The 55,242-nt window shown below is 53.0% G+C and carries 62 protein-coding genes (2 of these 62 running past the window's edge); 11 read left to right on the forward strand and 51 right to left on the reverse strand.

From position 1 onward, the window contains the following. The 3 genes from A0W33_RS20275 to A0W33_RS20285 all read left to right on the forward strand — a co-directional run. Positions 1-1,423, forward strand: the 3' portion of a protein-coding gene (locus A0W33_RS20275) for a vitamin K epoxide reductase family protein (protein ID WP_068840310.1). The gene continues 164 nt to the left of window position 1, outside the view; only the last 1,423 of its 1,587 coding nucleotides appear in the window; its start codon lies off the left edge, out of view; it ends in the stop codon at positions 1,421-1,423. Next, positions 1,407-2,735 (forward strand): amylo-alpha-1,6-glucosidase, encoded by a 1,329-nt coding sequence (locus tag A0W33_RS20280; RefSeq protein ID WP_068840311.1) that lies wholly within the window; start codon positions 1,407-1,409, stop codon positions 2,733-2,735. Before A0W33_RS20275 ends, A0W33_RS20280 begins: the two co-directional genes overlap by 17 nt. Positions 2,736-2,830: 95 nt before the next feature. Beyond that, entirely contained in the window at positions 2,831-3,073 is a 243-nt protein-coding gene (locus A0W33_RS20285) for a hypothetical protein (RefSeq protein ID WP_068840312.1), read from the forward strand. Positions 3,074-3,171: 98 nt separating this feature from the next. Here the strand turns inward: A0W33_RS20285 and A0W33_RS20290 are convergent, their stop codons facing one another. Further along, complete coding sequence (locus A0W33_RS20290; protein ID WP_229802338.1) at positions 3,172-4,188, reverse strand: ion channel; 1,017 nt, start codon at positions 4,186-4,188, stop codon at positions 3,172-3,174. 255 nt (positions 4,189-4,443) lie between these two features. On the opposite strand from A0W33_RS20290, the gene A0W33_RS20295 reads away from it, so the two are divergent. Next, positions 4,444-4,764: a four-helix bundle copper-binding protein gene (locus A0W33_RS20295; RefSeq protein WP_068840314.1), complete on the forward strand. Its 321-nt coding sequence runs from the start codon at positions 4,444-4,446 to the stop codon at positions 4,762-4,764. An 86-nt stretch (positions 4,765-4,850) separates the two neighbouring features. On the opposite strand, the gene A0W33_RS20300 is transcribed toward A0W33_RS20295, so the two are convergent. From A0W33_RS20300 to A0W33_RS20330, 6 genes are all read right to left on the reverse strand, one after another. Then, a complete protein-coding gene (locus A0W33_RS20300; RefSeq protein WP_068840315.1) occupies positions 4,851-6,224 on the reverse strand; it encodes a TonB-dependent receptor in 1,374 nt (457 codons plus the stop codon). 67 nt (positions 6,225-6,291) lie between these two features. After that, entirely contained in the window at positions 6,292-6,747 is a 456-nt protein-coding gene (locus A0W33_RS20305; RefSeq protein ID WP_068840316.1) for a hypothetical protein, read from the reverse strand. A gap of 69 nt (positions 6,748-6,816) precedes the next feature. Continuing rightward, positions 6,817-8,931 carry a copper-translocating P-type ATPase gene (locus tag A0W33_RS20310; protein ID WP_068840317.1) on the reverse strand — a complete coding sequence of 705 codons (2,115 nt, stop codon included), beginning with the start codon at positions 8,929-8,931 and terminating at the stop codon, positions 6,817-6,819. A gap of 14 nt (positions 8,932-8,945) precedes the next feature. After that, positions 8,946-9,260 carry a hypothetical protein gene (locus tag A0W33_RS20315; RefSeq protein ID WP_068840318.1) on the reverse strand — a complete coding sequence of 105 codons (315 nt, stop codon included), beginning with the start codon at positions 9,258-9,260 and terminating at the stop codon, positions 8,946-8,948. 355 nt (positions 9,261-9,615) lie between these two features. After that, a complete protein-coding gene (locus A0W33_RS20320; RefSeq protein ID WP_068840319.1) occupies positions 9,616-10,203 on the reverse strand; it encodes a helix-turn-helix domain-containing protein in 588 nt (195 codons plus the stop codon). A gap of 192 nt (positions 10,204-10,395) precedes the next feature. After that, a complete protein-coding gene (locus tag A0W33_RS20330) occupies positions 10,396-10,896 on the reverse strand; it encodes a hypothetical protein (protein ID WP_068840321.1) in 501 nt (166 codons plus the stop codon). A gap of 317 nt (positions 10,897-11,213) precedes the next feature. Here A0W33_RS20330 and A0W33_RS20335 point away from each other — a divergent pair, with 317 nt between their 5' ends. Beyond that, complete coding sequence (locus tag A0W33_RS20335) at positions 11,214-11,846, forward strand: DUF2911 domain-containing protein (RefSeq protein WP_068840322.1); 633 nt, start codon at positions 11,214-11,216, stop codon at positions 11,844-11,846. Between the two features lie 1,070 nt (positions 11,847-12,916). Here the strand turns inward: A0W33_RS20335 and A0W33_RS20345 are convergent. From A0W33_RS20345 to A0W33_RS20375, 7 genes are all read right to left on the reverse strand, one after another. Further along, a complete protein-coding gene (locus A0W33_RS20345) occupies positions 12,917-13,855 on the reverse strand; it encodes an ArdC family protein (RefSeq protein WP_068840324.1) in 939 nt (312 codons plus the stop codon). An 18-nt stretch (positions 13,856-13,873) separates the two neighbouring features. Continuing rightward, the gene (locus A0W33_RS20350; protein ID WP_068840325.1) at positions 13,874-14,065 is read right to left on the reverse strand and encodes a hypothetical protein; all 192 of its coding nucleotides are present in this window, start codon (positions 14,063-14,065) and stop codon (positions 13,874-13,876) included. Between the two features lie 3 nt (positions 14,066-14,068). Then, positions 14,069-14,335, reverse strand: a complete 267-nt coding sequence (locus tag A0W33_RS20355; RefSeq protein ID WP_068840326.1) for a hypothetical protein — start codon at positions 14,333-14,335, stop codon at positions 14,069-14,071. A 123-nt stretch (positions 14,336-14,458) separates the two neighbouring features. Next, a complete protein-coding gene (locus tag A0W33_RS20360) occupies positions 14,459-14,707 on the reverse strand; it encodes a hypothetical protein (RefSeq protein WP_068840327.1) in 249 nt (82 codons plus the stop codon). 448 nt (positions 14,708-15,155) lie between these two features. Then, positions 15,156-15,596, reverse strand: coding sequence for a beta-barrel fold lipoprotein (locus A0W33_RS20365; protein ID WP_068840328.1), 441 nt, complete (start codon positions 15,594-15,596; stop codon positions 15,156-15,158). 70 nt (positions 15,597-15,666) lie between these two features. Continuing rightward, the gene (locus A0W33_RS20370; protein ID WP_068840329.1) at positions 15,667-16,767 is read right to left on the reverse strand and encodes a DUF3991 domain-containing protein; all 1,101 of its coding nucleotides are present in this window, start codon (positions 16,765-16,767) and stop codon (positions 15,667-15,669) included. A gap of 13 nt (positions 16,768-16,780) precedes the next feature. After that, positions 16,781-17,407 (reverse strand): DUF4099 domain-containing protein, encoded by a 627-nt coding sequence (locus tag A0W33_RS20375; RefSeq protein ID WP_068840330.1) that lies wholly within the window; start codon positions 17,405-17,407, stop codon positions 16,781-16,783. A gap of 135 nt (positions 17,408-17,542) precedes the next feature. Between A0W33_RS20375 and A0W33_RS20380 the strand changes: the two genes are divergently transcribed. Next, entirely contained in the window at positions 17,543-18,154 is a 612-nt protein-coding gene (locus A0W33_RS20380) for a M23 family metallopeptidase (protein WP_071890980.1), read from the forward strand. On the opposite strand, the gene A0W33_RS20385 is transcribed toward A0W33_RS20380, so the two are convergent. Both A0W33_RS20385 and A0W33_RS20390 read right to left on the reverse strand, forming a co-directional pair. Beyond that, positions 18,137-18,487: a helix-turn-helix domain-containing protein gene (locus tag A0W33_RS20385; protein ID WP_068840332.1), complete on the reverse strand. Its 351-nt coding sequence runs from the start codon at positions 18,485-18,487 to the stop codon at positions 18,137-18,139. The genes A0W33_RS20380 and A0W33_RS20385 overlap by 18 nt on opposite strands. A 13-nt stretch (positions 18,488-18,500) precedes the next feature. Then, positions 18,501-20,468, reverse strand: a complete 1,968-nt coding sequence (locus A0W33_RS20390) for a type IV secretory system conjugative DNA transfer family protein (RefSeq protein WP_068840333.1) — start codon at positions 20,466-20,468, stop codon at positions 18,501-18,503. A 422-nt stretch (positions 20,469-20,890) separates the two neighbouring features. On the opposite strand from A0W33_RS20390, the gene A0W33_RS21290 reads away from it, so the two are divergent. Beyond that, positions 20,891-21,013 carry a hypothetical protein gene (locus A0W33_RS21290; RefSeq protein WP_262502158.1) on the forward strand — a complete coding sequence of 41 codons (123 nt, stop codon included), beginning with the start codon at positions 20,891-20,893 and terminating at the stop codon, positions 21,011-21,013. A gap of 3 nt (positions 21,014-21,016) precedes the next feature. On the opposite strand, the gene traN is transcribed toward A0W33_RS21290, so the two are convergent. The 19 genes from traN to A0W33_RS20485 all read right to left on the reverse strand — a co-directional run bounded on the left by traN (position 21,017) and on the right by A0W33_RS20485 (position 37,415). Further along, on the reverse strand, positions 21,017-21,808 hold the full coding sequence (traN, locus tag A0W33_RS20400) for a conjugative transposon protein TraN (protein ID WP_068840335.1): 792 nt from the start codon (positions 21,806-21,808) through the stop codon (positions 21,017-21,019). Between the two features lies 1 nt (position 21,809). Next, the gene (locus A0W33_RS20405; RefSeq protein WP_068840336.1) at positions 21,810-22,943 is read right to left on the reverse strand and encodes a conjugative transposon protein TraM; all 1,134 of its coding nucleotides are present in this window, start codon (positions 22,941-22,943) and stop codon (positions 21,810-21,812) included. Then, complete coding sequence (locus tag A0W33_RS20410) at positions 22,930-23,283, reverse strand: hypothetical protein (protein WP_082815413.1); 354 nt, start codon at positions 23,281-23,283, stop codon at positions 22,930-22,932. Before A0W33_RS20410 ends, A0W33_RS20405 begins: the two co-directional genes overlap by 14 nt. Next, complete coding sequence (gene traK, locus A0W33_RS20415) at positions 23,261-23,869, reverse strand: conjugative transposon protein TraK (RefSeq protein ID WP_068840337.1); 609 nt, start codon at positions 23,867-23,869, stop codon at positions 23,261-23,263. The genes A0W33_RS20410 and traK overlap by 23 nt, the downstream gene beginning before the upstream one ends. A gap of 12 nt (positions 23,870-23,881) precedes the next feature. Continuing rightward, complete coding sequence (locus A0W33_RS20420) at positions 23,882-24,877, reverse strand: plasmid transfer protein (RefSeq protein ID WP_068840338.1); 996 nt, start codon at positions 24,875-24,877, stop codon at positions 23,882-23,884. Continuing rightward, on the reverse strand, positions 24,874-24,999 hold the full coding sequence (locus A0W33_RS21295) for a hypothetical protein (protein WP_262502159.1): 126 nt from the start codon (positions 24,997-24,999) through the stop codon (positions 24,874-24,876). Before A0W33_RS21295 ends, A0W33_RS20420 begins: the two co-directional genes overlap by 4 nt. Further along, positions 24,999-25,616, reverse strand: coding sequence for a hypothetical protein (locus A0W33_RS20425; protein WP_068840339.1), 618 nt, complete (start codon positions 25,614-25,616; stop codon positions 24,999-25,001). The genes A0W33_RS21295 and A0W33_RS20425 overlap by 1 nt, the downstream gene beginning before the upstream one ends. A 4-nt stretch (positions 25,617-25,620) precedes the next feature. Continuing rightward, positions 25,621-26,292, reverse strand: a complete 672-nt coding sequence (locus A0W33_RS20430) for a plasmid transfer protein (RefSeq protein ID WP_068840340.1) — start codon at positions 26,290-26,292, stop codon at positions 25,621-25,623. After that, entirely contained in the window at positions 26,267-28,711 is a 2,445-nt protein-coding gene (locus A0W33_RS20435) for a TraG family conjugative transposon ATPase (RefSeq protein WP_068840341.1), read from the reverse strand. The genes A0W33_RS20430 and A0W33_RS20435 overlap by 26 nt, the downstream gene beginning before the upstream one ends. A 29-nt stretch (positions 28,712-28,740) precedes the next feature. Continuing rightward, on the reverse strand, positions 28,741-29,058 hold the full coding sequence (locus A0W33_RS20440; RefSeq protein WP_068840342.1) for a DUF4133 domain-containing protein: 318 nt from the start codon (positions 29,056-29,058) through the stop codon (positions 28,741-28,743). Next, positions 29,058-29,354 (reverse strand): DUF4134 domain-containing protein, encoded by a 297-nt coding sequence (locus A0W33_RS20445; RefSeq protein ID WP_068840343.1) that lies wholly within the window; start codon positions 29,352-29,354, stop codon positions 29,058-29,060. The genes A0W33_RS20440 and A0W33_RS20445 overlap by 1 nt, the downstream gene beginning before the upstream one ends. 29 nt (positions 29,355-29,383) lie before the next feature. Beyond that, positions 29,384-29,737, reverse strand: a complete 354-nt coding sequence (locus A0W33_RS20450; RefSeq protein ID WP_068840344.1) for a hypothetical protein — start codon at positions 29,735-29,737, stop codon at positions 29,384-29,386. A 45-nt stretch (positions 29,738-29,782) separates the two neighbouring features. Beyond that, positions 29,783-30,130, reverse strand: coding sequence for a hypothetical protein (locus A0W33_RS20455; protein WP_068840345.1), 348 nt, complete (start codon positions 30,128-30,130; stop codon positions 29,783-29,785). A 116-nt stretch (positions 30,131-30,246) separates the two neighbouring features. Further along, positions 30,247-30,882 carry a ParA family protein gene (locus tag A0W33_RS20460; RefSeq protein WP_068840346.1) on the reverse strand — a complete coding sequence of 212 codons (636 nt, stop codon included), beginning with the start codon at positions 30,880-30,882 and terminating at the stop codon, positions 30,247-30,249. Between the two features lie 11 nt (positions 30,883-30,893). Then, a complete protein-coding gene (locus A0W33_RS20465; RefSeq protein ID WP_068840347.1) occupies positions 30,894-32,465 on the reverse strand; it encodes a relaxase/mobilization nuclease domain-containing protein in 1,572 nt (523 codons plus the stop codon). Positions 32,466-32,920: 455 nt separating this feature from the next. Next, positions 32,921-33,349, reverse strand: coding sequence for a plasmid mobilization protein (locus tag A0W33_RS20470; RefSeq protein ID WP_068840348.1), 429 nt, complete (start codon positions 33,347-33,349; stop codon positions 32,921-32,923). A gap of 608 nt (positions 33,350-33,957) precedes the next feature. Further along, positions 33,958-35,004, reverse strand: a complete 1,047-nt coding sequence (locus A0W33_RS20475; RefSeq protein WP_068840349.1) for a c-type cytochrome — start codon at positions 35,002-35,004, stop codon at positions 33,958-33,960. A 168-nt stretch (positions 35,005-35,172) separates the two neighbouring features. Then, positions 35,173-36,825, reverse strand: a complete 1,653-nt coding sequence (locus A0W33_RS20480) for a bifunctional metallophosphatase/5'-nucleotidase (RefSeq protein WP_068840350.1) — start codon at positions 36,823-36,825, stop codon at positions 35,173-35,175. A 203-nt stretch (positions 36,826-37,028) separates the two neighbouring features. Beyond that, positions 37,029-37,415: a hypothetical protein gene (locus tag A0W33_RS20485; RefSeq protein WP_139237245.1), complete on the reverse strand. Its 387-nt coding sequence runs from the start codon at positions 37,413-37,415 to the stop codon at positions 37,029-37,031. Between the two features lie 152 nt (positions 37,416-37,567). On the opposite strand from A0W33_RS20485, the gene A0W33_RS20490 reads away from it, so the two are divergent. From A0W33_RS20490 to A0W33_RS20505, 4 genes are all read left to right on the forward strand, one after another. Further along, positions 37,568-37,966: a rhodanese-like domain-containing protein gene (locus tag A0W33_RS20490; RefSeq protein WP_082815414.1), complete on the forward strand. Its 399-nt coding sequence runs from the start codon at positions 37,568-37,570 to the stop codon at positions 37,964-37,966. A 3-nt stretch (positions 37,967-37,969) separates the two neighbouring features. Further along, a complete protein-coding gene (locus A0W33_RS20495; protein WP_068840352.1) occupies positions 37,970-38,908 on the forward strand; it encodes a YeiH family protein in 939 nt (312 codons plus the stop codon). Between the two features lie 100 nt (positions 38,909-39,008). Beyond that, positions 39,009-40,454, forward strand: a complete 1,446-nt coding sequence (locus A0W33_RS20500; protein ID WP_068840353.1) for a bifunctional metallophosphatase/5'-nucleotidase — start codon at positions 39,009-39,011, stop codon at positions 40,452-40,454. 127 nt (positions 40,455-40,581) lie between these two features. Then, positions 40,582-42,102 (forward strand): bifunctional metallophosphatase/5'-nucleotidase, encoded by a 1,521-nt coding sequence (locus tag A0W33_RS20505; RefSeq protein ID WP_229802336.1) that lies wholly within the window; start codon positions 40,582-40,584, stop codon positions 42,100-42,102. A gap of 80 nt (positions 42,103-42,182) precedes the next feature. Here A0W33_RS20505 and A0W33_RS20510 read toward each other — a convergent pair whose 3' ends face one another. The 16 genes from A0W33_RS20510 to A0W33_RS20590 form a co-directional block, all read right to left on the reverse strand. Further along, complete coding sequence (locus A0W33_RS20510; RefSeq protein ID WP_068840355.1) at positions 42,183-43,106, reverse strand: sterol desaturase family protein; 924 nt, start codon at positions 43,104-43,106, stop codon at positions 42,183-42,185. A gap of 20 nt (positions 43,107-43,126) precedes the next feature. Then, entirely contained in the window at positions 43,127-43,573 is a 447-nt protein-coding gene (locus tag A0W33_RS20515) for a DsrE family protein (RefSeq protein ID WP_068840356.1), read from the reverse strand. A 127-nt stretch (positions 43,574-43,700) separates the two neighbouring features. Continuing rightward, the gene (locus A0W33_RS20520) at positions 43,701-44,339 is read right to left on the reverse strand and encodes a TlpA family protein disulfide reductase (RefSeq protein ID WP_244888628.1); all 639 of its coding nucleotides are present in this window, start codon (positions 44,337-44,339) and stop codon (positions 43,701-43,703) included. A 51-nt stretch (positions 44,340-44,390) separates the two neighbouring features. Next, complete coding sequence (locus A0W33_RS20525; RefSeq protein WP_068840357.1) at positions 44,391-45,275, reverse strand: DoxX family membrane protein; 885 nt, start codon at positions 45,273-45,275, stop codon at positions 44,391-44,393. A 144-nt stretch (positions 45,276-45,419) separates the two neighbouring features. Then, the gene (locus A0W33_RS20530; protein ID WP_068840358.1) at positions 45,420-45,782 is read right to left on the reverse strand and encodes a hypothetical protein; all 363 of its coding nucleotides are present in this window, start codon (positions 45,780-45,782) and stop codon (positions 45,420-45,422) included. A gap of 76 nt (positions 45,783-45,858) precedes the next feature. After that, on the reverse strand, positions 45,859-47,124 hold the full coding sequence (locus A0W33_RS20535; protein ID WP_068840359.1) for an MFS transporter: 1,266 nt from the start codon (positions 47,122-47,124) through the stop codon (positions 45,859-45,861). A 101-nt stretch (positions 47,125-47,225) separates the two neighbouring features. After that, a complete protein-coding gene (locus tag A0W33_RS20540) occupies positions 47,226-47,639 on the reverse strand; it encodes a DUF6691 family protein (RefSeq protein ID WP_068840360.1) in 414 nt (137 codons plus the stop codon). A gap of 47 nt (positions 47,640-47,686) precedes the next feature. Further along, positions 47,687-48,244 (reverse strand): YeeE/YedE family protein, encoded by a 558-nt coding sequence (locus A0W33_RS20545; RefSeq protein WP_068840361.1) that lies wholly within the window; start codon positions 48,242-48,244, stop codon positions 47,687-47,689. Positions 48,245-48,325: 81 nt separating this feature from the next. Next, positions 48,326-48,652, reverse strand: coding sequence for a rhodanese-like domain-containing protein (locus tag A0W33_RS20550; RefSeq protein WP_068840362.1), 327 nt, complete (start codon positions 48,650-48,652; stop codon positions 48,326-48,328). Between the two features lie 167 nt (positions 48,653-48,819). Then, complete coding sequence (locus tag A0W33_RS20555; protein ID WP_068840363.1) at positions 48,820-50,232, reverse strand: MBL fold metallo-hydrolase; 1,413 nt, start codon at positions 50,230-50,232, stop codon at positions 48,820-48,822. A 126-nt stretch (positions 50,233-50,358) separates the two neighbouring features. Continuing rightward, positions 50,359-51,222, reverse strand: coding sequence for a sulfite exporter TauE/SafE family protein (locus A0W33_RS20560; RefSeq protein WP_068840364.1), 864 nt, complete (start codon positions 51,220-51,222; stop codon positions 50,359-50,361). Between the two features lie 155 nt (positions 51,223-51,377). After that, positions 51,378-52,025 carry a Crp/Fnr family transcriptional regulator gene (locus A0W33_RS20565; protein ID WP_068840365.1) on the reverse strand — a complete coding sequence of 216 codons (648 nt, stop codon included), beginning with the start codon at positions 52,023-52,025 and terminating at the stop codon, positions 51,378-51,380. A gap of 21 nt (positions 52,026-52,046) precedes the next feature. Beyond that, positions 52,047-52,286, reverse strand: a complete 240-nt coding sequence (locus A0W33_RS20570) for a hypothetical protein (RefSeq protein WP_082815415.1) — start codon at positions 52,284-52,286, stop codon at positions 52,047-52,049. After that, on the reverse strand, positions 52,283-53,266 hold the full coding sequence (gene trxB, locus A0W33_RS20575) for a thioredoxin-disulfide reductase (protein ID WP_068840366.1): 984 nt from the start codon (positions 53,264-53,266) through the stop codon (positions 52,283-52,285). Before trxB ends, A0W33_RS20570 begins: the two co-directional genes overlap by 4 nt. Positions 53,267-53,677: 411 nt before the next feature. Then, positions 53,678-53,989, reverse strand: a complete 312-nt coding sequence (locus tag A0W33_RS20585) for a rhodanese-like domain-containing protein (RefSeq protein ID WP_068840368.1) — start codon at positions 53,987-53,989, stop codon at positions 53,678-53,680. Positions 53,990-54,049: 60 nt separating this feature from the next. Next, positions 54,050-55,242 carry the 3' portion of an MBL fold metallo-hydrolase gene (locus A0W33_RS20590; RefSeq protein ID WP_068840369.1) on the reverse strand. Its footprint extends 151 nt past the window's final position, so only the last 1,193 of its 1,344 coding nucleotides appear in the window; the start codon falls outside the window, past its right edge — the gene reads right to left on this strand; the stop codon is at positions 54,050-54,052.

The raw sequence follows: 55,242 nt of genomic DNA on the forward strand, positions 1-55,242 counted from the left end.
AATGCAGGGGATGGACATGACTGACGAGATGCGGGAGAAGATGCTGCGCATGCACCACATGCAAACGCTGTGGGTGTACTGGATGATCATCATCCTCGGCGCCTGGGTGCTGCTCTCGCCGCTCACCTTCGACTACGGCATCGGAACCGTGCAGCCCTCGGGCGGCAGGAGCGTGTGGCTAACGATGGAGCAGCGCATCCTGTTCATGAAATGGAGCGACATCATCAGCGGCGCCTTGCTGATGTTTTTCGGTTGGCGCGGGCTTACGCCTAACCGCCCCGTCAGCCTCTGGATCTGCTGCTTTATCGGTATCTGGCTTACCATGGCCCCGCTGCTGTTCTGGTCGCCCACAGCGGTGGCCTACCTGAACGATACCATGGTGGGTGCACTCATCATAGCCCTGACCATACTTATACCGGGTATGCCCAACATGATCATGTATATGAAGATGGGCCCCGACACGCCTCCCGGCTGGAGCTACAACCCCTCCAGCTGGCCGCAGCGCTGGATCATGATGGTGCTGGCTTTTGTGGGCTGGGTCGTGTCGCGCTACCTGGCTGCTTTCCAGCTGGGCTACATCGATACGGTTTGGGATCCTTTCTTCGGGCAGCAGAGCGAGCAGGTGCTTAACTCGGCCATGTCGCACAGCATGCCGGTGTCAGATGCGGGCCTGGGCGCCATTGCCTACACGTTTGAGTTCCTGATGGGCTGGATGGGCGCCCCGAGCCGCTGGCGCACCATGCCCTGGATGGTGGCTATTTTCGGTATCCTGGTGATCCCGCTGGGGCTGGTGCACATCTTCCTGGTCATCAGCCAGCCGGTGATCGTGGGGGCCTGGTGCATGTTCTGCCTCTTGGCTGCCGCTATCATGATCCCGATGATTCCGCTGGAGGTGGACGAGGTGATTGCCATGATCCAGTTTATGAAGAAAAAGCTAAAGAAAGGGGAAGAGAGTTTTTGGAAGCTTTTTTGGAAAGGGGGTACCATAAAAAGCGAAGCGGAGGACAAGGCACCGGAGATGATGGCGTTCCCGCAGAAGCCTGGGCCGGTATACAGCGCCTCTATCTGGGGTATCAGCTTCCCCTGGACCTTAAGCGTAGCTACTGTTTTAGGGTTGGTTCTGGTGGCTGCCCCAGGCGTTTTCGGCGTTGGCATACAGGAAACGGTAGCAGACGTATTCCACCTGAGCGGCTCTCTGATCGTGGTGGTGTCGATCATCAGCATGGGAGAGCCGCTGCGCATCTGCCGCTACTTTAACATCCTGCTTGGACTCACTGTGGTAATCGCACCATGGTTTTTGGGGAACAGCCCAACCGGTTTGAGCGTAACCGGGGCTGTAGCAGGATTGGCGGTGGCGGCGCTGGCTTTGCCGGTAGGACCAAAAACACAGCGTTATGCAGGATGGGATGCGTATATCAAATAAGAAAACACTCGAAGTAGAGCAGGCGCTGCTATCCGATGAGGAGATAAGGCGCCAGGCACGGGAAGTGCTGTACAAAAACATGATCAGTGGCCGGAAAGCGGGCTTTTCATACCACTACACCAAACCCTCCCCAGGCACGTACCCTTTCCAGTACTTCTGGGACACCTGCTTTCATGTTTTCATGCTTAGCTCCTTGGGTGAAGAGAAGATGGCTAAGGAACACCTGCGCAGCCTGTTCCAGATGCAGCGCCCGGATGGTTTCGTGGGGCACATGAGTTATTGGAAGCGCCTGTGGCCCGCTCGTGTTACAGACCTCCTCCAGTTGCGTCCAAGGGATGTGTTGCGCCTTTACAAACCGCACATGTCCGCGTTGGTGCAGCCTCCCATTGTCGCGCAGGCCGTGCTTCGTGTTTTCCGCAACTCAAACGATGAGGCGTTCTTAAGGGAAATGCTGCCAAAGCTCAAGAAGTACTATAAGTGGTTGGCGGAAAACCGGGACTTTGAGGGGGAGGGGCTGCTTTCCATTATCACGCCCTTTGAGTCCGGCATGGACTGGAAGGCCTCTTACGACCCCTTGCTGGGGTACGACAGAGGCAAGGCAGGACCGCTGCTCTTCTGGAAAGTGCTGCAGGTGGACGCGCACAACTTTTTGAAAGGCTACGACCTACGCGCTATCTACAAGAGCAACAAGTTCGTCGTTAAAGACACTGCCTTCAATACCATCTACGCTCAGAACCTGGAGGCCATGGCCGAGCTGTGCCGGCTGGCTGGAGATGAAGAGGGCCCTGGCTTTCTGCAAAAGGCAAGTCAGACGGAAAAAAGCATCCTCAGCTACATGTACGATGAAAAGGATGCGGCCTTTTATGATCTGCACGGACACCAGTTCCAGAAGCTACGGGTGCGCACCGGCACTGTCTTCTTTCCGGTGGTGCTGAAGGGTGTGCCAGACAATGTCTGCAGGACTGTGCTGGAGAGACACCTGCTGCAGAAGGGTGGCTTCCAGACGCCCTTCCCTGTTCCCTCCCTGGCAGTAGACGAGCCTGCCTTCCGCCCCGGTGAGTCTTTGTACATCTGGCGCGGGCCTACCTGGGTGGTGTTCAACTGGTTTATGCAGGGATACCTATTGGAGAGGGGGTACAGGCAGGAGGCAGCCAGCCTCCTGTACAGCGTAAAGCAACTCATCACCAGAAGTGGCTTTCGGGAGTATTACGACCCCTTTACAGGGGAGGGGCACGGAGCAGAGGAGTTTACTTGGTCCGGCTTGGTGATAGACATGATAAACCGGCAAATAAAAGCGGAGGAACACGTCTAGAAGCAGGTAACACTGTCGTGCTGGGTACCTTTCTTCAGCCGCACCTCGATTATACCATTTTTAAATTTTATGTTTCACTTTAACCATGAAACCCCATGTTCTATCACGTAGAAAACTACAGTTTTAGGCACGTGTCTCTGAGCGCGGGAGGCGTGATGATTGTGGGCCATAGACCCTACGGTGCACTGTTACAGGCGCTGGCGCAGGATGCTCCCGAACTATCGCCAACGCAGCAAGCCGAAGATGAGGAGAAGTATAAGGCGTATTGGGGAGGGGCACTACCGGGCGGGAAGAGCAGAAGCGCTGATAACCGTAAATCTAGTACAGGACACGCCTGACTAAGTAAGTCTCTGGTGGATTTATGGCCTCTGCAAGCAGTTAAGCCTACAAAGCCAATGCCTGCTGCCCAAGACATGCACTAATGAATTTCTGGCCCCTAGCCAGGACGGTAAACTTCTTTCCAGGACCAGCCGTCCATTTCCAGCAGTGCCGTAAGCAGTTTGCGGCGCTCCCCTAGGTCCTGCTCGAAATAATGTCTTACAGCCTCCTTCCCCTTCAGTGGAATCCTTTTCTCCTCCAGCAGCCTTAGGTCGGGGACAGGTGCCTTTTCGTTGGGGGAGGCGTTCTTTAGGAAGCCCTCCCGCACCACCTCCAGGTAGGAGTCCAGCGCGGTCTGCAGCATCGACATCTTCACTTCATCAACTGCCACATCCTGCTGTAGGGCATTTCCCAGCAGCTGATACGCCTCGTCCAGCAGCACAATGGCAGGCGTAATAGATAGCTTCGGCTGGCTGTTGTGAAAGTGGTGAATGACAGGGTAGGAGTGGTGGTTCATGGTATGCTTGATGAGCATCTGGCACAGATCGGACGTGTTGTCAAAGAAGGAGGAGAAGTCTTTGCCGTTCCAGCTTTTGGTCAGCATCTGCTGCGGGGTTTTCCCCATGCCGCTGATGTAGAGGCTAAGGGTGCTCTGCAGGCCCACGGCAGAAAGCACCGGTAAAAAGTAGGTGATGGAGGTGGTGATGAACACCAGACCCGAATACGCCGCCACGTCCGTCACGATGCGCCAGAAGTCATTCGAGGCCACATAGTCGCCTATTCCCAGCGTGGAGAGGGTAAAGCCCGCGTAGTAGAGTTTCTCCACCGTGCCGGCAGGGGTTTTCGTGACGCTGTGGACAACAGAATCCGTCTCGGACAGCAGGGCAACAAAAAAGCCGAGCCAGAATCCCGCTATCCAAACCAACAGGATTGAAACGAGCACAGCAGGTCCCGCGTAGCCCAGCAGCTTGGATCTGCCCTTCTTTCCTGCGGTCAGGAAAATGGCTTTGTACACCCCTTTCGAGACAAGGCTCGTGATCATGCCGCCTCCGTTGGAGGAGAAGGTGGTTTTGATGATGTCCAGTGCGGTGAGGGCAAAAACAAGCGCTCCAAGGGTAAAATATAAAACTTGCATGAAAGGCAGGAAGAGTTGGTTTTTCTGCTAAACGAAATTGCCCTTGGTGGGTTAGCAAGCCATGCTACAGTGGGCGTAAACGGTGTGCCTGCTGTTTCGCTGGCATCGGTTGATATAGCGCCCTTGCGGGCACTTCTTTGCATGATGGCACAGTGCAGCTACACAAAATGTATAAAAAGCAACCTTAAATATGTAAAACATAGGGTTCCCGTGTGGGTATAAAGCAAAAGATGTATCATTTAAACTTAACATACTATGAACAAGGACTTGATAAGAACTTTGGCTGAGTGCGCTGCGGCCTGTAACAACTGCGCTATTTCCTGTCTTCAGGAAGACGATATCAAAATGATGGTGCCCTGCATCCGTTTGGACCTGGACTGCGCCGCCATCTGTAAGGAGGCCATCGATTATGTGTCCCGTGACTCCCGCTACGCTGGGGAGATACTACGGCAGTGCGCCAAGATATGCAGGGACTGCGGCCAGGAGTGCCAGAAGCATGAGGCGCAGCATTGCAAGGAGTGCGCAGAGGCATGCTTCAAGTGCGCCGAGGCCTGTGAGCAGCATCAAACAGCATAGCCTTTCATTCTTTTAGGTAACACGAGGGGCCTGTGACTAAATAGCATAGGCCCCTCGTGTTTAACATGCTTCTGAGGCGCTACCAGTTACTGTGGCACCATCAGGGAAGGGAACACACGCAGATAAACCTGCGCACTTACAGGAAGCTCGCCATAATAAGGGTGCAATTCGCTGCTGCCCCTGAACACGCTTGCCTGCGCACCCAGCTGCAGGTTTACCGCACCCAACTGCGCTAGCTGCCTGTTTGCGCCAACCGTCAATGCCTGTATGCCAAAGAGGGCGTCGTGGCCGAACATACCTTCCTCAAACCCTAATTCTGCTGCCGACTTCTGCACAAACTCATAGCGTCCGTATACAGCGAACTTATCGTTTTGCAGGTTTGACTCCAGCAGGAAAGAGTGTTCCTTATGGTGTGCATCCACGTAATTGTAGCCCCAGTTAACAGTGGTGGTAAAAAAGCGGTTGTCGCCCGGCAGCTTGTTGCCGTACAGCACAGAGGCCGTCGTGCGGTAAACATCTTCATCGGGCTCATTTGACTCCGGACTCTTCACGTAAGCCGTGGAGGTTTGCAAACTCCAGTTGGTGGAGGGGTTATAGGTCAGGCGGATCGCACGGGAGTCGAAGCGGGGCTTGTCGAAATCATACCGCTCCTCGTCCGGCTCCCGGCCAGTGAAAGAGGAGCCCTCCAGCTTGAAGTTGCGGTAGCGAACTCCCAGTGTGGCCACCCCGAAGGTGATGTGGGTGGCGTCCTGCCAGTGGTGGCCCAGCGGCGAGTCAGGGTTGTTGAGCGCCGACGGGCGGTGCATAAAGGCCACATTGCTTAGGGCAGGCTCACCGGGGTAGCCCAGGTACACAAACACATCTGCCTCCTCCGATAGCATGTGCGTGTAGCCGACGGACAATTCGCTCAACAGGTCGTGCGGGTGCTGGCGGTCTATCAGCGGAGAGCCTTCAAACGTTTCACCCGTCTGGAAAAGCAGCGGATAGCCGTTGCCGCCCACTGTGAGCGGGTCCAGGGAGATCATGCCGCTGAACCGCAGTAAGCCCCTGCTCCCTACAAAGCGCTGCCCCATCAGCATCAGCCAGTTCGGCGCGTCAAACTGGCTGTCGCCCCGTTCGCCCGCCTCAAACACATCCTGTTTGTTATAGCGCAGGAACAGGCTGTAGTGCAGCATCAGCATCCAGTCGCCCCGGTGGAACATGTTGCCGTACATCGGCGACTCGTCCGGAAGCCAGCCTGTGCCAGAGGCGTTACGGCTCATCGGCAGGTTACGCGAGAAGGCATGGGACATGGGCATCTGCCCGTGCTGCATGTCCCTGTGCTGCGAGGGATCCTGTTGCTCCACCTGATGGGTCGCCGTGTCTTTGGGCTGTTGCTGGTGCCCCTCGTGCTGTGCCATAGCCGGAAGAGCCAGCCCCGCTGTAGCAAGGCAGAAGAGTAGGAATTTTAGTGTTTTCATAGTTTAGGTTAATACGGTGACAGCGCGTATTCGTCTGTGGGTCCCGGAGTGTAACAGAAAACTATCTCTATCTCCTGTCCGTATTCATGCGTTGCATCATCTGCTGCATACATGCCTGGTCCACCATTCCGTTCTCCTGCATACGCTGCATCATATTTTGCATCATGCCGCTGTGGCGCACCAGCATCAGCGACATCATGTTACAAGCAGCCGTGTCTGTTTCGCACCGGGCCATCATCTGCCGCATCATATCTTCCATTGCCTCCGGGCTCTGTTTCATCTTTATGCCGTCAGCACCCATCATTCCATCCATGTGCTCCTTGTTCCCCATCATGCCATCCGCCGGAGCATCCTGCATCATGGCCACCATTTCTGAACGGTAAGTATCATTGCTTAGAATAGTGGAGTACAGCTCCCTGCGTTGCGACTCATCTTCCGGCACCTCCTGTACACCCGCAGAGGGCTGGCAGCCTGTGAGCCAGACGGCTACTGCCAGAAGTGTTGTGAACATCGTTTTTTTCATAGTTTCTGATATTATGCAAGGTTTACAGTTCGTTCTATATCATGGGAAAGTACGTGGCCAACAGTTACCTTATTTCAGTTGCCTTCGCAGCAACTGCGCGTTGACGGCGACAATGACAGTACTCAGGCTCATCAGGGCGGCACCGACAGCCGGGGAGATCATGATACCCTGGTTGTAGAGCACCCCGGCGGCAAGTGGCAGGGCAACTATGTTGTATCCTGTGGCCCAGATGAGGTTCTGAATCATCTTGCGGTAAGTCGCCTTTCCGAAGAGAATGAGGGAGGCAATGTCTTGCGGGTTGCTGTTCACCAGGATGATGTCGGCTGTCTCTGCCGCCACGTCCGTTCCGGAGCCTACGGCGATGCCCACATCAGCCTGGGCAAGGGCAGGGGCGTCGTTCACGCCGTCCCCCGTCATGGCCACAAACTCGCCCTGTGCCTGCAGCTCCTTTACTTTTTCCTGCTTCTGGTGCGGCAGCACGTTGGCCAGGTAGCCGTCCATGCCCAGCTTGTCGCTCACGCTTTTGGCCACGCGTTCGTTGTCGCCGGTCAGCAGCAGGTTCTTGATGCCGTTCGCCTTCAGTACCCGGATGGCTTCTGCAGACTCAGGACGTATCTGGTCGCGTAGCGTGATGTAGCCTGCCACCTGCCCGTCTACCAGCACATACACCACCGTCTCCACGCCTTCCTCTGCATGGCTTTGGGGCACCTGCACATTAAACTCTTTGATATAGTTTGGCCCAACTACTTTCACGTCATGCCCCTCCACCTTTCCCTCCAGTCCTTTGCCGGGAAGGTAATTAAAGGAGTCAGAGGGAGGTACTGTGATTCCACCTTCCTTTGCTTTTCTTAGTATACCCTGTGAAATGTAGTGCTCCGAGTGCTGCTCGACGCCTGCCGCTAGCCGAAGTAACTCCTTCTCACTGTTGTTCTCCTGAAACACCACGACCTGCGCCACTTCATGGGAGCCTTGGGTAAGGGTGCCGGTCTTGTCAAAGATGATGGTGGTGATGTTGCGCGAGTTTTCGAACGCCGTGCGATTGCGGATCAGCAGGCCATTGTTGGCGGAGACGGCCGTGGAGATGGCCACCACCAGCGGAATGGCCAGCCCGAGGGCATGCGGGCAGGAGATGACCATCACCGTCACCATGCGCTCCAAGGCAAAGTCGAACGCTGCGCCTGCAATCAGCCAAGCGGCAAGCGTCCCAAAGCCAGCAGTTAGCGCCAGGTAAGCCAGCCACTTGGCGGCTTTGTCAGCCAACCGCTGCGTCTCTGATTTTGTCTTCTGTGCATCCTGCACCAGTTTAATTACCTTGTTCAGGTAGCTGTCCTTGCCCGTACTCACCACGCGTACCTGTAGTGAGCCATTGCCGTTGATGGAGCCGCCGATCACTTGATCGTCTTTCACCTTCTGCACCGGCTTGCTCTCCCCCGTCAGCATGCTCTCATTCAGGTAGCTTTCGCCCTGTACCACCACGCCATCGGCAGGCACCTTCTCTCCTGGCTTTACCTGGATGATGTCTCCCGCCTGAAGCTCCTCCACCTTCACGGTATACGTTTGCCCGTCCCGGATCACCTGTGCCTCGGCCGGCATCATGCTTACCAGCAGCTCCAATGCCTTGGAGGCACCCAGTACAGAACGCATCTCTATCCAATGCCCCAGCAGCATCACCACGATCAGCGTGGCCAACTCCCAGAAAAAGTCCATGCCCTCCAGGCCGAACGTAACGGCCGTGCTGTAGCCGTAAGCCACCGTGATGGCCACGCCGATCAGCGTCATCATGCCCGGAGCACCTTTCTTCACCTCCTCCGCCAGTCCTGTGAGGAAAGGCCAGCCGCCATAAAAGAAAATGATGCTGGAGAGCACGAAGGCGATGTGCATGCTGTAGGGCACGTCGAGCGCGTAGCCGAGGATGTGCTGCACCATGGGGCTAAGCACAATCACCGGCACCGACAGCACAAGCGAGATCCAGAAGCGCTTTTTAAAGTCCTCGATCATCATGCGGTGGTGATCGTGCCCTCCGCCGCTGTGCCCACCAGGGCCTACGTGCTCCCCGTGTGGCATGGCTTCCCGGTGGCCATGGAGCGTTTTCTCCCCCAGGCGCTCTTCTGTTCGGCCTACCTCTTCCTCCGCCTGCTTTTTAGCAGGACGGTGGTGGGGGGCGTGTTCATGCTCGTGTTTCATAAGTGTCTGTAGCTTCAACGCAAGTCATCGGTGCTCAGCTTTAAGGCCATCTCAGGTATTACGGAGTCGACACACGTTCCACGCATGTCCACCAGCACCCCCTTCACCCCTTTGTCAGAGGAAATAGCGTACACAGCTGGGCGATTGGCCAGGTTGGCGGCACCTCGAAACTGGTGTACCTCATCAACCGAGAACTCCCCCGCCCCTAACTCCAGCTGCAACCGGAGGCACTCCAGGCAATACGGGCGCAAGCTGAAGTCCACCGCATACCCCCTTTTCTTTAAGCCGTCTAGTGCCGCCATGATCGTATTATAGCTGTACCTGCTCATTTTTGTTCTCTTTTGACTTTACAAGTAGGACTGCCGATAAAACTAACAAACGATGAAAAAGGGCCCGCTGTGGACCTGGGTCTTTCCACTTAGTGGTGGTCTGTCCCCAGGTACTTGTCCTGGGAACAGACTCCCTCTAGGTGTACGAGCTGCGTAACGCGTTGCCCTACCATGGCCAACCTGTGAGCAGCATCTTTCCACGGCACCTGACGAAACTCCTGCGCATGCTGCCTGGTACAACCTTGCCAAGCAGGCACAGTAGTACACCGTTGATCCCATTGATAGTACTTTTTCGGGGCTAAAGCAGTTTTATATATTTATGGGGCAGCGTTACATATTTTGTGGGCGCTAGGTGTCAGTGCAGGTTGTCGATCGTGTGGCGGTCTGTGCCGCCCTGCTTCTTGTACTTCATGCACGTTGTGCCGGTAATTTCTTTGAACTGGCTCGACAGGTGCTGCAGACTCTTATAGCCCAGCTTGGTCGCAACAGCGCTAAGCGGGAGCTCATCATAGGTGAGCAACTCTTTGACACGCTCCACCTTCTGCAGTATAATGTACCTGTTGAGGGTTATTCCCTCAGACGCTTTGAAGGCAGTGCTGATGGTAGCGTAATCCCTCCCCAACTCCTCAGCCAGGTAAGTAGACAGGTTGGTGGCAAGGGTAGCTATCTTCTCTGAATAGATCGCGTCGATCACTGCCACCTTGATGCTTTCCACAAGCTCCTCCCGCTTATCGTGGAGCAGCTCAAACCCTTTGCTGCTCATCACCGCTTCTATGGCGGCTTCGTCTACCTCATCATTTCCATCAATGACAGCCCAGCCCAACTCCACCTCCAGTACATGCAGGCCGAGGCTTTCCAGTTCCTCGCGCACGGCCATAATGCAGCGGGGGCATACCATGTTTTTAATGCGAAGCACCTTTTGGTGCAAACTCTCTTTACTCATATTCACAGGCAATGTGTGAAGCGAGGCAGCCGCCGGAAGGGCAGGTTTTCACTTCATTTGACGTACAGAACTTATTTAAGCCGCTTGGTGCTTTACTGCAGCCGGGAAAAAGGGCAGGCGGAAGGCACAAGAGGGCGCTGCATGAGGGAAAAGCAAAGCTATCGCTCATGCAGTACAGGTACAGTTTGTGCATCAAACGATAAGAGAGTGCAGGAATATCCTGATGTCGGGGAGTTTAGGAACAGGGGCATCGGGCGGGGCGTGCGATACCGCTGGGACAGGGAGCTTGTGCAGAAAGCCCAGCGCTGCCTGGCATAAGCTCCCCATGAAGGAAAGACGTGTCTTGTCAAGCGCCGGAAGCTCAATGGAAGCGGAGGCGTTTACAAAAGGGGCATACTCCTGCCCTGCGCAGCACCCGGCATCCTCCGTTGACGAAGCAGGGTGCGCCTCCCTGCCGTGTGCGTGCCCATTATCTTCGTGACTGGAAGAATTGGTCGCGCTAGTCCCTGGTGCGTTGCTGTGAACGTCATGTTCTGCCCCGTGATGGTGTGCCGGGGTAGAGACGGGGGGCTGGAGCCGCTGCACCAGGTGCGGGACGTTACAGGCCAGTTGGATAAGGTACATGCTTAGGAAGGCTGTCAGGAAAAACAGCCCCCTAAAACATACCATCTTGTTGCACCTGGTTTTTCTCATGAAGCAAAACAGTAGCTGTTGGCTAACAGTACTTTAATTTGTAAGCATTTAAATATATAAAAACAATAGTACTATTTACTATCAAAAGGTCCGTGCACAAAGGTACAGCGGGAGCAAGTAGGGCTTTTTACATAATTACCGACTTTTGTTACATATTTTATTTGCCGGCTAGGCTGTGTCAACGGCTTTCACTGGAAGAGGGGCCTGTTCCTATTTTGCAGGTGGCTTAGCACCGGCGGCTTGAAATGTGAGCGATTTAGGTGATATTTACACCCTTATTCAAAGATTCTTATTTACACCCTGCTTTACTAACCAACATGATGACGAAGCGATACACCTCCCTTTTTGTTCTGCTGTGCTGTGCTTTCCTTTCCGGCTGCGGCCAGGAACCAGCAGTAGAGGAAACAACCGAGCATACCAAGCACCACACCACTACCAAGGAGGCAACCGGGCCGGAAGGAGCACAGGCGATAGGGGCTCAGTCAGAGCCTGACACGCTGAAAGGCAGCTTAAAAGCGGAGGCGCACGGGATGATAGGCCCTGCGCATGTAACCGTTGCCTACCATTCCCCGGCTGTGCGGGGCAGGGTGATCTGGGGTGGACTGGTTGCGCACGATCAAGTGTGGGTGACGGGTGCGCACTCGGCTACCAGCCTGCAGACGGACCAACCGATCACGATAGGAGGACAGCCGCTGCCGGCAGGAAAGTATGCGCTGTTCACCATTCCGGGGGAGAAGGAGTGGACTGTTATCATCAACAGGAACTGGGAACAGCACCTGGCGGATGACTATTCGGAAGCAGAAGACGTGGTGCGCTTGACCGTGGAGCCTGAGACAACGACGCAGCACCAGGAGCGGCTGCGCTATGAGGTGGTGCCTCAGGGCCAGGATAAAGGTGCAGTTATAATGAATTGGGATAAGCTGAAGTTGACGCTCCCGGTGGGCGTATAGTATGCATGCTTGTGCTCGCGCTTTGAGTACGTCCTATCTTTTGCTTCCTGTTGAAGGCCGGTGTGCGGACGTAACTAATAGATTATTGTACTGTTATGTCGTACCCAGCCTTGCAGGCAAGTTTATTAAATTCTTAATTACTGCTGCTTTGAATCTGGTGTAAACACAGAGGCAACCGATGCGCATCTCAGCGGTCGGCTCCTCTTTCCTGTAGCAAAGTACACTTACCATGTATTGGGAGCGGCAATGCGTATGAACGGATGACGGTGTCGGTAGCTTTTATTTCGTGTTTGTCAGCCCTTCAGCCGGAGCCAGCCACTGCCCTCCAGCAGGGCGTTGCGCACCCGGCGCAGGTCATACAGGGCATGGGCATAGGCTTCTCCGGCGGTGCCCGGATCCGCTGCCAAGTATTCGGCCAGGGTGGTGTACGCCTGGTCCAGGGACTCTGCCAGGCCCAGGGGACCGTCATCGGCCATCACCGCCCGGAGCAGTGGGGCCGTGTCATAGGGCCGGTGGGGCGGGCATTCCTGCTGGAGCGGCGCGGAAGGAGTCCCGCCCGGTGTCGGAGGTGTGTTTTTCTCTTGCATGGCTTTCATAAAGTTAAGGCCGCTGTATCCATCCGAGAGCTCCTGTTCGTGCACATGTATGCCGCTGGTCCGCTAGAGGTTCACGCCTGCCTTAGGACCTGCTGGGACCTGTGCCGGGCTGATTTATTCCTGGATGACTAACTTGGCTGTTGCATTATAGGACATTGTGTATGATTAAAGATAAAAGGAGGTGACTTGACTGGCTAAGCTACCACTTACGGCATCATAACACAAGGTAGATTTTCGGCTTTTTGTAACACGGTCCATCTCCCTTCTATATGTCGTGAAGTCCCTTTATCGCGTGTAAATACACCTTGTTGGCCACGATAATGGCCATTTCTGCTTTCCATGTAACATCAGGGAGGTAGTGCAAAAGCGAGGGAAACTAAAAAAGCCGCCCGAAAACCCAACCTGTCCCAGGGGGCAAGTCGGTTCATCGAAGGACGTAGGGTTGCCCGGCAGCACCAGGCAACCCTTCCTTTTTCAGGCGGCCACGGCGGGCAACCCTTCCCTGTTTTCCGCCGCCTGCAGGCCCAGAATAAAGGTAGCCGCTTTGAAAGCCCTGGCGCTGGCGTAGACAAGCATTGTCCTGTCCGCCTTGAAAACACGCATCCAGCCCTGCAGGTAGGCAACGGAGTTATGGAACACTTCTTCCTTGATGCCGGTGAAGGCGCAGAGGAAAGAGGCGCCCATCTCGGCGATCAGCTCTTCTTTGCCGTAGTTCTCGTCTCCGAAGCGGCCGGCTTTCCCCTGATCCCTGAAGCGGTTGAGCCGGGCGGGGTGACCTGTGGCATGGATCAGCTCGTGGAACAGGGTGGCGTGGTAGGCTTGGGAGGAGTTAAAGCGCTTTCGTTCCGGCAGCTGTACCCTATCCGTTTCTGGGGCGTAGTAGGCCTGTAAACCACCGTGCGCGATGCGGGGCTGCGGCAGGGGAAAGTGCTCCACCACGCGCTGGCAGGCTGCCAATAGCTGCACCTCAGTGCGCTCCAGGGGAGCGGGCAGGGCAAAATCCACGCCTTCCACCTGGTCCAGGTTGAACACGGTCCAGATAAACGGAACGAACGTTTTGGCGTGCCCCTCCTTTTCCTCCTCCTCCTGGCCGGCAGCGCTTTTCCCCGCTTTCCCCTTACTGGTTTTCCAATAGATGACAGGGGTTCCCTTCTCGCCCTTCCGCACGTGCCCACCCAGCTCCTGCGCCTGTTTAAAGGTGAGGAAGTAGGGCGTGGTGAAATTTCTTTCTTCGGTGATGTAGTGAAGGTAAAAGGCGTTGAAGCCTTCGTAGTGCCTGCCGGAGAGGTAGTTCTTTGGTAGCCCATAAGAGGTCCATGGCTTCTGCCAGGGTACTTTTCCCTGCTCCAGCTGCGCCATTATTTCACTTGTTACCTGCTGCGCCAGTTGATCTAGCTTTTGATATGAGTTCATAGCGGTAAATGTTTAGGATTATCCAGTTTTCAATCGTTTCACTATGTAAAGCCTTTCCTGAAGCCCCTCCAGCTTAGCTTTTGCCTGCTCAGGGGTCCAGGTGAAGCGTACCAGGCAGATGGCGGCGGCCTCCCTGGAGGTCATTCGGCCGGTTCCCCTTAGCATCAGGATGGTATCCCAGAGAAGTGCTTGTGTCGTTTCGGCTGCCATGGCTCATACCTCCCACATTAGGTCCAGCGCAGCCATGTACCGCTTAGAGTCAGCGCGCTTCATGGCAACAAGGAAGTTCTTTGCCCATTGCTCGTTTTGGGTTCTTTCCTCTTCTTTAGAAGTGTTTGAGTAAATACATGCCCCATCGCGGCATATGCGGATCTGGCGTTGCTTCACCCGTCCGGTGCTGCCGATCTTTTTGAAGGTTCTGAAGCTCACGGTGTACTGGGAGACTTCAGTGACGTTGGTAGTAATCGATATTGCTTTCATAACTATGTTACATATATACAACATAAGAGATAAATAAAAAAGGCTCCTTGTGTGCCTCTTCTAATAGGTTATACGCTAAAAGTACTACCTATGTTTTATATATACAACATACAAATTAAAAAATTATGCTTTCCCTTTCTCCCATCTCTTGGTCTCGGTGGGGTAGCTTCTTATTTTAGAGATAGTCTTTTCCGGTGGGAATTCTTCCGTGTTGATATACCGCTTGGTTGAGCCGTCCGGCTGCGGTAACTCCTCGACTCCCAGCAACTCGTTTTTGATGCGGTTATTAATGGCCGTGGTAGACACCCCACACAGTTTAGCATACTGGTAGGGGCTCACATACTTAGTATACATTGGTTTGTCTGTGGCCATAGCAATAGGATCTTACGCAAATATATCCCGCTTGTTTTATATGTACAACATAAACATGGGAATTCTCTTTTTCTTCCCTTTTGTCTTTCTATACCAGGTGTCGGTGCTGTACAGGGCAGTGTTTACCACGGGAGAAGGGTGCTTACTTTGAGCAGGACAAAGAGGCAATCGGGCCACGTGATATTAAATGCCTGTTTGAAGAAGCCTTTATGTATGTTGCATAACTGATGATTACCCATCTTATACTGTCTACCCAAGGTTCCAGGTAATCAATGAGCGCGGGGCTTGCTTTGCTGCGGGTAGGGGAAGCCCTCTGTTTGATCAGCTGAAGCATGAAGATGAGCCATCTGAGGGCGCGCGCACGGGAGGCTCTCCGGCAAATTAGCATCATTTGGCGGAGTGCTGGACGGTGGGGAGCGAAGCTTGCGGGGGCTATTGCTTGGGCTTATCAGTTAGCCTTGTAGCTTAGCTCTTTGTTTACAGCATCCGAGTCCTGATCATACAGATAGGTGCTTTCGTCAATAACCTCCCCGTTTCGGCTAACTGTTATCTTCATGGCCATCGCGGCGGGAGCGTCGGCAACAGGGGAGAAGCCCACAGTGGTGCTGATGTCCAATTCGCCCACGCCCTCGGCCTCGTAGGAATAGCTGCCACCCTCCAGGTCCTCATTGTAGAGCACGGTCGGCATGGGCTCGCCGGTGTCGGTATCCTCGAAATCACCGCCGCTTATCCGGACAATTTTCGTGAACTTCTCATACCCGCCCGTTTGCTGCAGGTCCACACGGAAGGTAGCCGTTTCAGGCAGCGGATCACCGTGCTGGGAATCTTTGCAACCGGTAAGCACCAGGGCAAATAATAAAAGGGAGGGGAGACTGTAGCGTGTTTTCATGGTTTCAGGGATTATCGCTTGAACGAAGTAACGTTGGTAATCAGGATGCTATATGTTTACTGTGTTTCCATCACCTCCTGGCCGAAAAAACAGGTTTCAAGGGCGACAGGGACGGGTGAAGCATGTCGTTAAAGTCTTTCATGCCACGGGCTTTGTGCACGTGGAGGCCCGAGCGTACGCCTGATTCCCGCTCAAAGGCACTTAGGCTTAGCTTGGGTACGGGTAGCTCAAAGAGGCGGCCGCTCACATTGAACAGCAGGCTGTCGGACTGCTTCTTAAAGGAGGTTTCCCTGCCGGAGATGGCAGAGGCCAGCACGATGTCGTACACCCGGCCCTGGTAATCGTTGTCAAACAGCGTGTGCTTGGCCGCCAGTGGCCACTGCTCCAGCGCCAGCTTCACCTGGTGGCGGGCGATACCGCCGCCGAACGAAATAAACACGGAGGAGGCCAGGTCTATTTCCTTTCGCTTGAGTTGGTAGAAGCTCATGATGTCAATGGGGTTCTCCCCAAAGTAGACGTTGCGGGTGCGCGCCGGCGCGCCGGCGAAGTCCGCTATCCAGGAGCCGCTCCGGCGGTCCGAGCCGGCGGCTACGCTCTTGAATCCGTAGTTCCTTAGGTCATATCCCACCACCTCAGTGCTGCCCGCCCTGGTGAGCGGGAAGGCGATATTGGCATAGGATTTATCAGGTGCCTTTGCCGTATCCTTCACAAGGCGAAGGAAGGGAAGGAATTTCTCCACAGTCTCAGGTAAAAGCCCGCGCTCTTTGGTGAGGTAGTGGAGTCTTTCCAGGCTTACCGGCTCGGGTGCATAGCGGCTTGTTGTGAACGCCTTCGGTGGGGGAGGGGCAAAGAATGGTTTAACAGGCTGCGGCTCATGGGCAAGACGCGCGAGCACTTTGTTGATGCCTTCCGCCTGGGATTGGTATACTTCGTTGAACCTGGGGAGTCTGTTGGCTACAAAGTCAATCACAGAGCCCCGGTCTACACTGCCGTCCCGGTTAAAGTACAGCTGCCGGGCGCAGTCATGGGGATTGCTGATGATCACCGTGTCCCCGTCCGGGTGTTTGTACTCCAGACGGCGCTTCCCCTTCTGCAGGTTCACCTGGTAACCCAGCGACTCCGCCACCTGGGTGATGGGCACTTTCTCCCGAAATTCTCTGAAGGTAGTCATAGCTCACATGGTTTCAGCGCTTAGGGCCGGGCGGCTTCACCTCGCCCTCCGAGCGGCTGATTCCCTGCTGCGGCGTTTCCGCGCTGGCAGTAAAGCCCCTTGGCTGGGTCAGGTCCACGCGGGCCCGAATAATTTGGTTTGTATCTTTCGTCTCCAGCTCCACCACCTTGCCCTGGCGCAGCCGCTCCTTCTGATCGGCGGAGAGCACCACGTCCTTGATGGCGCTGGGTACTACGAAGTCGCGCACCCTGGCCCGGACGATTTCGTTTGTCTCGGGGTCAAGCTGAAAGAAGTGCTTCTCCGTTTCCCCGTTTTTGGCGGTGTGGTCGCGGAGCAGGAGCTCGCCCCGCTTGAGCTGCTCTATTTCCTTTTCAGTGGCACCGATGTCGTTTCGGACGTGCGCCCGCACTGGATGCACCTGTATCGAGAGGGAGTTGTCGGGGTTTCGGAAAAGCGAAAGCTTTACATCGGCCTCAACCCGCTGGCCGCCGCTAAGCTCCAGGTGGAGCGTCATCAGGCTTGTGCGGTTACCGGACAGCATGCTGGCAAGGTTTTCCGGCTTCATGTCCAGGACATCCTTCCTGCTTAGTCCCAACTTCTCAAACTGGGCATACGGTAAATCCTTTATGTCGAAATGCATATTTATTCTTATAACGTATATTAAAAATAAAAATATAAAAAACGAGCATAAATTAAGTAGGATATATCTAATTTATGTAAAAGGTCATGCTACAGCAGCATGTATCGCTGTGCGGTTTTCCTAGTTTATATAGCTATGTTAAAACTTTGTTTGATTTCGTTGCTGTTGTGCTGTGCCTGGCAGGCGCTCGGTCAGTTCAATACCGTCCGGAAGGTGAAGCGCTTGCCCTCCGTTGAGGTGATCCCGCCACCGGAGCAGGGATTCAGGTCGGATATCGCGGACCTTGCAGTGCCGGATAGCACCAGCCAAGCGAAGCTGGTGCTGACGCTCTCCATGCCCCTGCAGCGGCCTGTCACCAACAGTCCGTACGGGCAGCGGGCAGACCCGCTATCCGGCAAAATAGCCATGCACTGGGGAGTTGACTTCAGGGCCGACCGGGACACCGTGCTAGCCATTATGCCTGGCAGGGTGAAGGAGATCGGCTACAGCCGGGGGCTGGGCAACTATATCGAAGTGGAGCATGGGGCCTACAGCAGCGTTTACGGCCACCTTTCCCTAATTCTTGTACGGGAGTCGGCGGTGGTACCGGCTGGCGCGGCGCTGGCCATCACCGGCAGCACGGGCCGCAGCACAGGCGAGCACCTGCACTTTACCCTCAAGCACCGGGGACGAACGGTTAACCCCACCCCGTACCTAAATGCCATCTACCGCCGCATTGAAGGCGGCAGGCTATCGAACCAACCTTAAGAGCTTCTTCACCTCGCTGAACTGGTGGGAAATTTCGCCCTCCAACAGCGTAAGCTTCTCCAGGGCGATGTTGTTGTAAAGTGTCGTAGTGGGGTCCTGCGGCGGCATAACGATCTCAAAGGCATCGGTAAAAACGAACTTAACCTGGTGGGTGCTGCCGTAGAACTCGAAAACCTGCAGGAGCAGGTCGATACTGCCCCCCTTGCCGTTCTCCATCTTGGAAATCTGCGTTTGGCTCACGCCCATGGCGTCGGCAATGTTCTTCTGTGAGAGGCCCAGGGACGTGCGGAGAAAGATTAGCTTCTCGCCAATATCGGACAAGGTGATGTTCATATGGATATGGTCTTCATGCTTGAAAACGGGCTACAAGTGACGCGATGTCCCTGTTAATCCTGATAAAGTTGTTTTCAAGCTTGGCGGAACGGGAGGCGGCTGATCCAAATTTATAAAATATTGGCATATCCACGTATGCTTCCTCTTCTTTTAAAATACTTTTCAGGTCAAGGGCTATCTTACAGTTGTAGGTGGAGCTGACGTGCTGCCCATCGTAGACGGCATGGTCAAAGGCCACCTGCCCCACCAGCTCACCGGCACGCAGGTTGGCGATCTTGGAGGCCGGGATGAGCGAACCCATCTCCTCATTGATGCTGATGGAGGTGTGGTTGCGGTCAATGCTCAGTCCCTGCTTCTGCTGGCGCACCCGGCCGAATATCTTCTCCAGCCAGTCAAGTGTTTCCCTGTTCCTGACAGAGCCGGAGAGCACGTTTGCGGCCACCGAGCAGATTGTGTCTGCCGCTTCCCTGCCATACTGCTGGCGAAGCTGTGGAAGCTCCTGAAGGCCCAGCAGCACGGCTATCTTGTTGCTCCGGGCTGTGGCTATCAGGTTTTCGACCTTGTGTACGTAAAGGGTGGGCGACTCGTCCACAATCAAACCGCACGGGATATTGCCTTTGGAGTTGATGAGCTTGGTAAGCCGGTTTAGGATAAGGGCGTTGCAGGCGCTGTTGATGCTCTGGGTGGAGGGATCGTTGGCGATCACCAGCACCGACGGGGCCTCTGGGTTCGTGATCTTCAATTCAAAGTCATCCCCGCTTAGCACCCAGAATGTTTCCTTGGTGGCCAGGCGGCCTATGTTAATCTTGAGCGTACCGATCTGCCCCTCCAGCTGGTCAAATGCCTTGTTTATATAGGCAGTGCGGAAGGGGGAAAGCAAACTCATAAGCTGCGGCTCTGTAAAGAGCAGGTCGAATATCTCGTCATAGCCTTGGTTGATAAAGGCCATCACGTGCGGAAAGGTGGAGTAGCGGCCCCCATCGTGCCTGCTAAGAAAGAAGATGCAGCTGGCCAGGAAGTTTACGGCCGACTGCGTGAAGAACTGCGCCGCGCCCGATTCCTTGTCGTTCCTGGTGAGTGACTGCAGGAGCGCCTCGGCTGTCTCCGTGGCATCGGCCAGCGTGGGCAGGTACTCGGGCTTTAGCGGGTTAAAGCGGCGGCTGTGCTCGACGCTGTTGAAGTTCACCACATGGAACTTGTGCTGCTTCAGCACGCCCCGCTTCTTATTGACCAGGTAGTGATAATAGGCGATCCTGCCAAGGTCGGGAAACTTGAAGTCGTACACGGCCATCGAGAAGCCTTTGGCCAATAACTGCTTGATAAACGGGTTCACTACCGAGAAGGACTTACCGGATCCCGGCGTGCCGATCAGCAGCGTAGCCCGGAACGGGTTGACGATGTTGAGCCAGCCTTTGTTGATCTTGCGGCGGTAGTAGAAGTGCATCGGGATGTTGACCGAGTAGGGCGTTTCCATTAGCTTGCGGCTTTGCTCAAACGACTCATTCTCCACGTTGAACTTATCCTTTAGCAGGCCGCCCTGGATGTGCTTGGAGACATTATCGAGGGCCACATGGATAAGCACAGCCCCTATAAGCGAGAAAGCCATGTAGCCCGCCTCAAACACCGTCACGCCGTAAAGCAGCACGTCCGGCGTCACGTAGAAGTAGAATACCCCGGCTCCCAGGAACAGCCCAATGCCCAGCACCAGCGGCAGGAAGATGTGCTTTACCCGGCTATGGCTTAAACTCTTCTGCCCTTTGGTCCCGATGGATACGATCACGATCAACAGAAAGGTGAATGCTTTGGAGTAATAGATGTTGTCGTAGATCGGGATGCGACCCAGCTTCTCGAGCACTGGCGCCGCCACAGCAAGTACCGGGTGGTGTGAGAGGATAAGCACAGTAAACTCGGTAAACAGGGAAACATAGATAAGCCCCTGCAGGAAGGTGTACAGCTTCTTGATGTCGCTTGATTCGTCCATATGTTACTGTCTTTTTTACAGAGGGTAAAATAATATTATCTTGTAATCAGTTAGAATAAAGCGCTTACTTCTAAGGTGAGCGCTGTTTAGTGTTGGAAAGAGGAGCCCTCGGGTTCCTCTTTTTATGCCCGTCACCTGCTTCCGCTGTGGCGGTTCTTCTGCTCTTTCAGCAAATTCAGTATTTCCCGGTATCCCTTTTAAGTGTTTTCAGCTAGACGTTATCTTACTCGCGTTTAATTTCTTTGCATTGTGTTTTTTGAATTCGAAAGAAGGGAGTGGACATGGGGAAGTACTTCAAAATAAAACTAGAGCTTGATAATAGCTCGGCAGGGCTGTGGGCCCCTATTATGGCAAATAGTGCTGGCGAAGCTGTTGTAAAGGCAGATGAGCGGTGTTTTGGAACACCTTTTACAATTTGCGGTATGTCGGTTACAGAGATCGACATAATCGAGTACCGCAGTCTCCTCACAGAACCCGCCAAAAAGTATAACCTCTTCTCATTAGATGCCGCGTTCATGAACTATAAACTAGACACGGGGTACTGAAAGTTATAGCGTGTCAGCGTTAAGCACATCCCGGTAGTTCACCTTCATCGAGATCGTGCGGCCCGAGACCTGCTCCTCCGACACCTCCATGTTAAAGACCTTCTCATCTGGGAAGGTGAAGCGCTTGAAGACGTACACGTTGCGGTACTTGCGTTTGAAATTGTCCGCATCGTAGAGCGTAAACACCGGCTCCACCTCCAGCTGCTGAAAGTTGGTTGCCTTCAGCACCTTCCTGTCCTCAATCTTAAAGCGCACCTGGTCGATGGCGTAGGGGATGTTGGTGCGGTTCTTCATGGTCACGTCCACAAAGAAGTAGTCGCCCACCGTGTAAATGTTGTTGAGCTGCAGCTGCACCTTTTGCTTCGTAGCTGACACGTGGCGCATCTCGGGCCGCTGCTGGACGGCAAGCAGGGCAAAGCGCTGCATTTCCTCGTGGCTCATCGAGACGGCCGGGTTCAGGTACTCGTCGATGTTGGTGGGGTCGATCCTTACCTCTGAATCGGCTTTGGAGGGCGAGGCGGCATACACGAGCTTGTACTGGATCATAAACCTTTCGCCCACCACTGTCACCACACCCAGGGTAGGCTTGCCGTTCTTTGGTTTGATGCGAAGTATATTGGCAACGGGAATATCGCCTGCGACGTCATCGGTCGAGATGTCCACGTAGGTGATCGGCTCGGGGCTGACCAGGTGCGTGGAAATGTCCTTGTGCACGTAGAGCACCACCGGCTCTGCCTGCCCGAAACCAGCGTAGGAGAGGAGCAGCAGGGAGAATAGCGTTAGTAGCTGTTTCATATTACTTTTTTGCTTTGTTGTCAATCAGGTACACGACTGTGTTGTATTTGAGCCTGGCCTTATTCTTCCGGATAGACTTGCCCGCGGCCTGCGTGGCGGTCTGGGCCATGCGGTCCATCATCGCGTAAAGCATCTGCGCGGAGTTGTCGGGGTTGTCGCCGAAGGTGATGGACTGGCCGGAGGAGGCGTTGCTGCCCAGCTCCTTTGTGAAGTTCCGAAACTGCGAGTCGGGCACGTACAGGCCTTTCATCCCGTCATTGTCGTAGATACTCATGCGCACCGGCAGGATCTCATCGCCCACCAGTATGGAGCTCACAGTGACCTCCACGCGCTGGGCACTGAAGCCCGTCACGGTGCCGTAGAGGTAGCTGCCCTTGTCGATCTGAGTTTCCCCCACATAGATAGCATCCAGCAGCCTGACGCGAATCCTGCCCCCGTCACGCACCTTTAGCCCCTCATCCAGCATTGCCTTGATAAACTGCTCGTCATCGCTGCCGCCGACCGTGTTGAAGTAGGCGATGTTAGGATTTAGCGTCTTTCTTACGGCGAGTGCCTCCGGCTCCTTTGGCTCTGGTTTAGGGGCTGTTGCGGCTTTTCGCTCCGGCTCACTTCCGGCGCGGCCCAGGCTGTCGACATAGGCCATCTGCTCGCGGAACAGGCGCATTTCCTTCTCATAATCCGACTCTCTTTTCACGGCAGGCCTGCGTGCAGGCGCAGCGGTGTAGCGTTCCCGATCCTGCCGCTCCCCCACGCGCTCCATGAAGCCGGGAGAGGGCTTGTTGGATAGTATCTGGTTGTTGATGCTGTCGAGCATGGCCTGTTCCTCGGCGGTGTAGGCGCTGCCGTACGCGCGCTCCGCCTTGGTCTGCTCCAATCCCCGAATGGCCGAGTAGTCGGTGCGGTACTTGTGCTCCTGCTGCGAGGCGTTGAACTTGTCCATCACCGGGCGCTTGGCAAGGTTTGCGTCCGGCAGGGAGGTGTTGAGCGTCGTGGTGTCGGCCTGCATAACCGCCAGTTGCTCGTCTGTGCTCACCGGCTGGAAGGTGTCCAGGTACAGGTAGTTGAAGATGAACAGGAAAGGCAGTACGATAAGCGGCAGGATGTAGCGGCCGCTCTTGAAGTCAATCTTTCTCATGGATGATACGGTTTAGCTGTTGGTCCATATCCTTTAAAAATGCACTGTCGCGCGCTGTCAGGCTGTCGGGGTTGATGGCCTGCACCGCCGAGTAGAGGCGCAGCAGCTCCAGCATATCCGCCGTTGGCGCGGGCGTGGCGGGCTGTGCCTGGTGGAGTTGCCGGAAGATGCCATCGAGGGAGGAAGCTTCGCATTCCTTCCGGAAGAAAAGCAGCCACACAAGGCCCATGCCCATTACCGCGAACATCGCCGCGATCATAAAGCGCGGCCTCTGGTTGGCCCACCCCGCCGCTTTCTGCCTTTGGTTGCGGAGCCAGTTAAAAGCTTTTCTTCTCCACATAGTCCAGGTCTTTGTTGACGACTGTTTTCCAGTTCTTGATGAGGAGCCCGTGCGGGTTGTTCTCCGTGCGCGGCACGTCCTGCAGGTGGCCCTCGGTCACCAGTAGCCTGGTGGCGATGGAGGTGCTGCGCTCAATGCGCTGTCTGCCGTAGTAGCGGAAGTGGCGGTTCTCATCCACCTGCACGCTATCGGTTTTGATTGTCAGCACAGCGGAGCTTGCCAGTATGGAGTTGTAGTAGCCTTTCTCCTTGAGGTTGTTGTACTGGGCAAGCCCCGTATCGTCCACCAGGTACATGGCTTTGGAGAGGTTGGCCTTTATGTACTCATCATCGGGGGGCAGCGTGAAGAAAAGCAGGTGAAACATGTTCACGTGCGATTTGTACTCCACCATGCGGTTAGTGCCCTGCGCGCTCTGGCTCACCAGCACCGGCACGTTGTGGTCGAGCACGTAAATGTTCTTGCGCTGCTCGTTGACCAGGCTGTAGGCGAAAAAACACACCACGGCCACCAACACCACCGATGTGATGAAGCTGCCCACGCTCACGGCTAAGGCGAGCTTAATCTTCTTTTCTATGTTGTTGATCATGGCTTTGGGTTTTTACCTTGACATTTTGCGTATGGCCTTCCCGGCACCCCCGGCCACAGAGCCCAAGGCGCTGCCAATGCCGCTTGTGTTGATGATCCAGGTGGAGATGGCCGGGATGGTGAGCATGGCCAGCCCGCCCACAATCAGGCTCACGATGTAGAAGCTTATGTTTCCGGAAGGGTAGGAGACGTAGGCGATAAACATGTCCTCATTATCCATCACGGCCTTGAGAATCTCTATTTCCCGCATCAGCCCGTACTTGATGAGCACAAACGAAATGGACATGACGATATAGCCGATGGCCGAGTAAAGCCCCACCGAGATATAGCGGCCGATCCACGTCAGGTAAGCGTCCTGAAAGCCTGGCAGCACGCTCATGGCAAAGGAGAAGGGGCCCAGTATCACCAATATCCCGGCAAAGATGATCTGCAGGAAAAAAATGATGTAGGTGCAGACCTGAAATAGCAGGATAACAATGTACTCCACCACGCGCATCATTGTAAAATGCATCTTGGCCATGAGCATCAGGTAATAACCCTTCATCTTGTTGAACATCGGCTCCAGGTCAATCCCCATCGTTTCCATCCAGTCGCTTTCCTGCGTCTCGGCCTGCACCTGCTCAAACTCCGCGCTGGAGTCGGAGAGCTTCTTGGCCACGCTGTCCACCAGTGCCACCCGCTGCGTGTGCAGGTCCTGCACCTGGTCTATCTGGCCCTCATACATGGCTCTGGAGGAATCGTTCACCACAGTGAGAGGGAAGTTCACAGCGTCCACGAAACCGCCCCAGAACACGATCACAAGTGCCAGCGCGAAAGGGCGGAACAGGGCCATGTAGCGCAGCGGCTCGTCGCCCACCATCATCTTGTAAGCCTCCATGGCAAAGTAGAGCAGCATGAAGATGGCGGCCAGCGCCTGGGCGTCGGCAATGAAGCTGTCGGCAAGGTCGCGGATGTTGAGGAACAGCCCGTCGAACAGGTCGAAAATCGATTTGTCTATCAGTTCCCTCATCTACCGGCGGGCTTACGCTTTGTATCGGTTGCCTTTTTACTGTCGGCTTTCTTGGCTTTGCTGCGGGCCGCTTTCACGGCAGGCAGGCAACTAGTGGGTGCTTCCATGACTGGTCTTTCCATTACTCTGTAAGTTTGTTGGTTGTGTTAAAAAGGGTGATGATGCGGCGGTAATACCCGCGCAACTCGGTGAGATCCTTGAGGTAGCCCTGGAACGATTCCCCCTTGGCCGCGTCGTCCTCATAGGAGTCGATGGTTAATCCAATGTCTGTGTTGATGCGCTCGCGGTGCTCCATGAGCTTGAGCAGCATATCGGCCTTTACGCCCGCTTTCACGGCCTCCAGGTGCAGCAGGCTTAGCTGCCCGTTCAACTCGTCGATCTTGTTTTTGTAGAGCAGGAGGTAGCCCTTGTTTAGGCTGCGGTCCGCGCCTTTGAACATCTCCTGCCGGTACACCGCGTCGGTGCTCTCCTCCTGCTTTTGAGCCATATCCCGGTTGGCCCACAGCGTGGCCATGGTTGGCGCCAGCTGCAGCATGTTGCGCCGGTCCTCGCCCTTGCGGTACTTGTTGTGGAATAGCACAAAGTACCACTTCGGGTTAAACCGGTTCCAGCGCGTGACCACTTCGCGCTGCATCTGATAACGGGTGTTCTTGCTGTCCACCACCGTAACCGGGGCCTGGGCATTTGCCTGCAGGGAAAGCAGCAGCATGATTGCCAGGATGAGGTAACCCTTTGCCATGGCGCTAGTTCTTCAGTGTTTTGTACTCATCCAGCAGCGAGCGTATAATGGCCTGGCTGTTGTCCGGGTATTGCAGCCCCAGGGGGTTGAGCGTCTTGAACAGACCGGCGTACTTGGCCACGCGCATGCGGCGGGTGATCGAGTAGGAGAGGCCCCGCATGATGCGCAGCTCGTCCACCACGTGCCGGATCAGGTTCAGCCGCTCCGAGTTGCTCATCAGGTTCACATCCGTGCCGACCACGGCCACCTGGTAGATGTAGGTGAACAAATCGGAGGTGCGGTTAATCAGCTCAAGCTCCGTTTTGGCGGCAATGAGCAGCAGCTCCGGATCTCCCTGGGCGATGTCCATCATCTGCCCCTGGTAGGTGCCGATGTCCTGGGCGATGCGGGAGGCGTAGACGATGTTCTTGCTCTGCCCGATGATGGAATGCACTGACTTGAGCGAGTTGTACATTTTCTGCTCCAGCTCCTTTATCTGGATCATCTTAAAGGCGATGCTCTGCTGCAGGGCGGCTATCTCCCCTTCCTTTTCTTTGATGTCTTTTAAGGCCGTCTGCTGCGCTGTGTGATTGACAACGAGCGTAGACACCACCGCCGGGTCGAACACCACCTGCTGGGCGGGTGAGCGCGTGGCCCACAGCAGCATAAGGCTAGTGAAGTACAGGTATTTCTTCATGGCTCCTCCTATGGATTAAGTTTGTGAATTCAGATAGTTTCAGGCCCGAGTCGTGCAGGTCCCGGACAAACAGCTCCAGCGCCTGCCGGTAGGTGGGGTAGCGCCCGATGTAAACCTGCAGCGCCTCTTTCTCGCGCCGCTCCGTGGTAAATGTGAGGTACTCGTAAAGCGACACCTCCACGCCGTACACCTCGCCCGTGGCGCCCCGTTTTATGTAGACTTCCTTGAAGCGGCCGCGCCCCGCTGTGTTGTCGAGCTTGTTGATGGTGAAGATCTTCTTCTGCTCTACCTGGCTAAGGGAGAGCAGCGCCGCTATCTCGTCGAAATTGTCCCGGAACTTGGTCTGGTCGAGCAGGCAGACGGTGTCGGAGTTGTTGATGATGGAGTTCTTCACCACGGCGTTGCCGATGATGTCGTCCAGCTCCTGGGTCACCACGACGGCCTCCCCCCAGAACTTGCGCACGGTCTTGTAGACGTACAGGATATAGCCCGCCATAAGTGGCGAGGCTATGGCTTTCCACGCCTCCTCGATAATGAGCGCCTTGCGGTTTTTCTTGTGGCGCATCTTCTGCAGGAACACGTCCATGATGATGATGGTGGTGATCGGGAAAAGTATCTTATGCTCCTTTATCGCGTCAATCTCAAAGACGATGAACTTCTCATCAAACAGGGCTGAATCCACCGCGTTGTTGAGTATCTGCCCGTACTCGCCGCCCAAACAGAACTTCTTGAGGATGAAGCGGTAGCTGGTGCTATCAAAGGGGATCGCCTCCGACTGCGTGATCTGCCCGATCTTCTCAATGGAGAAGTCATAGAACGACTGAAAGCACAGGTAGGCGCTTTCCCTTTCCTGCTGGTAGAAGTCCTCGTAATAGGCCGCCACCACCGACGAGAGCACGCTATCCTCAATCTGGGTAACGGTGCCGTCAGCGCCTTTCCAGAGCAGGCACACGAGCGATTTGAGGAACTCGCGCTTCTCTTCGTTGTACTCCTCCCGGTTGATGCGGAAAGGGTTCATCGTGATCGGCTCCTCTTCCGAGTAGGTGATGTACTTACCGCCATAATAAGCGCACAGACCGCTGTAGGAGTGGCCTGTATCCACCAGAATCACGTCCGTGTCCTGCAGGGCGTACTGGCGTATCAGGTGGTTCATAAAGAAGGACTTTCCCGATCCGGAGGGGCCCAGCACAAACTTGTTGCGGTTGTTCATGCGGTTGGTCTGGATGGGCATGTCGCTGGTGTCGACGGCCACGGGAATGCCCTGCCTGTCGGAGAAAAAAACCTGAAAGCCCGACTCCTCATCCTTCAACAGCCCTTCCTTGAAGAGCAGGCACAGCGCCGCGTCCGATGTGGTTTGGAAGGTATCGTATGCCTTCAGCTCGGAGGCGTTGCCGGGCAGCATGCACCGGAACAGCTCCATTTGGTTGTAGGCATTGTGCGAGGGAATAATGCCGAGCGAAAACAGCGCGCTCTCAATGTAGTTCACGGCCCGGTCGATGTGCTGCCCGCTGGCCGAAACAAGTATGTTGTAGTGGCTGTGCACCAGCAGCTGGTTATCTTTGGCGATGTCAGCCAGCACGCGGTCAATGTCGGCCACGGCCAGATCGTTGGCGGGGTCGGGCATGGAGGTATGGCGCTTGCGCTTGGCCGTGAGCTTCCCGATCTCCGCCCTTTGGTCCGGAATCTGAATCACCTGGTTGTAGACGAGGCAGTCGGTGGCCGGTACCTTGTGGAGAAAGTGCATCAGGTCCACCGGCAGGGGGTAGCCCAGGTTGATCTCGGTGTGCGGCGTGATCGAGGAGGGAAAGTTGATCTCGTCGATGTCCACCAGCGAAACACTTTTAACCGTTCTCGCGCCAATTTTTAGCCCCTCGTCGCTTGCGCTGAAGTTGTTGAGGCCATAGGCCCCCCCCGAGAAGTTGAAGGCCAGCAGCCGCCCGATTAGCGCTTTGATCTGCGCCTGGTCGAGCACCTGCGGGGTAAAGCCCTTTGACTCCAGCAGCGCCACTACCTTGGTGATGTTGCGCTCGAACGCTTTGAAGTCTTTCTCCTCATAGGTAAAGAAGGCCGAGCGCCTTACGTCCCGTGTTATGGTCAGGTACGTGGTAATATCGCGGTACTCCCTGCCTTCAAACGCCTCGTTGTACTTTTGAGAGAGGAAATCGGATGAGCCGCGCCCGCTGAACTTCTTTAGCGCGAAAATATCCAGTTTCTGCAAGGTATAGCCGGAGCCGAGTAGCTTGATGATGTTGGAAAAGACATAATGAAACGCGGTATAGGCATCCAGGTCCGCGGCGTACTGAAGCACAGGGTTGGTGAGCCGGATGAGGACCGCGTGGTCGCCCGATTCATGGTAGAGCACGTCATGGGTATGGCGGTCTATGCCGATGTAGGGCACGGTGAACTTTTTGCTTTTCATAAAAGGCCGGGTAAAAGGCCCGGAGAGGCTTAGCGGGAGCGCCTGGCACCCACAGCCCCGTTGAACCGGGCCGGGATAATGTAAACACCGTTGGATTTTGTCTTGTCGTGCAGCCCTTTCTTCTGCCTGCTGTTGGTGTAGAGCAGACCCGAGAAGGAAACGGCCAGCAGGCCAAGGAAGCCCATCAGGAAATTGACGGTAACGGAAAGGATCACGGCAGCGAGAAACCCGGCCAGCACGCTGGCAAGCCCCCAGTAGATGTAGCGGCCTTTAAGGGTCTTGAAAACCACGGGCTGCTGTAGCCCCTTGTAAACGGGGAAGCTTGCCGCGTGCCTGTCGAGCGCCATTACACGCCGAAGAATGCCTTTACCACCACGCCCACCAGCATCAGAAACACGCACGAGCCCATCCAGCCCATGATGGACTTCTGCACGTCCTGGTCGCCTGAGTTCCACTTGATGAACACGCGCACGCCGCCTACCAGCCCGACAATGGCACCGATGACAATGATGAGCGTGCCGATGGGGTCCACGTAGGTGGTCAGTTCAGAGGAGGCGGCATCGATACCGGTTACGCCCTGGGCAAAGCCGGTCTGTGCGATGGCCAGCAGGGCCATCGCCGAAAGGGGAAGTTTCTTTCTCATAAAGCTTGTTTTTGTAGTAGGGTTAAAGTTTAAAATATAGACTTTGCATGGGACTTGGCCTCACGAAGGAAGTCATCGAGCGGAATGCCCTGCCCCTCCACGCGCAAGCTATGCGCCTGCTCCAGTGGTGCGTCATCCTCAAACTCCTCCTCGTCTTCCCACTCTTCCTCATCCTGGTAGTCAGCTGGCTCATCGTAGTATTCGTCCTCCACCTCGATGGGCTGCTCCTCCTCGCCTGCCAGCTCGCTCATGTGGTAGACCACGGCCGTATTATCTGCCGCCTTGTGCCCGCCCCTGGCCCTGACCAGGTCAAACAGGATGTTAAGCGTGTAATAGGCCGCATAACAGGAGGTGATGAGCAGAAAGAACGTGCTCCATTCCATAATTCAATAGCTTAAGTAAACACTCCGCTTTGTCTGAAAGCCGGCCTAGTCGATAAGCCGGTTGCTGCGTTTCTCCACCAGCTCCTGTATCAGCCCTTTGTGGCGGCTGAAGAACTCGTGAAGCAGGAAACTTACCAGATGGCTGGACTTGATCTTGGCTTTTTTGCGAAGCAGGTCCAGCACCTCGGCGCTCTCGTCGTCGATGTAAACAGCGCGGCGGTCAAAGTCCATGTCGGCCTTTGCCTCTTCCAGCACCCGGTAAAGCTGCCCAAACCCGCCTGTCTCCAGGGTGCTGCTCACGCTGGGGGCAGCAGGATCGGGCAAGGGCTGCTCCGTGTGTTGGAGCGAGTCCTTGATCCGCTGTAAAACGAGGTTGCTCTTACTGTTGCTCATATGTATTATATTCTTTATAAGACTAATATACGTATTATTATTCTTATAAAGAATATATTTTTTAAATTTATTGAACGAACAAAGCTTACATGATTTGTAAAGCAGCATAAAAAGCTTTAGGCCTTCCCCCTGAAGTAATGGGTATAGATGTAGTCGAAGGCTTCCTGTACCACCTGGCGAGCCTCAGAACCGATGGAAACGGTGTCGATTCGCTGCAGGGCCACGCGCTCGGTTATCTCCGGTGCCAGCTGCCCCAGGGCCGAAAGTGCCTCGCGCACTTTCTCCTTTGTTTCGTACTTGATGTTCTTGTTGAGGCGGGTGGGCAGAAAGACGATGTGGTTGTGGGGGTTCAGGTGACGGGCTACCCGGGCAAACACATGCGAGGACTCAAACACGCTGCGCTCGTAGGCGATGGGGCAGATAAGCAGGTCGGCATCCTTGAGCACGGCCAGTATCGCGTCATCGTCCAGCCTGCCCGGCATGTCGATGAGCACGTGCATGGCGTTTTTGAGCGCGTCCAGGTCAGCCGCATAGGTGGGGTACTCCTCCAGCTCCAGCTTGATCACCTCGTAAAGCGGTTCGTTGTCGTAGAGTTCGCGGTCGCGCTCCCACGTGGCGTACACCGTTTCCTGCTGGTCCATGTCAAAGAGCACGACCTCCTCGCCTTTTTCTAGGGTAAGGTAGTTGGCCAGCAGCACGCAGGTGGTGGACTTGCCGACCCCGCCTTTCTGGTTTGCGATCACAATTTTCATATCGGTAGGGTTTAGCGTTTTCGTTTCCTCTTTTTCCTGCGCTCGCTTTGCTTGTTCTCTCGCTGGCTGTTGGACAGCAGCAACTCAGCGATCAACTCCAGCATGCCGCCTACCGGGGCGCTGCGGTGCTCCAGGCGGCGCGCGGACTCCGGAGCAATGGCTTTATCAGTGTTAAGCGCTGGAATGCCGCCAAAGTCCAGTTTTTGGCTCGTGAGCTTGTTCATGGGGTATATTTCCCTGTCCCTTCTGTCGATTAGGTGATACTTCCCCCCCGATCGGGCCAGGCTCCACTCGTTGCGCTCAAAAATAGCGGGCAGCGTGTGCCCGTTGGCCAGCATGCTGTTGAGCCGGTCAGCCGTGTAGCGGCGCGGCGCCCTGTCTGCCGGGCCGTCCACTTTCAAGCTGCCCGGCTTGAGGTGGAAGGCATGGGTAAGTATCCTGATGTCGGTCTCGCTGGTAATCACGTACTTGTTGGCCTGCCGCAGCCGCTCGTTGTAATGCAGGGCACGCATGCGCTCGGGCTCCACCTGCAGCACCGCTTCCTTCTCACCCTTCCGCTTTACCTTGCCGCTCTTGCTTACTGTAAAGCCGAGGGCGGCCAGCTCTTTCTTGAAGGCGCTAAAGGGTATCTGGCTGTTGGATTTGCTAACCTTTTTTACCACGGCCTCGGCAGCGCCCAACTGCTGGCTCCTGCTCACCGGTGAGAGCAACTCGCTTAGCTTCATCAGCTGCGAGCCTTTGAGTACCTGCTTTTGGGCGTGGTCGATCACCGAGTAACCGTAAGGCGTATCCTGGCCCTTTGCCTGGTGGTAGATGATCTCTACCCCGAACTTCCCCTTCAGGAAAGCCTTGAACTCCCCGGCAGAAAGACCCGGCCTGTACTTGGCAAGCAGCGCCCGCAGTTGCCGTATGCGCTCGTCAGGGGCCGCGTAAGCGCTTATCTTTTTGTTGATGGTGTCTTTGTCCACGGCACTGATGAGCGTGCCGTACTTGACCAGTTCTAGCTGGGTGGGCGTTTCCTTTACCTTCACCCCTTCTAGCTCCAGCAGCAGCCTGAACTGCGCTGGGGTGGAGAAGCTGTAGGCCATCGCCTTGGCTACGTGCGCGCGGATCTCGGTGCCCATATCCTGGAGCATGATTTCCTTTAGGACCTTTTGGGACCGGGTGCGCTCAAAGGAATCGTCTATCTTTCTTCCCTCTCGGTTCACGCGCGTTGAGACGATGTGCACGTGGTTGTTTTGCGTGTCGGAGTGGAAGTAGATCAGGTGCGGGTTCTCCCCGTAGCCCATTTTCTGCAGGTACTGCGCGGCGATTCCCACCAGCTCGGAAGCGTCTTTCTCTCTTCCCTCGCAGGAGAGCACGGCATGGAACTGGGGCTGTCTGACGCGCTGCGCGTTGCTCTCGGATTTGCTCCACGACTGCAGGTAGCTTGTGTAGTCCGCATTGCCCAGCGCCCCCCCAACAGGCTGCAGCATGCCGAAGTTCTCGGCCACCAGCAGCTCGGCAGTTCCTTTCTCCACCTTGTCCTCGTTGTAGCCCACCCCGGCGAAGGTGCCGGCAGAGGAGAGTATCTTTACAATCATAAACTAATATAGCACATCCCCACAACAGCCTTGCCGCCTTGCGCCATGCGTATGGCGCAACCAAGATGCTGCAGCATGATCTATAATCAGAAACCCTGTGCGCCTAATGCTGCACTTGAACGAGGAAATCCCGCACTACACGCGTAATCATGACGATCAGGAAGCTAAACCAAGGGCAATAATGATTTTAAGTAAGCCCATGGGCTAGGAGTGGAAAAAAGTAATGGGTATTTATGCCAACAGCTACAGGAAAGCAGAAAAAAGGTAACTGGGAGAAAAGTAAGAGGAGCAGCAGCCTTTTTAGGTGCTGCTGTTGTGCAGTAAACATTAAATCCCTTAGCGATTACCTTCGCATAAGACAACAGGCGCGCTTAGGAGTGCCTGTTGTCTTTGTCAATAACGCTGCCTACGCCTCACCCAAGACGCAACCAGTATGCAACAACACACAATGCGCATCAGCGCGTAGTCCGAAGGAAGGCGCGTATCGCTTTCACGTACTCCTCCTCCACCTCGATCATCTTCCGGAAGTGCTGGTTGTACTCGGCTATGGTCTGTTCGCTGACCATGTTGTTTTTCTCCAGGTAGTGCATGTAGCGCACCACCTGGTTGAGGTTGGTGCCGACCTTCTTGAGCGCCGCCCCGGTCTTGTCGATGGCATGGAACAACTCTTTCGGGTTGTGGCCAGCGCCCTCCTCAGAGAACAGCCGCAGCCGGAGGTAGGCGCTTAGATCGGTGTAGCCCGACGAAATGGCCTTGGCCTCCAGGTCACTGCGCTCCTTCGTTGTCAGGTACAGTTTCAGCACGCTGTTTCGCCGGTCTTCCGCTCTCTTTTTTGGCCTGCCGCCGCGCGGTTTCCAGTCCTGTTTCTCTGGTTCCTTTTCCATACCTGGATGATGAGTTGCGAATAATCCATACCCCCCTTACCGCCTACGGGGGAAGTGGGGCAAGAGGTTTTAAGGGCCCTTAAAACACATCTTGCAAACCTAAGACCGCTGCCGAATGAAGTGATTCAAAAACGGAACAGGCAGGATCGTGAATTTTCACTGCGCATGCTGCTGCGGCACTATGCGGTCGCGAAAACGGGAAATAATTTCCGAATGATGTTCCCTTTTCCCTCCCTTCCTTGTGTAACCTGTACCTGTGATTCTCGCCAGTGGGGTGAAGTACAAAAGGGAGAAAGGGCGCATGAGGAGCGTGGTTTCTCCCAAGATGCATAACCTTTGCCCGGCTCTAATCCTACTTTATAGAAAGACCTAAGGCTTTTTCAGGAAAGAGCCAATAGGGTGCGCACATCCTGCATACTTAAGCCGGTCTTGCTATTCATCCTGATTAGAGGGGTAGGGAAGAACATGCAACACATGTTTGATGGGATGACTCGCAAAGGTGCCTATGACACCTTCTCCATCGGGAACGGTCAATTATTACCTTAAATGAAGCAGATAAGCTGTGGTTAAAGCGACTTTTTAACTAACGTTATAGAAAATTAGGTAAGTTATCGTTCTTCTTTAATTTTCTGATACGGTCCGTATTTGTGCCGCTCTTCGCTGAACCCGTCGGTGTAAGGACCAAAGGGATGGTCGAATGGTTTCTTCGAAATATCCGGCCAGTCTTTGCGGATGTCTTTCTTGGGTCTCGGCAGTGAATTCACATAAGCGGCCACATCCCAGGCTTCTTCATCGGTCAGTTGAGGGTTATCATACGTTGCCCCCAGCGGCATATTAGCTTTCACGTACTTGGCAAAATTGGAAATGCGGTATAAACCGGCGCCGTCGTTGTAGCTATTTTCACCCCATAGTGGCGGGTACACATACACCGCACTTCCTGCTGGTTTCATGCCTTCGCCTTCTTCGCCGTGGCATACCTGGCATTTCTGTATGTATACTGCCTTGCCTAGTTCAGGGCTGGCTGCACGTTCCAGCAGCTCTATATTTAGCAAACCGGAGCCCTTTACTTTATCTCCCCTCTTAACGTCTTTCCCAATCCATTGAATGTAAGCAGCCAATGCCTGCATTTCCTTTGAGTCTTTAGCAGGTGCAGTCCCGTTTAAACTACGTTCAAAGCAATCTTCTACCCGCTTTGTCACATCCTCTTCCATTCCGGATCTTGCTCTAACTTTAGGGTAGGTAGACGCAACTAACGCATAATTATTACCAAAGGGCTTCGTGCCGGCATCCAAGTGGCAGTTCTGGCAGTTCATTCCGTTTGATATATGCAATACACTTCCTTCAGGTCCAAGGTGTTGAGCTGTGTTTTTTACCAGTTCGTGCCCATAGCGTATCAGATCACCCTCAGGTGTGGCAGGTAGCGATGCCAAATCAGGGGCTTTCCACATCTCACCGTCTGCTATAGGTTCAGTAACTTCATTTGAAGCACTATTCTGAAAAACCTGGTTCAGGTCGGGAAGATATGTATGAGCCGGAGTTAAACGGAAGATTACTACTAGTAGTAGCAGTAGCATGGTAGTAAGTGCGCTCAAGCCTATTAAATTAGAGAACTTAATTAGCAGACTTCCAAACTCTTTGTCATGATCTCTTTTCATAAGGGCAGTATAGCGTGAATAGCAGTACAAGCTAGTTTATACCTATGAGCATGTATGTGACTTTTGTCACATGATGTATTTCATTACAAAACCTTATCAATTGGTCATAAAAAAGAGCAGGAAGTATAAACTCCCTGCTCTTAGAAACACAAACACTAAACTAAATTCTTATCTGAAAGTATAATCCACGTTTGGCAGCTGCGAAAGTACCGGCGACTCCAGGTCCAATACGTTGGCTCTTCCGTCTATCTTCGGTGATACGGTGCCATTCATTTTCAGGTACTCTTCCATCACATCGTGAACGGTATAATCCAGCACTTTCGGGTCTTTGGTATTCGGCATGCGGCACAGCACATGGTCTGGCTCACCGGTTCTGCGGCAGGCAGCCATGGTATATTCACGCTTCAAGTCGAGCGGCTTCCCTCCAACCGTGATAGATTGCACACGCTCGCCTTTCGGGGCATTGGCTTTGAAGGTCAATTCCATACCGGAGAAACGGATGACCCAACCCCCGAAACGCTCCAGCGGTTTCTCGGCAAACACGTTGTGCAGTTCCTGTTCCATCCAGTTTTGTATCTGCTGGCCAGTAGCCTTGCCTGTTTTCACATTCTCGTTTACAGGCAGCATGTTCCAGATGTCGCTGTAGGTGATGGGCGCTTTACCCGATGCATCCGGTACGATTGGGGTACCGAACCGGAAGCCGTTGGAGATGGCAATATCAGCGCCCGTCTTCCAGCGAACCGCGTCGGTGATCATGTTATCCAGCGCATTCTCCACTACCAGGTAGCGGTACAGCGGCTCCGTAGTATGGCCTAACACACGATCCATTTGCTTCTTGTAAGGTGCTATCTGCTCGTCCACTATTTTCTGTACGACAGGGTCAGCCGGGTATTTCTTTGGGTCTACATCAATGAGTTCATAGCGCTGGTCTACTATTTTGCCGTCTTTAACCTGCAGGTCCAAACGACCCACAAAAGAACCGAAGCCACCCGGTTCTACCACTTGCGCATACTTGCGCTTCAGCGGTTTTCTGATTCTCTCGTGCGTATCGTTGCCCAATACAAAATCAACGCCTTCCATCTCAGGCTGATCAGCCAGGTAGATTTGCTTCGAAATACCCAGGTGCGTTACCAGGAACAGGATGTCCACGCCTTTTTCTACTTTCAGTTCTTTTATAAGCGGTTGCAGGTTATTTTCCAGACCTTTAAAAATAAGCCCTTTGCTGAATACCGGGTTTTGGCGAACAGGAACTTCCGGGTCGTTGTAGGAGATGAAGCCCAACTTTACCCCCTTCATTTCTTTGATGATATAAGGCGGGTACAGCATCTCTGAACTGGCTTCATCATAGATGTTGGCACATACCACCGGCTTGCCATACGAGGCCAGTATGCTGCGCATTTTCTGGCTACCGAAAATTACTTCCCAGTTACCCGGAATCAGGAAGTCATAATCCATTGCCTTGATAACAGGGGCAATGGCATCTCCTTCCGACATGGCGGCCACGGCGCTTCCCTGTATCAGGTCGCCGCCGTCCACTATCACAGTTCCGCCAGGGTTTTCCGCTTTTACCTGCTTGAAGAGTGTTTGAATATGGGCCATGCCGCCACGTTCCTTGAACACAAACGCGCCGTTCTCTACGAACATCTCCTGGTGGGGCATCAGTTGGCCGTGGATGTCGGCTGTCTGTAAAATGGTGATGGTTTCGATGCCAGCGTTGCTGGCTGTGGTTTCACCCTTTCCTGTGTTCTGGCAAGAGCTAAATGCAGCTAAGCCCATAACTGGTAGGGTAGAAAGTATAAATCTTTTGAAGTTCAGCTTCATGGTCTTTTGATAAATAGGAATGATGGATAAGCCTAAGCAGAATAGGTTTATCTTAAGTATGATAAATAATTATAGATGGGCAGACCGTCTCTTCAAGCTCATAACCTGAAAGGATTGTTATTAAAGGAGCAGGAAGGGTGCTGGTAGTTGTAGCAAACCACAGGCTATACTTTACCAGTTTTGCCACTGAATAGGGTAAGTGATTAGCTAAGCCGGGGCGGATCAGGCTCTAAGAATTTGCCAAGAGCCTTATAAACTAACTGATTGTATCCAGATTTTTGACGCTCCAAGTATGGTGGTATAAACACCAACTCATCAGCGGGCGCGGTACTTAGCAGTTGTACAGAACAAGAGATTTCAACTAGCCCGTCTTGCTGCCCATTCTCGGTGTCTGGCACTTCTTTTAGCAGCTGCCTTATGTTTATGGATTGATCAGCTGATGCCGCCAATTGCTTTTGCGCTTCTTTTTTCAGACAAACCTTTTTGATTGACACACCCGCACGCTCTCCCGGCACGAAACTGATCGCAGTCAGCATCGAAAGATGTAGGATTAACATCAATATAGCCCATATGTGCAGGTAGTGCTTCAAGTACAAGTTCTAAGTTTTAGAACACAGTTCTGCTGTGCTGTTTTACAAAACAAGCGAAAGCGCATGAGCTTCACTGTGACTTTTGTCACATAGGTTCAGGCCACAATGTGTGTACTTGCAGCCTATAGAAATTTTAAAACTAAGCTTGAACTATGGTTATGAACTATGCAGTAAAATTAATTGCCTTTGTGCTGCTTTTCGGATTTAGCAGTTGCCGGCAGGGAACAGGTGGTACAAACGTAAACTTGAATGCAACAGAAGTAAAGCAGCTTCTTGCGTCTGAGCAGGATATTATAGTGCTGGATGTACGCACCCCATATGAATTTCAGGACGGCCACCTGGAAGGCGCTGTTAATATAGACTATACTTCACCGGATTTTGAACAGGAAATAGCCAAACTGGATACAGCCGCCACCTACCTGCTGTACTGTAAATCCGGAAACAGAAGTAGCCGTGCCACAGCTGTCATGCAGAGCCATAATTTCAGTAACATTTACAACGCAACTGTAGGGTTTGATGCACTCCAAGCAGCAGGGGTACAACCAAAATAAACCGTGGAGATTTCAAGCAGAAGATATATTCAACTAGGCATTTTCTGGCTCCTATTGTTGCTGATAGTAATAACCGACCTTATTAGTGCACCAATCGCTTTATTCTCAGGTATCGTGTTAGGACTGGTTTTCGGTAATCCGTATCCGGCAAAGCTGAGCAAATTTACGAAGTATTCTTTGCAGGCTTCCGTAGTAGGCTTGGGTTTCGGCATTAACCTGTACCAGGTGGCTGAAACCGGCTTACTAGGCTTTTTCTATACAGCCATCTCGCTTATTGCCACCATGGTGGTGGGGTTGCTATTAGCAAAGTTGTTAGGCGTGGAGAAAAAGCTGAATCACCTTATTTCTGCGGGTACGGCCATTTGCGGGGGAAGCGCCATTGCCGCTGTTGCCCCGGCTATCAAAGCATCAGAAAAGGAAATTTCCGTAGCGCTGGGCGTGGTGTTCATCCTGAATGCGCTGGCTTTGTTTGTTTTCCCATTCATCGGCAAGCAGCTGCAGCTATCGCAGGAACAGTTCGGGGTTTGGGCCGCCATTGCCATACATGATACCAGTTCCGTAGTGGGGGCTGCCACCCTGTTCGGTGAAAAAGCACTCGAGATTGCCACTACGCTTAAACTAACGCGGGCGCTGTGGATACTCCCAATGGTGCTGATCACGGGCTTTCTGTTTAAGTCTGAAGGCAAAGCAAGCTTCCCGAAGTTCATACTCTTCTTCCTAATTGCATCTCTGTTCAGCACTTTTCTAACTAGCCTCAGCGAAGTGTATGGCTGGCTGACCCTATTGGCCCGTAAAGGCTTGGTTATAAGCTTGTTTCTGACTGGAGCAGGCATCAGTATGTCACTGCTTAGAACCATTAGTATCAGGCCATTCTTGCAAGGAGTGGTGCTTTGGCTGATTGTGGCCACAGGCTCTCTGCTGGCAGTTTACTATGTAATTTAACAGAGTAGTAGGATTGCCTGTAAAAGGTGTTTTATAACATATTAAACGCAAGGGCTGCACAACGAACGAAACTTAGTTGTGTAGCCTTAGCTACTTAACTATGGAAAAACAAACGAACATAACCATTCTTCAGCTCAACGATACCCATGCCTATCTGGAGCCACACCAGGAAATGTTCTGGGAGAGTGGCACAACGATCTACCGTCCAGCAGGTGGCTTTGCCAAAATAGCAGGGTACTTAAAACAGCTTCGGAAAGAGCAAAAAGGCGTGCTGGCACTAGATTGCGGAGACACGTTTCACGGCACCTATCCAGCTGTTGCATCCAAAGGGGAAGTGATGGTACCTGTGCTGAACGAACTTAGCCTGGCAGCCATGACGGCACATTGGGAATTTGCCTACGGCCCGGAGCAGTTCAGGAAACTGACCGCCATGCTCAACTACCCTATGCTGGCTATCAATGTGTATGAGAAAGCTACAGATAAGCTGGTGTTTGCGCCTTACACGCTGAAAGAAGTAAATGGCTTGAAAATAGGTATAGTGGGCATTGCCTGTAACATCGTTGATAAGACCATGCCGCCCCATTTCAGCGAAGGCATCTATTTTACGCTGGGTAACGAAGAACTGCCCGGCTACATCCAAAAACTTAAGCAGGAAGAAAAAGTTGATCTCATTGTTCTGATCTCTCACCTGGGCTTTCCGCAGAATATGAAGTTGCTTTCCGAAGTGGAAGGCGTAAATATTTGCCTGAGTAGCCACACCCATTACCGTACCTCTAAAGCTGTGCAACAGGGGCAAACGATTGTAATAGAGTCCGGTTGTCATGGTTCCTACCTGGGGCGGCTGGATCTGACCATACAAAATTGCAGCATCTCCAACTATAAACATGAGCTGGTAGAAGTCTCGGATAAAATACCCGACGATGCCCACATGCTGGAGTTGGTGCAGCAAGCTGTTCGGCCTTACAAACAAGAGTTAAGCCAGAAAGTGGGGGAGACGGCTACTGTGCTGGACCGGAATAACATTCTGGAATCGACCATGGATAATTTTCTGCTGCAAAGTATGCTGCATGCAACAGGAGCAGAGCTGGCCTTTTCAAATGGCTGGCGTTACGGAGCGCCAATAGTTACTGGGTCTGTTACCCTGAACGACCTGTACAACATCATCCCCATGAATCCGCCTATACAAACGGTGGAACTGACGGGGCAGGAACTGCAGGACATGCTGGAAGAGAACCTGGAGAAAACGTTTTCACCGGATCCTTACGCACAGCAAGGGGGCTTTGTAAAACGATGTATGAGCTTAAGGGCCTTTATAAAAATAGAAGCACCCAAAGGCACCCGTATCCAAAAGCTTTTTGTAAATGACGAAGAACTAGACCTGCAACGAAGCTATAAAGCATCCTTCGTGACAGAGCAGGGCGTGCCGGAAAAGTATGGCACCAACCGCTCTGACTCAGGTATAAAGGCCATTGAAGCCATGCAACAATACCTGGAAAAGTACTCACCTGTCCGTGCTGATATGCTGGGCACGTTCACGGCAGTATAAATCCCATTAACTAGACAATACTTCTATGAAATTAAATAGGAAACTAGGCATCCCATTGGGGATGGCAACACTCATGTTTGCCGCAGCCTGTACGAACCAAAATTCAACATCAACTACTTCTAGTGAAATGGCAGGAAAGGAACAGAAATCGATCAGCATCTTGCATACCAACGACATGCACGGCACTTACATGCCATTCCTGACAACAACTGATAACGCGACAGCTCAAACCGGCGACGCTGGTCGTGACACGCTTATCACGTTCGATAAAGCAGCCAGGATTGGGGGTTTTGCCTACCTGGCCGGCGCTGTGAAGAATGTGCGAAAGGAGAAAGGTGCTGATAATGTGTTACTGGTTGATGGGGGCGATACCTTTAGTGACGACCAGCTGGGCAACCTGACGAAAGGAGAAGCCATGATCCGCTTCATGAATGGGGTGAACTATGATTTAATGGCGCTCGGAAACCATGATTTTGACTATGGTTTGCAGCGCACGCGCGAACTGCAGCAAATGGCAACCTTCCCGATGCGGGCAGCCAACATTACGGATGACAACACACAGCAACCTGTTTTCGGAGAGCCTTATTTCATCAAAGAAACGAACGGTGTTAAAGTGGCTATTCTGGCGCTTGGCTACCGCAATACGCCTAAGACCGGTAACCCGGACAATGTAAAAGGACTCACCTTTAAAGTGGGCCAGGAAGTCGCGCAAAAGTATGTGCCGGAGCTCCGAAAGAAAGCCGATATCGTGGTGGTGCTTTCACATGAAGGGACTGCGGTGGATTACAAAATGGCCCGAGAAGTAGCAGGCATAGACCTGATCATAGGCGCCCATAGCCACGACATCTTGGAGCCAAGAACAAAGATAGGGCAGACCTATGTGGTGCAGGCCATGTCTGATGCAGCGGTGCTGGGCGAAACAGAATTAATTATCGCTGATGATAAACTGGTTGATGTGAAAACGCATCATCATTGGCTCTGGAACGAGCAGTTACAGCCTGATGCAGCCATACTGGCGCTGATAGGTGAACAGCGCAAACCACACCTGGATAAGCTGCAAGAGCACGTGGTGGAAAGCAAGGCCGTCATAGGCAGACAGTATAAATCGGAAAGCCCGTTTGATAAACTGGTAGGCAATCTGCTGCTCGAAGGATTCAAAGGGGATGTGGCCATCATGCCGGGAGTAGGGTATGGTATCTCCTTTAAGCTAGGTCCTGTGACAAGTGAAGAAGTATACAAACTGTTGCCACACCCCTCCAAGATTGTGACCTTGACTATGACGGGTCAGCAATTAAAGCAGACACTGGAGCAGGCGGCCAAGAACCTGAAGCCTGTGAACAAACTGGAAGCGGTGGGAGGTCTTATACAGACAGCAGGCATCCACTACGAAATGGACCTTACCAAACCAACCGGACAACGAATCAGCAAGGTCCAAATTAAAAACCAGCCAGTAAATGACGACCAAAACTATAGGGTTGTTACCCACAACGGCTTGCTCACTGGGTTGCACAACTTCGATGAGATAGGAAAGGGGCAAAACATCAACAGAACAGCGCAACCACTTACAGACTTCATCATTCAGCAATTAAAGGAAATGAAGACAGTGGATATGCCAGCCAATATGGGCGAAGTAACCATCAAACGCTAAGTATAAACTACTTCCTAAAACAAAAGCCCCGTGGTAGAGATTTACCACGGGGCTTTTGTTTTCCCAGAAAGCTTAACCTGTTATACTTTCTCCAGGTGCTTTACTTCTTTTCCCATTCTACTTGGCTCACCCTTCGAGCGATTGTTCAGGAAGGGTTGTAACTGCTGCTCTACAAACGACTCCGGATACTGCGCTACATCATCAAAGCCCAGCGCAATATCACGGCCATCTTCGGGCATATAAACCGTTCCGAACAGGTAATCCCAAACACTTAAGCTGATGCCATAGTTTGCGCCGTAGCGATGGGGCATATGTTTGGCGTGGTGCCAGATATGCATTTGCGGATTGTTGAACAGGTAGCGCAACGGACCTAACGGAACATGGAGGTTGGAATGGTTAAAGTGGCCAATAGAAGTCGCAAAAATGTGCACTAGAAAGAAGTCCTGAATTCCGAAGCCTATCATGGCCAGTGGTATATACTCTATAATTCTGTAAACTACCGTCTCGCCCCAATGGAAGCGCAGGTGCGCTGCAAAGCCCATTTGTTGCACCGAATGATGTACCTTGTGAAAGCGCCACAGAAATTCGGAGCGGTGCAGCAGCCGGTGTACGTTCCATTGTATAAAATCACGGACTACAAACAAAGTGAGCAGCTGCCCCCAAACGGGCCATGACTGCACTTCAAAAGCGACCAGGTTCGTAACGCCAAACAGCGCCAGGAAATCGTTAAATGCTTCTACACCAATGTTAGAAATGGCATTGAACCCGATAAGCGAAAACAGGAAGAAGTTGAAGAACATGTAAAAGCCATCGAGCCAGAAATCTTTTCGGAGTATTGCCTGATGGGTACGCCAGGGCTTAACTATTTCTAAAAGCCAGAAGAAAAGCGATAAGCCAATCAGCCAGTAGAAATAGTTACCCCACCCCGGATTCAGAACTTCCTGCCAAAGGTAGTTCCCGTAATCCGTAAAAGACGAGAGAAAGATCTGCCAGTACTTTGCCAATAGCTAAGTTACTATAGTTTCTAAAACTTAATGTAGCTCCAGCCTTCTTCCTGTTTGGTTACAATCTCACCGATACCCATAGGCACGGTTGGTACGTCAGGCAGCAGTTGGCCCTTGTCTACTTTAGCTCTTTTCATCGTATTCGCGCAAGCGGCAAAAATTACTCCTTTAGCCTGCAACTCTTTTATAGCGTTGGCTTGGGTTGATTTCCCGGTAACCAGCAGGTTGAGTGCCTTGCCGTGGACCACCACTTCAATCTGTGCATCAGGCCAGCCACGTTTGATATTGTTGAGTTGTCTCATTAGGCCGGCATGCATGGCGGTGTCAGCTACCGATAGATCGTAAACGATCTTGCGCTGCGACGTTTGCTCAGTTTTTTTAGCTTTTGCCTTTGTTTGCCCCTGGGCCATGGAAAGGGGCGCCACCAGCGTAGCCACCAGCACCAGCATGATCAGTTTCAATTTCATAATTTGCTTGTTTAAGTATATGACTATCTAACTTTGTTTTGCTTAGAAGTATAGTTTCTATCGTTCAATTGGTTGAAGCCATACGCATGGTTCACTTCTCGCAAACTATGCGTATGGTTTGCAGGCTTTACTTTTTCACCATCCCCTGCAGGAACGCCACCACTTCCGGTGTGTTGTAATCGGCCATGCCTTCCTGCTTGGCTACGATCTTCCCTTCTGGGGAGATGATGAACGTGGTTGGAATGGCATTGGATTGAAACTCCTGTGGAAGCTGGCTGGCTGGCAAGTATACCGGGAAGGTATAGCCCTTCTTGTCAATGTACTTCTTCACCTTCTCCATGCCACCTTCGTCTACCGAAAGCATCACAAAGGCGATGTTATCTGAGCCCACCTTCTCGTAGAGCTTCTGGATGTTGGGCATCTCCGCGATGCAGGGGGGACACCAGGTGGCCCAAATGTTCAGGAACACCACTTTGCCTTTCAGGCTTTCAAAGGCTACCTGCTTGCCCTGCAGGTCTACCATCTTAAAACCAGCTCCGGCCATTTCTGTAGTGGCCACGGCAGCGGCATCTACAACCGCTGTAGCATCAGGGTGCTGCAGGGTTTCCGGCACGTCCGCGTTTTTGATGCCGGTCGCCAGCAGGATGCGCTGCACCTGTCCGATGGCTTCGGTATGCAAACCAGTTAAATACAGTATTCCGAAAATGCCAAGCATCACGGCCCAGCCGGGTATATCCTTTATCGAAAATTTCTTCTTTTTCATCATGTTGATCTTTATTAAAGCTAAGTTAGCTTGATATTTCTACTAGATATGTGACTAAAGTTCCACAGTGGTATAGCCTTTTTGTTTCAGGTCAAACATATAGGTCAGGCCATTGGGTGTGATTTCCACACCATCAACCAGGTCGGCAGCAGTAATATTGAATTGCTTCAAAGACATCCCGCACAACATGTACCTAACCCCGGCAGCCCGGCCTTTGGCGATCTCTGCAGCCATCGCCCCGTTTTTTTTGAAGGCTTCCACCGACTTTCCGCAGGCCATCACCACAAATGAATCCCGGTTGTACTTGCTGTCTTTGGTCATCTCCTCCGCCGTATTCACGGCGGCTTTCAGGTGGTTTGGCTGGCTGATCAGCACGGCATAGTTTGTACTTGCCGTAGTATGTGTGATACCCTGCTGTGTGGGATTTTGAGCACTTGTCGTGGCGCAGGAGCCGAGTAGCACCATCAGCCCGACAGCCACTATCGTTACATAACCGTTCTGTCGTGCAGGCATGGGAACGATTCGCTTTCTCTGTTCCAGGAGCGTGTCTACACTATAGTACAGCGCCCCGTTTAAAATAAAGAAAATGAGCAGACCAATGAGCGCCACGTTCTTGAACAAAGGGCCATAGTCTCCGCTGCCTATCTGCACCGTCAGCGTTATCGGGATCAGAATGGCCAGCAATCCGGCAGCAGCCAGCCTGGTTTTAAAGCCGGCAAGCAGCATAAAGCCACCTACTAGCAGGCCGATGCCTGAAAGGATGATGAGTGTCTCGGCTGGTGCCATCCAGGTAGCCAGGTGCGCGAACGGGGCCTTTTCCAGACGGGCAGCTGCACCGGCAGTTTTCACAAAGTGGCTTAGGCCTGCCATGATAAAGATCAGGCTGCCTAGGCTGCGCAGCACCAGGAATGATATTTTTTGTTTTGGAGTAGTTTCCATGCGTTCTGATTTTCTTAAAATAACCTGTTAAATAAAGTGTAAGCATCCCTATGGCAACGCACCTGTTGGTGAGGCTATAGGGAGGGCAGTACCCGCTGTACCTGCAAGCAGGAACGCTGGTGCCTTCAATGGACAAAGTGTATTTTAAGAAAGCCGGGGCGGCTCAGGGTCGTTCTCGAGCACAGGAGAAAGGTGCTTCCGGAGTTGGGGAAATACAACTCTGGGTTTTGCAGTAAAGGAAACCACAGGCATTTCGTGCAGTGTATTTGCCAGAGCATACACCTGCTGGCTGCAGTCAGAAGCTACGCCTGAGGCGCTGTTCTGCTGCCTGGAGTGTGTCTGGTGTTTGAGGCATTTTCTTTTACAAGGCCTTTTGCCAAAGCGCTTGCTGTAGGTGCAGTCTTTTTTCAGTGCTGCCTGCTCTGCATAGCTGCGCATGCTGCTGTTCTTCGGCAGGGCGAAGAGCAGTAGCATGAAGCTTAAAGATAACAGCAGGTAGTTTTTCATGTTTTTTTATGCGCTACAGTATCTGTTTAATGTAGAACAAAGAAAGAAGCCATCGTTGCTTTATCATCCCATTAAGTTAAGTACTCTTGATAAGGTCAGTACTACATTCTTTACTATGCCAGAGCAGTTTTTTGGTGCAGCACATCCGGTACTCTGACAGCAATCCGGCTCCCAGGGTGAGCAGGGCCGTGCCCCCTATCACAGCATCCAGTCCGTACAGGTCACCAAACACACCGGCCGCCACGGCACCCGCCACATACCCAAAGTCGCGCCAGAACCGGAAGATGCCCAGGCTCTGTGGCCGTTGGCTTGGGTGGGTGTTCTCGGCCACCACTGACAGGAAATTAGGATATACCAAGGCCGTGCCTGCCCCCAGTACAACGAGTGCCGCCACCAGTGTAGGGTAGGAGCTGGCAAACAAAAGCAGGCCTATCGCCACACCCTGTAGCAGCATACCCATGCTGAGCAACTGTTTTTTACAGAGCACATCGCCCAGTTTTCCGGTTACCAGCTGGCCCAATCCCCACACGACCGGGTAAATACCGGCTAGCAGGCCTGTCTCTGCAAGCGAATATCCTTTGGTGCTTAGCAGCACCGGCAACAGTCCCCAGAGAATACCGTCGTTCAGGTTATTGACAAAACCGCTCAACGTGACAGAACCCAAATTGCCGTGGCGCCAGGTGGTGTCTTTCCAGATGTTCTTTAACAGCGGGATATTGGTCTGCTTGGTTTCCGTCTGTACATGGCTGTGCGTATCGCGCACCAGGAAGACGGTCAGCAGCAAACCGGCTATTGAAAAGGCAATACCCGGCATAAAAGCATAGCTTACTTCACCGGTTGTAGAAGCGATATAACCAGCCAGAAAGGCTACCAGCCCCACTGCCAGGTAACCGGCAAACTCGTTGATCCCCATGGCCAGGCCACGGTTCTTTTCACCCACCAGGTCAATCTTCATCACCACAGTAGCCGACCATGCCAACCCTTGGTTAATGCCCAGGAGCAGGTTTGCAAAGATTACCCACCACCAGGCATCGGCATACACCAGCAGCCAGGGTACGGGCAGGGCAAACAGCCAGCCGATCAGCAGCAACTGCCGCCGCGTATACTTTGTGGCCAGCTTGCCCATCGCCAGGTTAGCCCCGGACTTCGCCAGGCCAAAAGCAACTATGAACGACAAAAGTGCGGTGTGCCCGTTGATACCAAAGACTGTTTCGGCAAACTCCGGTATCACCGAGCGCTCCAGGCCTACCATCGCGCCCACAAAGCCGTTTACGAGCACGAGCAGCCAGAACTGCCCTGCATTCTCCCGTAACCCAAGCTTTGTTTCCGATGGTTGTGCCATGCTGGTTTTATACTTTTTTCTTAATATACTTCCTATGTCAGAAAGCCACCAGCGCTAATGCCGGTGACTTCCATAACACTCGCTGCATTGAGCCAAAATCTTTAATGCGGCAGCCTGTCTTTTATAGCCCCGTACAGGTACGTGCCGGCTATGGCCCCGCCTACTGCTATCAGAATTGCCCAGTACTGATACCCGATGTTGACGAACATCGGTCCTGGGCAAGCTCCTGTCAATGCCCAGCCTAACCCGAAGATTGTACCCCCGATCAGGTAGCGCGGAATAGACATTTCCTTCGGCGTGAAGACGATTGGATTGCCTTGGTAATCACGCAGTTTGTATTTCTTGATCACGTAGGTGATAATCACCCCCAGCACTACGGCTGTGCCAATGATACCATACATGTGGAATGATTGGAAGCGGAACATCTCCTGAATACGGAACCACGATATGGCTTCCGATTTACTCATCACGATACCGAACAAGATGCCGGCAATTATAAATTTTAATCCTCTCACGGTATTTAATTCTTTGTTTTAACAATAACTGTTTTATGGATGCTTCTCTAGAAAATGAGCGGTAACAAAATCCAGGTAGTGATCAGACCACCAATAAAGAAACCTACAACAGCGATAAGCGAGGGTAGCTGCAGGTTAGATAACCCGCTGATCGCGTGGCCTGAAGTACAGCCCCCGGCATAACGGGCCCCGAACCCGATTGCAAATCCGCCTAGCAACAGAATCAGGAAACCTTTCAGCGTAAAGGCAGCTTCCAGGCTAAATATTTCTTCCGGCTGTAGGTCATCCGGAGCAGCTATACCAAGCGCACTCAAATCTTGAATCGTTGCCTGTGAAATCTGCACGATCTCACCATTTGATAAAAACTCGGCAGAGACAAAACCACCGATAACAGAACCAACCAGAAACAACAGATTCCAGGTTTGGGCGCGCCAGTCAAAGTCGAAGAACTTTACATTATTACCCGCCCCGCAGGCAGAGCAGATTGTACGCAGGTTAGCGGACACGCCAAATGATTTTCCAAAGAATAGCAGCAATACCATAACAAAGGCAATGACAATACCCGATGTATACCACGGCCACGGTTGACTCAAAAACTCTAACATTTCTTACTCTTTTTAATTGAGGTTTAGTAGATAGGGCAGGAGCCTGTTTTAAGCTTCCCACTCTTTCATTTTTATACTTTATTATCTTGGCCAGGCACCGATACCGCCGGCCAGGTTATGGGCTTTAAAGCCTTCTTTGCTCATGATGTCGCAGGCAGATCCGCTGCGGTTGCCGCTGCGGCAGAACACGAAGTACTCTTTGTCCTTGTCCATCGTTTTAAGCGCCTGCTGAAACTGCGAAGATGACACATCCAGGTTCTTAGCACCTTTGATAGAACCTCCGGCAAATTCATCGGCTGTACGCACATCCAGCAGCTCTGCTTTAGCAGCACTTTGGTACCTGGTTCTGAACGTTGTTCCATCCAGGTTCTCGTAGTTTTTTGGTTTTGATCCGAATATGTTAAACATGGTTTTGCTTCTTAAATGATTGCGTTTCAATTACTATACAAAGGTCGGTATAACAGAAGCCTTTGTCTGTGACTTTGGTCACGCAGGGAAGAGAAGTTCTCTAAAACTGCAGGGCTGGCGCAGCATCACACTACGCCAGCGCTGCAAGCGTCTTTAACTACAGGAAACTACTTCAGCGTGCTAGGGCAAACAAAAGCTGTTTTCGGTACGCTGGTTTCAGCAATAGCCTTGAATCCGCCCTCAATATTCACCACATTGTCGTAGCCTCTGGCTTTAAGTATAGAAGCTGCGATCATAGAGCGGTAGCCACCAGCGCAGTGCAGGTACATGGTTTCTTCATTCGGCAGCTCTGCCAGGTGCTCGTTCAGGTAATCCAACGGAGCGCTTTGTGCCGTCTCCACGTGCTCGGCCTGGAACTCGCCCGGCTTGCGCACGTCCACTACTTTGATGGCATTGTCCTGCTCATAGCGCTGGGCAAATGCAGCGGCAGCTATAGAATCGATAGCGTCGACTTCTTTGCCAGTCTGCTGCCAGGCATCCATGCCACCCTTCAGGTAGCCGATTGTAAAGTCGTAGCCAACGCGTGCTAAACGGGTCACTACTTCTTCTTCACGGCCATCGTCCGTTACCAGCAGTAGCTGCTGCCTGATGTCAGGAATCAAGGTTCCCACCCAAGGCGCAAAGTTGCCATCGATGCCAATATTGACAGCGTTCGGGATGAATCCGGCTGCAAATGTTTCCGGACTGCGCGTATCCAGTACCAGGGCACCTGTTTCGTTAGCGGCTGCCTCAAACGCTTCCGGCGACAGGGCTTGCAGGCCTTGCTCCAGCACGCTTTCAATGTTGTCGTAGCCTTCCTTATTCATTTTTACGTTCAGCGGGAAATAGCTTGGCGGCGGAGCTAAGCCATCTGTCACTTCTTTGATGAACTCCTCTTTTGCCATGTCGGCACGGAGGGCGTAGTTCGTTTTCTTCTGGTTGCCCAGTGTGTCGCTGGTCTCTTTGCTCATGTTCTTACCACAGGCGGATCCCGCCCCGTGTGCCGGGTAAACGATCACGTCATCCGCCAGCGTCATGATCTTGTTGCGCAGCGAGTCATACAGGTGCCCTGCCAGCTGGTCTTGTGTCAGGTCAGATTTCGCGGCCAAATCCGGACGTCCCACATCCCCGATAAACAAGGTATCGCCAGAGAAGAGCGCGTAATCTTTCCCATTCTCATCTAGCAGCAGGTACGTGGTGGATTCCATCGTATGGCCCGGGGTGTGCAGCACCTTTAGTGTTGCATCACCGACCTTAAACGCTTCGCCGTCCTTTGCGATGTAAGCGTCATAGGTAGTCTTGGCATTCGGTCCGAAGACAATCGTGGCACCTGATGCCTTGGCCAGGTCCACATGGCCAGATACGAAGTCGGCGTGGAAGTGCGTCTCCAGCACATACTTGATGGTGGCGTTGTCTTTCTCCGCTTTCTCCAGGTAGGGTTTAACTTCGCGCAATGGGTCGATAATAGCGGCTTCGCCGTTGCTTTCAATGTAGTAGGCGCCTTGTGCCAGGCAACCGGTATAGATCTGTTCTACTTTCATGGTAGTTGATTTTATAGTTTTTGATTTTAGGTTCCTAAGTCTTGCTGTCCCCCTTTTACCTGGATGACATTACAAATTTCGGGAGAAGAAGAGCCTAAGTCTGTGACATATATCACCCTGCCAGGCCTATGCGAAAAATATTTCCTTGATGATGATATAGATACCCATCACGAGCACAAACCAGCCAAAGGAGGTCTTCAGTTTGTCGGCGTGGATCTTGGTAGACAGGTAGGTGCCAATGAAGATACCGGCGATAGAGATGGTTGAGAAAATACCCAGGAACATCCAATCAATTTCATAGTTGAATACGTCGCCGATAAAGCCGAACAAGGATTTAACGGCAATGATAAGTAGCGATGTACCCACGGCCATTTTCATATCCAGTTTACTGAAGAGCACGAGCGCGGGGATGATCAGGAAGCCGCCGCCTGCCCCTACCAGGCCGGTCAGCGTACCTACTACCAGGCCTTCAGCCAAGATGCCAGCGTAGTTGAATTTCGGTTTTGGATGCGTTTCTTTTGGATTTGTGTGCTCCACATCGAGTTCCGTATCCATGTTCTCGTCTACCACAGCAGCTGGTTCTGCCGGTGCCTCCTTTTTCTTTCGGATCATGGAAATGGACGCAAACACCATCAGGCCGGCAAACAGGAGCATCAGCAGCACGCCTTTGGTTACTTCCAAGTCCCCTACTGTAAAGAGATCCTCAGGGATGGCCGGTACCAGGTAACGCCGCGTCAGGTAGACCGCCACAATGGAAGGCAGCCCAAACACGACAGCCGTTTTCATACTGACCAGTCCTTTCTGGTAAAACTTGTACGAGCCCACCAAACTGGTAAGTCCCACGATGAAAAGGGAGTAAGCGGTGGCGATAACAGGGCTTAGCCCCAACAAATAAACCAGTACCGGCACGGTAAGGATTGATCCGCCGCCACCGATCAGGCCAAGTGAAAGGCCAATGAGCATGGCGGCAATGTATCCGAGTATTTCCATTTTTTTTATGTTTTAGCTTGATTTCTGGTACAAAGGTAGGGTGGTGCAGGGGGGCGTACAGTGACTGTTGTCACACAGGAAAATTTGCTGCAAGTTTTAAAAAACAAAAGGCGGCCTGAGAACACTCAAGCCGCCTTTTGCTTCTGTTTTTCTACCTAGACGACATCCAGGTCATGGACTTCGATGTAGTTCCGGTGAAGCGTGATAGCCCCCGTTTGCTCTAGTTTTTTCAGTAGCCTGGAAATCACCTCCCGGGAACTACTGAGCTCGTTGGCAATCTGCTGGTGCGATAGTTTTACCTCGTTGCCGCTTACCTTTACATGGCGTCGCAGGTAAAAAACAAGTCGCTCATCCAGGGCTTTGAATGCGACGCTATCGAGTGTTTGCAGGAGTTCCTCGAAGCGCTGGCGGTAAGAGGCAATTACGAAGCTGTGCCAGCTTTTATACTTGGCCAGCCACAGTTCTGACAGGTGCGATGGGATCAGGATGATCTCGGACGCATCTACTGCTTTTACCATGATCTGGCTCTGTTCGTTGCGGGCGGTACACATCATGGAGAGGGCGCAGGCGTTCCCCGGTTCCAGGTAGTACATCAAAAACTCATTGCCTTCTTCGTCCTCGCGGTACACCTTCAGCAAGCCTTTAGAAAGCAGCACCGTCGATTTAATGTACTGGCCGGTACGCAGCGCTTCTTCACCCTCTTCCAGGTGTTTGATGGTGCTTTGCGCCAGTATCTCCTCCTGCAGGGGCTGCTCTAACTGTGAGAATTTCTGCAGTAATTCTTCTTTGCTTGTACTTTCCATATCTTATCCTTTACGTTTTTCCTATTTAATAGGTCCGGTGGTATCTTTTGTGTGTTGACTGGTCATGGGCACGCTGCAACCTGCTGGTCCGCAACAGCCGGTATTCGTAACAGCCTGCCCGAAAAGCAAAATGGCAAATGCGCCAACCAGCACATCGCCTGTCGCGATAGCCTGTACCAGCAGGGCTATGCCGAGCACCAGCCGTATCCAGCGGGCCAGGTGCCAGCCCGTCAGCAACTGAAGTCTCAAGGTCTTTATCATGCCTTTTCGGATAAGCTAAGTGTCGCACCCAGCTCTGTTGCAGGCTCCGATTCGAGAGAGGCCAGGTAACGCTCGGCATCCAGAGCGGCCATACAACCTGAGCCTGCTGCGGTCACGGCTTGGCGGTAGGTAAAGTCCTGCACGTCGCCACAGGCGAACACGCCGTCAATATTTGTCTTGGATGTGCCCGGTATCGTTCGAATATAGCCGTTTTCATCCAGGTTCAGGTAATGCGCAAATACATCGGAATTTGGCTTATGGCCAATGGCTACAAAGAAGCCCTGCACCGATATCTCCCGCGTCTCACCGGTAAGGGTGTTCTTCACCCTGACAGCTTCCACCGCCTGATCGCCCATGATCTCGTCTGTCACCGTATTCCACAGGATCGCTATGTTCTTCGTTCTTTTTACCCGATCCTGCATGATGGCAGAAGCGCGCATCTCATCGCGGCGCACGATCAGGTATACTTTACGTGCCAGGTTGGCCAGGTAAGTAGCTTCCTCGGCTGCCGTATCACCGGCACCCACGATGGCCACATCCTGCCCGCGGTAGAAGAAGCCGTCGCACACGGCACAAGCGGAGACGCCACTGCCGTTCAGGCGCGCTTCCGACGCCAGGCCCAGCCATTTAGCGGATGCTCCGGTGGAGATGATCACTGTTTCGGCTTCAAGTACTTTCTGATCGTCTATCGTTACTTTATGAGGCCTGACGGAAAAATCCACGGCAGTGGCAATGCCATAGCGCACGTCGGTGCCAAAACGCTCAGCCTGGCGTTTAAAGTCTTCCATCATCTGCGGTCCGTTGATGCCATCCGGGTAGCCGGGATAGTTCTCCACATCATTGGTGATGGTGAGCTGGCCACCTGGCTGCAGGCCCTGGTACAACACCGGGTTTAACCCTGCTCGGGACGCGTAAATGGCAGCTGTGTAGCCAGCCGGGCCAGAACCAATGATCAACACTTTTATTTTTTCTGTTTCCATGTGTTTTGCTTCCTGTTCTAAAGAACAATGTTTCAAATATCCCCGTGATAACAGCCCGTCAACGCACGGGTTCACCCTTTACAAAGTAAAGATTTCATACGACCGTTGTCTGTGACTTTTGTCTCACACAGGCCCGGTGAAGGACTGTTAGGCGAGTTGGCTGTAAACCTCCTTCAAGTGAAAACTGCCTGCACGACTGTGGCACAGGCAGTTTTGAAGTTCATTTATGTCTTTGCTGTAAATCTTCTGGATAAGATGGCTCCTGCGACGGTGCCGTATAGGGTACTGGTTAAAGAGCTTGAACTGATCATGCAGCTACCGTTACACCCATAAAAGGCATAAAACAAATAACCTAAAATGGCACCCACCAACATGCTTAACACCAGTTTAGTGCTGGAGTTAAGTGACAGTTTATTCAGTTTCATAAGGCCAGTTGCCAATGCCACCGTTCAGGTTGTACAGTTTTGTAAATCCTTGCCCCGCCATATAGTTGCAGGCTTGGGCACTTCTGTTGCCCGACCTACAGTAGAGTACATAGGGCTTCTCCTTATCCAGCGCACCCACTTTTTGCGGAAACTGGGCATCCATCAGGTCTATTACCTGCGCGCCCGGTATCTTGCCCTGGCTTACTTCCATAGGCGTGCGAACATCCACCACCACGGCATCAGGCTGTTCTTGCTGTAGCTTTTTCAGCGCTTCTCCGGATATATCTTTATAGTTCATGATCGTTGCTATAATTAATTTTAACAGGAGACCCTTGTGCGCAGGGCCTCCTGTTAGAATTTATTTGTTCTTCAGCTCTGTAACGGCTTCGCTCATGTCCAGCACCTTCACATCAGGAAGGGCCGACGCCACAATACTGCTTCCCGCTGCCGAGCGGTAACCGCCGGCGCAATGCACCACGACCGGCTTGTCCGTCGGAATCTCCTTTGCCCTTTCGCGTAGTTCCGGCAGCGGAATGTTAATGGAGCTTTCGAAGAACTTGCCAGACTTAACTTCTGATTCGTTACGGATGTCCAAGACTGTATAATCTTCTTTATTCTCTTCAAAAGAAGATCTGTCAAAATTGTCGCTCTGCTCACCTTCCTGCCTGTCGTATACAAACGCACCTTTCAGCAGCAATTCATACCCTATCTTGGAAGCCTTTGCGATCAGCTCATTTAACTGCGCATCGCTTTCGCCGACCAGGTAGTAGCTTTCGCTAGGACCAACGATACTTCCCAGCCAGGTCTCAAACTTGCCACCGTTCTGGATGTTGATCGCCCCTTTGTAATGGCCTTGCTTGAACACCTTCTCGCTGCGGGCATCTACGATTACGGCGCCATCTTCGGGCTGGAAGTTCCTCTCCAGCCTTGCCACGCCTTCCACGCTAGGGGTGTAATCCGGCGCGCCCTGCTTGTTCAGGTCTACATCATAGCCGAAGTATTTTGGTATGAAGGGCTGGTCCTCTGTGAGCACCTTTACAAACGCGTCTTCGCTCATCGGCTTCAGGGCATAGTTCCCCAGCTTCTCATCGCCGATGGTGCTGCTGTTGGCATCGCTTAGGCCTTTACCGCAAAGCGAGCCCGCGCCGTGTGCCGGGTACACCACTACATCGTCGGCCAGCTGCATCAGCTTTTCGCGGGTGCTGTGGTACATCTGGCGGGCCAGCTCTTCGCGCTTGGCCGTTACGTTACCGGCACTCTCGCGCAAATCCGGGCGGCCCACATCACCGATGAACAGGGTATCGCCCGTAAACACGGCTTTGTCTTTTCCTTCGTGCTCCAGCACAACGCTGATCGAGTCAGGGGAGTGTCCGGGGGTGTGCAGCGACTTCAGTTTAACTTCTCCTAGCTGCAGCGCTGCCCCTTCGTCAAACGCTTTGTGCGGGTAATCGGCGCCCACCAGGCTGTGCGTATAGATAGTAGCACCGGTCTTCAGGTGTATCTCCAGGTGCGAACTTACAAAGTCCGCGTGCGGGTGCGTTTCAATCACCC

It is taken from the genome of Pontibacter akesuensis (genome assembly GCF_001611675.1).
In the GTDB taxonomy this organism is placed as follows: domain Bacteria; phylum Bacteroidota; class Bacteroidia; order Cytophagales; family Hymenobacteraceae; genus Pontibacter; species Pontibacter akesuensis.

What these genes read in the sequence shown, in the direction of transcription:
- A0W33_RS20280 (WP_068840311.1), top strand. Translation starts at nt 1,407, where the DNA reads ATGCGTATATCAAATAAGAAAACACTCGAAGTAGAGCAGGCGCTGCTA.
- A0W33_RS20285 (WP_068840312.1), top strand. Translation starts at nt 2,831, where the DNA reads ATGTTCTATCACGTAGAAAACTACAGTTTTAGGCACGTGTCTCTGAGC.
- A0W33_RS20290 (WP_229802338.1), bottom strand. Translation starts at nt 4,188, where the DNA reads ATGCAAGTTTTATATTTTACCCTTGGAGCGCTTGTTTTTGCCCTCACC.
- A0W33_RS20295 (WP_068840314.1), top strand. Translation starts at nt 4,444, where the DNA reads ATGAACAAGGACTTGATAAGAACTTTGGCTGAGTGCGCTGCGGCCTGT.
- A0W33_RS20300 (WP_068840315.1), bottom strand. Translation starts at nt 6,224, where the DNA reads ATGAAAACACTAAAATTCCTACTCTTCTGCCTTGCTACAGCGGGGCTG.
- A0W33_RS20305 (WP_068840316.1), bottom strand. Translation starts at nt 6,747, where the DNA reads ATGAAAAAAACGATGTTCACAACACTTCTGGCAGTAGCCGTCTGGCTC.
- A0W33_RS20310 (WP_068840317.1), bottom strand. Translation starts at nt 8,931, where the DNA reads ATGAAACACGAGCATGAACACGCCCCCCACCACCGTCCTGCTAAAAAG.
- A0W33_RS20315 (WP_068840318.1), bottom strand. Translation starts at nt 9,260, where the DNA reads ATGAGCAGGTACAGCTATAATACGATCATGGCGGCACTAGACGGCTTA.
- A0W33_RS20320 (WP_068840319.1), bottom strand. Translation starts at nt 10,203, where the DNA reads ATGAGTAAAGAGAGTTTGCACCAAAAGGTGCTTCGCATTAAAAACATG.
- A0W33_RS20330 (WP_068840321.1), bottom strand. Translation starts at nt 10,896, where the DNA reads ATGAGAAAAACCAGGTGCAACAAGATGGTATGTTTTAGGGGGCTGTTT.
- A0W33_RS20335 (WP_068840322.1), top strand. Translation starts at nt 11,214, where the DNA reads ATGATGACGAAGCGATACACCTCCCTTTTTGTTCTGCTGTGCTGTGCT.
- A0W33_RS20345 (WP_068840324.1), bottom strand. Translation starts at nt 13,855, where the DNA reads ATGAACTCATATCAAAAGCTAGATCAACTGGCGCAGCAGGTAACAAGT.
- A0W33_RS20350 (WP_068840325.1), bottom strand. Translation starts at nt 14,065, where the DNA reads ATGGCAGCCGAAACGACACAAGCACTTCTCTGGGATACCATCCTGATG.
- A0W33_RS20355 (WP_068840326.1), bottom strand. Translation starts at nt 14,335, where the DNA reads ATGAAAGCAATATCGATTACTACCAACGTCACTGAAGTCTCCCAGTAC.
- A0W33_RS20360 (WP_068840327.1), bottom strand. Translation starts at nt 14,707, where the DNA reads ATGGCCACAGACAAACCAATGTATACTAAGTATGTGAGCCCCTACCAG.
- A0W33_RS20365 (WP_068840328.1), bottom strand. Translation starts at nt 15,596, where the DNA reads ATGAAAACACGCTACAGTCTCCCCTCCCTTTTATTATTTGCCCTGGTG.
- A0W33_RS20370 (WP_068840329.1), bottom strand. Translation starts at nt 16,767, where the DNA reads ATGACTACCTTCAGAGAATTTCGGGAGAAAGTGCCCATCACCCAGGTG.
- A0W33_RS20375 (WP_068840330.1), bottom strand. Translation starts at nt 17,407, where the DNA reads ATGCATTTCGACATAAAGGATTTACCGTATGCCCAGTTTGAGAAGTTG.
- A0W33_RS20380 (WP_071890980.1), top strand. Translation starts at nt 17,543, where the DNA reads ATGTTAAAACTTTGTTTGATTTCGTTGCTGTTGTGCTGTGCCTGGCAG.
- A0W33_RS20385 (WP_068840332.1), bottom strand. Translation starts at nt 18,487, where the DNA reads ATGAACATCACCTTGTCCGATATTGGCGAGAAGCTAATCTTTCTCCGC.
- A0W33_RS20390 (WP_068840333.1), bottom strand. Translation starts at nt 20,468, where the DNA reads ATGGACGAATCAAGCGACATCAAGAAGCTGTACACCTTCCTGCAGGGG.
- A0W33_RS21290 (WP_262502158.1), top strand. Translation starts at nt 20,891, where the DNA reads ATGTCGGTTACAGAGATCGACATAATCGAGTACCGCAGTCTCCTCACA.
- traN (WP_068840335.1), bottom strand. Translation starts at nt 21,808, where the DNA reads ATGAAACAGCTACTAACGCTATTCTCCCTGCTGCTCCTCTCCTACGCT.
- A0W33_RS20405 (WP_068840336.1), bottom strand. Translation starts at nt 22,943, where the DNA reads ATGAGAAAGATTGACTTCAAGAGCGGCCGCTACATCCTGCCGCTTATC.
- A0W33_RS20410 (WP_082815413.1), bottom strand. Translation starts at nt 23,283, where the DNA reads ATGTGGAGAAGAAAAGCTTTTAACTGGCTCCGCAACCAAAGGCAGAAA.
- traK (WP_068840337.1), bottom strand. Translation starts at nt 23,869, where the DNA reads ATGATCAACAACATAGAAAAGAAGATTAAGCTCGCCTTAGCCGTGAGC.
- A0W33_RS20420 (WP_068840338.1), bottom strand. Translation starts at nt 24,877, where the DNA reads ATGAGGGAACTGATAGACAAATCGATTTTCGACCTGTTCGACGGGCTG.
- A0W33_RS21295 (WP_262502159.1), bottom strand. Translation starts at nt 24,999, where the DNA reads ATGGAAAGACCAGTCATGGAAGCACCCACTAGTTGCCTGCCTGCCGTG.
- A0W33_RS20425 (WP_068840339.1), bottom strand. Translation starts at nt 25,616, where the DNA reads ATGGCAAAGGGTTACCTCATCCTGGCAATCATGCTGCTGCTTTCCCTG.
- A0W33_RS20430 (WP_068840340.1), bottom strand. Translation starts at nt 26,292, where the DNA reads ATGAAGAAATACCTGTACTTCACTAGCCTTATGCTGCTGTGGGCCACG.
- A0W33_RS20435 (WP_068840341.1), bottom strand. Translation starts at nt 28,711, where the DNA reads ATGAAAAGCAAAAAGTTCACCGTGCCCTACATCGGCATAGACCGCCAT.
- A0W33_RS20440 (WP_068840342.1), bottom strand. Translation starts at nt 29,058, where the DNA reads ATGGCGCTCGACAGGCACGCGGCAAGCTTCCCCGTTTACAAGGGGCTA.
- A0W33_RS20445 (WP_068840343.1), bottom strand. Translation starts at nt 29,354, where the DNA reads ATGAGAAAGAAACTTCCCCTTTCGGCGATGGCCCTGCTGGCCATCGCA.
- A0W33_RS20450 (WP_068840344.1), bottom strand. Translation starts at nt 29,737, where the DNA reads ATGGAATGGAGCACGTTCTTTCTGCTCATCACCTCCTGTTATGCGGCC.
- A0W33_RS20455 (WP_068840345.1), bottom strand. Translation starts at nt 30,130, where the DNA reads ATGAGCAACAGTAAGAGCAACCTCGTTTTACAGCGGATCAAGGACTCG.
- A0W33_RS20460 (WP_068840346.1), bottom strand. Translation starts at nt 30,882, where the DNA reads ATGAAAATTGTGATCGCAAACCAGAAAGGCGGGGTCGGCAAGTCCACC.
- A0W33_RS20465 (WP_068840347.1), bottom strand. Translation starts at nt 32,465, where the DNA reads ATGATTGTAAAGATACTCTCCTCTGCCGGCACCTTCGCCGGGGTGGGC.
- A0W33_RS20470 (WP_068840348.1), bottom strand. Translation starts at nt 33,349, where the DNA reads ATGGAAAAGGAACCAGAGAAACAGGACTGGAAACCGCGCGGCGGCAGG.
- A0W33_RS20475 (WP_068840349.1), bottom strand. Translation starts at nt 35,004, where the DNA reads ATGAAAAGAGATCATGACAAAGAGTTTGGAAGTCTGCTAATTAAGTTC.
- A0W33_RS20480 (WP_068840350.1), bottom strand. Translation starts at nt 36,825, where the DNA reads ATGAAGCTGAACTTCAAAAGATTTATACTTTCTACCCTACCAGTTATG.
- A0W33_RS20490 (WP_082815414.1), top strand. Translation starts at nt 37,568, where the DNA reads ATGGTTATGAACTATGCAGTAAAATTAATTGCCTTTGTGCTGCTTTTC.
- A0W33_RS20500 (WP_068840353.1), top strand. Translation starts at nt 39,009, where the DNA reads ATGGAAAAACAAACGAACATAACCATTCTTCAGCTCAACGATACCCAT.
- A0W33_RS20505 (WP_229802336.1), top strand. Translation starts at nt 40,582, where the DNA reads ATGGCAGGAAAGGAACAGAAATCGATCAGCATCTTGCATACCAACGAC.
- A0W33_RS20515 (WP_068840356.1), bottom strand. Translation starts at nt 43,573, where the DNA reads ATGAAATTGAAACTGATCATGCTGGTGCTGGTGGCTACGCTGGTGGCG.
- A0W33_RS20520 (WP_244888628.1), bottom strand. Translation starts at nt 44,339, where the DNA reads ATGATGAAAAAGAAGAAATTTTCGATAAAGGATATACCCGGCTGGGCC.
- A0W33_RS20525 (WP_068840357.1), bottom strand. Translation starts at nt 45,275, where the DNA reads ATGGAAACTACTCCAAAACAAAAAATATCATTCCTGGTGCTGCGCAGC.
- A0W33_RS20530 (WP_068840358.1), bottom strand. Translation starts at nt 45,782, where the DNA reads ATGAAAAACTACCTGCTGTTATCTTTAAGCTTCATGCTACTGCTCTTC.
- A0W33_RS20535 (WP_068840359.1), bottom strand. Translation starts at nt 47,124, where the DNA reads ATGGCACAACCATCGGAAACAAAGCTTGGGTTACGGGAGAATGCAGGG.
- A0W33_RS20545 (WP_068840361.1), bottom strand. Translation starts at nt 48,244, where the DNA reads ATGTTAGAGTTTTTGAGTCAACCGTGGCCGTGGTATACATCGGGTATT.
- A0W33_RS20550 (WP_068840362.1), bottom strand. Translation starts at nt 48,652, where the DNA reads ATGTTTAACATATTCGGATCAAAACCAAAAAACTACGAGAACCTGGAT.
- A0W33_RS20555 (WP_068840363.1), bottom strand. Translation starts at nt 50,232, where the DNA reads ATGAAAGTAGAACAGATCTATACCGGTTGCCTGGCACAAGGCGCCTAC.
- A0W33_RS20560 (WP_068840364.1), bottom strand. Translation starts at nt 51,222, where the DNA reads ATGGAAATACTCGGATACATTGCCGCCATGCTCATTGGCCTTTCACTT.
- A0W33_RS20565 (WP_068840365.1), bottom strand. Translation starts at nt 52,025, where the DNA reads ATGGAAAGTACAAGCAAAGAAGAATTACTGCAGAAATTCTCACAGTTA.
- A0W33_RS20570 (WP_082815415.1), bottom strand. Translation starts at nt 52,286, where the DNA reads ATGATAAAGACCTTGAGACTTCAGTTGCTGACGGGCTGGCACCTGGCC.
- trxB (WP_068840366.1), bottom strand. Translation starts at nt 53,266, where the DNA reads ATGGAAACAGAAAAAATAAAAGTGTTGATCATTGGTTCTGGCCCGGCT.
- A0W33_RS20585 (WP_068840368.1), bottom strand. Translation starts at nt 53,989, where the DNA reads ATGAACTATAAAGATATATCCGGAGAAGCGCTGAAAAAGCTACAGCAA.